This is a genomic window from Erythrobacter sp. RANMB8 (assembly GCF_056848235.1).
This window is the reverse complement of the sequence record NZ_JBREHG010000009.1, coordinates 1-57,134: the sequence shown is the minus strand read 5'-3', so window position 1 is coordinate 57,134 and position 57,134 is coordinate 1. Positions and strand designations below refer to the sequence as shown.

The 57,134-nt window shown below is 65.1% G+C and carries 51 protein-coding genes (1 of these 51 running past the window's edge); 37 read left to right on the top strand and 14 right to left on the bottom strand.

Features of this window, described 5'->3' with window-relative positions:
* Positions 1-625, bottom strand: the beginning of a protein-coding gene (gene pyk, locus ACU0AG_RS11365) for a pyruvate kinase (protein ID WP_482782397.1). It extends 848 nt beyond the left edge of the window; 625 of the gene's 1,473 nt are visible here — the first part of the coding sequence; it begins with the start codon at positions 623-625; its stop codon lies beyond the left edge, outside the window.
* A 65-nt stretch (positions 626-690) separates the two neighbouring features.
* Between pyk and ACU0AG_RS11360 the strand changes: the two genes are divergently transcribed.
* From ACU0AG_RS11360 to ACU0AG_RS11350, 3 genes are all read left to right on the top strand, one after another.
* Positions 691-1,002, top strand: a complete 312-nt coding sequence (locus ACU0AG_RS11360; protein ID WP_482782396.1) for a DUF1244 domain-containing protein — start codon at positions 691-693, stop codon at positions 1,000-1,002.
* 81 nt (positions 1,003-1,083) lie between these two features.
* A complete protein-coding gene (locus ACU0AG_RS11355) occupies positions 1,084-1,320 on the top strand; it encodes a DUF2312 domain-containing protein (protein ID WP_086606733.1) in 237 nt (78 codons plus the stop codon).
* A gap of 74 nt (positions 1,321-1,394) precedes the next feature.
* Entirely contained in the window at positions 1,395-1,742 is a 348-nt protein-coding gene (locus tag ACU0AG_RS11350; RefSeq protein ID WP_482782395.1) for a heavy metal-binding domain-containing protein, read from the top strand.
* A gap of 67 nt (positions 1,743-1,809) precedes the next feature.
* Here ACU0AG_RS11350 and ACU0AG_RS11345 read toward each other — a convergent pair whose 3' ends face one another.
* Entirely contained in the window at positions 1,810-2,565 is a 756-nt protein-coding gene (locus ACU0AG_RS11345) for a CPBP family glutamic-type intramembrane protease (RefSeq protein WP_482782394.1), read from the bottom strand.
* Between the two features lie 29 nt (positions 2,566-2,594).
* Here ACU0AG_RS11345 and ACU0AG_RS11340 point away from each other — a divergent pair, with 29 nt between their 5' ends.
* The 6 genes from ACU0AG_RS11340 to ACU0AG_RS11315 all read left to right on the top strand — a co-directional run bounded on the left by ACU0AG_RS11340 (position 2,595) and on the right by ACU0AG_RS11315 (position 6,879).
* Positions 2,595-3,338: a YebC/PmpR family DNA-binding transcriptional regulator gene (locus tag ACU0AG_RS11340; protein WP_482782393.1), complete on the top strand. Its 744-nt coding sequence runs from the start codon at positions 2,595-2,597 to the stop codon at positions 3,336-3,338.
* Entirely contained in the window at positions 3,335-3,808 is a 474-nt protein-coding gene (gene ruvC / locus ACU0AG_RS11335; RefSeq protein ID WP_482782452.1) for a crossover junction endodeoxyribonuclease RuvC, read from the top strand. The genes ACU0AG_RS11340 and ruvC overlap by 4 nt, the downstream gene beginning before the upstream one ends.
* A 138-nt stretch (positions 3,809-3,946) precedes the next feature.
* A complete protein-coding gene (locus ACU0AG_RS11330) occupies positions 3,947-4,294 on the top strand; it encodes an arsenate reductase (protein WP_482782392.1) in 348 nt (115 codons plus the stop codon).
* A gap of 17 nt (positions 4,295-4,311) precedes the next feature.
* A complete protein-coding gene (gene pnuC, locus ACU0AG_RS11325) occupies positions 4,312-4,887 on the top strand; it encodes a nicotinamide riboside transporter PnuC (RefSeq protein ID WP_482782391.1) in 576 nt (191 codons plus the stop codon).
* Positions 4,884-5,855 (top strand): AAA family ATPase, encoded by a 972-nt coding sequence (locus tag ACU0AG_RS11320; protein ID WP_482782390.1) that lies wholly within the window; start codon positions 4,884-4,886, stop codon positions 5,853-5,855. Before pnuC ends, ACU0AG_RS11320 begins: the two co-directional genes overlap by 4 nt.
* Positions 5,848-6,879 carry a glycerophosphodiester phosphodiesterase family protein gene (locus tag ACU0AG_RS11315; RefSeq protein ID WP_482782389.1) on the top strand — a complete coding sequence of 344 codons (1,032 nt, stop codon included), beginning with the start codon at positions 5,848-5,850 and terminating at the stop codon, positions 6,877-6,879. Before ACU0AG_RS11320 ends, ACU0AG_RS11315 begins: the two co-directional genes overlap by 8 nt.
* Here ACU0AG_RS11315 and ubiG read toward each other — a convergent pair.
* The gene (ubiG, locus tag ACU0AG_RS11310; protein WP_482782388.1) at positions 6,876-7,613 is read right to left on the bottom strand and encodes a bifunctional 2-polyprenyl-6-hydroxyphenol methylase/3-demethylubiquinol 3-O-methyltransferase UbiG; all 738 of its coding nucleotides are present in this window, start codon (positions 7,611-7,613) and stop codon (positions 6,876-6,878) included. The genes ACU0AG_RS11315 and ubiG overlap by 4 nt on opposite strands.
* A gap of 49 nt (positions 7,614-7,662) precedes the next feature.
* Between ubiG and ACU0AG_RS11305 the strand changes: the two genes are divergently transcribed.
* From ACU0AG_RS11305 to purU, 6 genes are all read left to right on the top strand, one after another.
* Positions 7,663-8,934: an aspartate kinase gene (locus tag ACU0AG_RS11305; RefSeq protein ID WP_482782387.1), complete on the top strand. Its 1,272-nt coding sequence runs from the start codon at positions 7,663-7,665 to the stop codon at positions 8,932-8,934.
* A 104-nt stretch (positions 8,935-9,038) separates the two neighbouring features.
* Positions 9,039-9,710, top strand: a complete 672-nt coding sequence (locus tag ACU0AG_RS11300; RefSeq protein ID WP_482782386.1) for a helix-turn-helix domain-containing protein — start codon at positions 9,039-9,041, stop codon at positions 9,708-9,710.
* A gap of 261 nt (positions 9,711-9,971) precedes the next feature.
* Positions 9,972-10,892, top strand: a complete 921-nt coding sequence (locus ACU0AG_RS11295) for a GGDEF domain-containing protein (protein WP_482782385.1) — start codon at positions 9,972-9,974, stop codon at positions 10,890-10,892.
* Positions 10,893-10,934: 42 nt separating this feature from the next.
* Positions 10,935-12,119 (top strand): formate-dependent phosphoribosylglycinamide formyltransferase, encoded by a 1,185-nt coding sequence (purT, locus tag ACU0AG_RS11290; RefSeq protein WP_482782384.1) that lies wholly within the window; start codon positions 10,935-10,937, stop codon positions 12,117-12,119.
* Between the two features lie 11 nt (positions 12,120-12,130).
* Positions 12,131-13,144, top strand: coding sequence for an NAD(P)H-dependent flavin oxidoreductase (locus tag ACU0AG_RS11285; RefSeq protein ID WP_482782383.1), 1,014 nt, complete (start codon positions 12,131-12,133; stop codon positions 13,142-13,144).
* A gap of 1 nt (position 13,145) precedes the next feature.
* Positions 13,146-14,012, top strand: coding sequence for a formyltetrahydrofolate deformylase (purU, locus tag ACU0AG_RS11280; protein ID WP_482782382.1), 867 nt, complete (start codon positions 13,146-13,148; stop codon positions 14,010-14,012).
* Positions 14,013-14,024: 12 nt separating this feature from the next.
* Here purU and ACU0AG_RS11275 read toward each other — a convergent pair whose 3' ends face one another.
* Positions 14,025-16,196 (bottom strand): PQQ-dependent dehydrogenase, methanol/ethanol family, encoded by a 2,172-nt coding sequence (locus ACU0AG_RS11275; RefSeq protein WP_482782381.1) that lies wholly within the window; start codon positions 16,194-16,196, stop codon positions 14,025-14,027.
* A 118-nt stretch (positions 16,197-16,314) separates the two neighbouring features.
* Between ACU0AG_RS11275 and ACU0AG_RS11270 the strand changes: the two genes are divergently transcribed.
* The 3 genes from ACU0AG_RS11270 (at position 16,315) to ACU0AG_RS11260 (ending at position 18,657) form a co-directional block, all read left to right on the top strand.
* Positions 16,315-17,196, top strand: a complete 882-nt coding sequence (locus ACU0AG_RS11270) for a dienelactone hydrolase family protein (RefSeq protein WP_482782380.1) — start codon at positions 16,315-16,317, stop codon at positions 17,194-17,196.
* A gap of 73 nt (positions 17,197-17,269) precedes the next feature.
* Positions 17,270-17,818, top strand: a complete 549-nt coding sequence (locus ACU0AG_RS11265; protein ID WP_482782379.1) for a pseudouridine synthase — start codon at positions 17,270-17,272, stop codon at positions 17,816-17,818.
* Entirely contained in the window at positions 17,815-18,657 is an 843-nt protein-coding gene (locus ACU0AG_RS11260) for a 23S rRNA (adenine(2030)-N(6))-methyltransferase RlmJ (protein WP_482782378.1), read from the top strand. Before ACU0AG_RS11265 ends, ACU0AG_RS11260 begins: the two co-directional genes overlap by 4 nt.
* Positions 18,658-18,663: 6 nt before the next feature.
* On the opposite strand, the gene ACU0AG_RS11255 is transcribed toward ACU0AG_RS11260, so the two are convergent.
* The 4 genes from ACU0AG_RS11255 to rpoB form a co-directional block, all read right to left on the bottom strand.
* Entirely contained in the window at positions 18,664-20,034 is a 1,371-nt protein-coding gene (locus ACU0AG_RS11255) for a glutamate--tRNA ligase (protein WP_482782377.1), read from the bottom strand.
* A 41-nt stretch (positions 20,035-20,075) separates the two neighbouring features.
* Positions 20,076-20,447, bottom strand: coding sequence for a DNA-directed RNA polymerase subunit beta' (locus tag ACU0AG_RS11250; protein WP_482782376.1), 372 nt, complete (start codon positions 20,445-20,447; stop codon positions 20,076-20,078).
* 225 nt (positions 20,448-20,672) lie between these two features.
* A complete protein-coding gene (gene rpoC / locus ACU0AG_RS11245) occupies positions 20,673-24,986 on the bottom strand; it encodes a DNA-directed RNA polymerase subunit beta' (RefSeq protein ID WP_482782375.1) in 4,314 nt (1,437 codons plus the stop codon).
* Between the two features lie 69 nt (positions 24,987-25,055).
* Positions 25,056-29,246 (bottom strand): DNA-directed RNA polymerase subunit beta, encoded by a 4,191-nt coding sequence (gene rpoB / locus ACU0AG_RS11240; RefSeq protein WP_482782374.1) that lies wholly within the window; start codon positions 29,244-29,246, stop codon positions 25,056-25,058.
* Positions 29,247-29,851: 605 nt separating this feature from the next.
* Between rpoB and rplJ the strand changes: the two genes are divergently transcribed.
* From rplJ to csgH, 10 genes are all read left to right on the top strand, one after another.
* Positions 29,852-30,364, top strand: a complete 513-nt coding sequence (gene rplJ, locus ACU0AG_RS11235; protein ID WP_482782373.1) for a 50S ribosomal protein L10 — start codon at positions 29,852-29,854, stop codon at positions 30,362-30,364.
* An 81-nt stretch (positions 30,365-30,445) separates the two neighbouring features.
* On the top strand, positions 30,446-30,817 hold the full coding sequence (gene rplL, locus ACU0AG_RS11230; RefSeq protein ID WP_482782372.1) for a 50S ribosomal protein L7/L12: 372 nt from the start codon (positions 30,446-30,448) through the stop codon (positions 30,815-30,817).
* A 324-nt stretch (positions 30,818-31,141) separates the two neighbouring features.
* A complete protein-coding gene (locus ACU0AG_RS11225) occupies positions 31,142-31,561 on the top strand; it encodes a curli assembly protein CsgF (protein ID WP_482782371.1) in 420 nt (139 codons plus the stop codon).
* Between the two features lie 9 nt (positions 31,562-31,570).
* On the top strand, positions 31,571-32,545 hold the full coding sequence (locus tag ACU0AG_RS11220) for a CsgG/HfaB family protein (RefSeq protein WP_482782370.1): 975 nt from the start codon (positions 31,571-31,573) through the stop codon (positions 32,543-32,545).
* Between the two features lie 404 nt (positions 32,546-32,949).
* Positions 32,950-35,073, top strand: coding sequence for a beta strand repeat-containing protein (locus ACU0AG_RS11215; RefSeq protein WP_482782369.1), 2,124 nt, complete (start codon positions 32,950-32,952; stop codon positions 35,071-35,073).
* A gap of 84 nt (positions 35,074-35,157) precedes the next feature.
* The gene (locus tag ACU0AG_RS11210) at positions 35,158-36,945 is read left to right on the top strand and encodes a beta strand repeat-containing protein (RefSeq protein ID WP_482782368.1); all 1,788 of its coding nucleotides are present in this window, start codon (positions 35,158-35,160) and stop codon (positions 36,943-36,945) included.
* Positions 36,946-37,031: 86 nt separating this feature from the next.
* Positions 37,032-38,519 (top strand): hypothetical protein, encoded by a 1,488-nt coding sequence (locus ACU0AG_RS11205; protein ID WP_482782367.1) that lies wholly within the window; start codon positions 37,032-37,034, stop codon positions 38,517-38,519.
* 70 nt (positions 38,520-38,589) lie between these two features.
* Positions 38,590-39,219, top strand: a complete 630-nt coding sequence (locus tag ACU0AG_RS11200) for a hypothetical protein (protein ID WP_482782366.1) — start codon at positions 38,590-38,592, stop codon at positions 39,217-39,219.
* An 11-nt stretch (positions 39,220-39,230) separates the two neighbouring features.
* Positions 39,231-39,983 (top strand): hypothetical protein, encoded by a 753-nt coding sequence (locus ACU0AG_RS11195; protein WP_482782365.1) that lies wholly within the window; start codon positions 39,231-39,233, stop codon positions 39,981-39,983.
* Entirely contained in the window at positions 39,980-40,354 is a 375-nt protein-coding gene (gene csgH / locus ACU0AG_RS11190) for a curli-like amyloid fiber formation chaperone CsgH (protein WP_482782364.1), read from the top strand. Before ACU0AG_RS11195 ends, csgH begins: the two co-directional genes overlap by 4 nt.
* A 3-nt stretch (positions 40,355-40,357) precedes the next feature.
* Here the strand turns inward: csgH and ACU0AG_RS11185 are convergent, their stop codons facing one another.
* Complete coding sequence (locus ACU0AG_RS11185) at positions 40,358-41,704, bottom strand: hypothetical protein (RefSeq protein WP_482782363.1); 1,347 nt, start codon at positions 41,702-41,704, stop codon at positions 40,358-40,360.
* A gap of 217 nt (positions 41,705-41,921) precedes the next feature.
* On the opposite strand from ACU0AG_RS11185, the gene ACU0AG_RS11180 reads away from it, so the two are divergent.
* Entirely contained in the window at positions 41,922-43,307 is a 1,386-nt protein-coding gene (locus ACU0AG_RS11180) for an MATE family efflux transporter (RefSeq protein WP_482782451.1), read from the top strand.
* 9 nt (positions 43,308-43,316) lie between these two features.
* Here ACU0AG_RS11180 and ACU0AG_RS11175 read toward each other — a convergent pair whose 3' ends face one another.
* A complete protein-coding gene (locus ACU0AG_RS11175; RefSeq protein WP_482782362.1) occupies positions 43,317-44,174 on the bottom strand; it encodes a mechanosensitive ion channel family protein in 858 nt (285 codons plus the stop codon).
* 207 nt (positions 44,175-44,381) lie between these two features.
* Here ACU0AG_RS11175 and groES point away from each other — a divergent pair, with 207 nt between their 5' ends.
* The 3 genes from groES (at position 44,382) to ACU0AG_RS11160 (ending at position 47,888) form a co-directional block, all read left to right on the top strand.
* A complete protein-coding gene (gene groES, locus ACU0AG_RS11170) occupies positions 44,382-44,669 on the top strand; it encodes a co-chaperone GroES (RefSeq protein WP_482782361.1) in 288 nt (95 codons plus the stop codon).
* A 132-nt stretch (positions 44,670-44,801) separates the two neighbouring features.
* Positions 44,802-46,433, top strand: coding sequence for a chaperonin GroEL (gene groL / locus ACU0AG_RS11165; protein ID WP_482782360.1), 1,632 nt, complete (start codon positions 44,802-44,804; stop codon positions 46,431-46,433).
* A gap of 246 nt (positions 46,434-46,679) precedes the next feature.
* Positions 46,680-47,888: a GGDEF domain-containing protein gene (locus ACU0AG_RS11160; RefSeq protein WP_482782359.1), complete on the top strand. Its 1,209-nt coding sequence runs from the start codon at positions 46,680-46,682 to the stop codon at positions 47,886-47,888.
* 3 nt (positions 47,889-47,891) lie between these two features.
* On the opposite strand, the gene ACU0AG_RS11155 is transcribed toward ACU0AG_RS11160, so the two are convergent.
* Positions 47,892-48,500 carry a GNAT family N-acetyltransferase gene (locus tag ACU0AG_RS11155; RefSeq protein WP_482782358.1) on the bottom strand — a complete coding sequence of 203 codons (609 nt, stop codon included), beginning with the start codon at positions 48,498-48,500 and terminating at the stop codon, positions 47,892-47,894.
* A 124-nt stretch (positions 48,501-48,624) separates the two neighbouring features.
* Here ACU0AG_RS11155 and ACU0AG_RS11150 point away from each other — a divergent pair, with 124 nt between their 5' ends.
* Together ACU0AG_RS11150 and ACU0AG_RS11145 are read left to right on the top strand one after the other, a co-directional pair.
* Positions 48,625-49,278 carry a TetR/AcrR family transcriptional regulator gene (locus tag ACU0AG_RS11150; RefSeq protein ID WP_482782357.1) on the top strand — a complete coding sequence of 218 codons (654 nt, stop codon included), beginning with the start codon at positions 48,625-48,627 and terminating at the stop codon, positions 49,276-49,278.
* Entirely contained in the window at positions 49,275-49,754 is a 480-nt protein-coding gene (locus ACU0AG_RS11145; RefSeq protein WP_482782356.1) for a DUF4188 domain-containing protein, read from the top strand. The genes ACU0AG_RS11150 and ACU0AG_RS11145 overlap by 4 nt, the downstream gene beginning before the upstream one ends.
* On the opposite strand, the gene ACU0AG_RS11140 is transcribed toward ACU0AG_RS11145, so the two are convergent.
* Complete coding sequence (locus ACU0AG_RS11140) at positions 49,751-50,506, bottom strand: SDR family NAD(P)-dependent oxidoreductase (protein WP_482782355.1); 756 nt, start codon at positions 50,504-50,506, stop codon at positions 49,751-49,753. The two genes, ACU0AG_RS11145 and ACU0AG_RS11140, sit on opposite strands and share 4 nt — an antisense overlap.
* Before the next feature lie 125 nt (positions 50,507-50,631).
* On the bottom strand, positions 50,632-52,059 hold the full coding sequence (locus ACU0AG_RS11135) for an aromatic ring-hydroxylating oxygenase subunit alpha (protein ID WP_482782354.1): 1,428 nt from the start codon (positions 52,057-52,059) through the stop codon (positions 50,632-50,634).
* Between the two features lie 95 nt (positions 52,060-52,154).
* Here ACU0AG_RS11135 and ACU0AG_RS11130 point away from each other — a divergent pair, with 95 nt between their 5' ends.
* On the top strand, positions 52,155-52,691 hold the full coding sequence (locus tag ACU0AG_RS11130; protein ID WP_482782353.1) for a VOC family protein: 537 nt from the start codon (positions 52,155-52,157) through the stop codon (positions 52,689-52,691).
* Between the two features lie 237 nt (positions 52,692-52,928).
* Here ACU0AG_RS11130 and ACU0AG_RS11125 read toward each other — a convergent pair whose 3' ends face one another.
* Positions 52,929-53,738, bottom strand: a complete 810-nt coding sequence (locus ACU0AG_RS11125) for a helix-turn-helix transcriptional regulator (RefSeq protein WP_482782352.1) — start codon at positions 53,736-53,738, stop codon at positions 52,929-52,931.
* 134 nt (positions 53,739-53,872) lie between these two features.
* Between ACU0AG_RS11125 and ACU0AG_RS11120 the strand changes: the two genes are divergently transcribed.
* Complete coding sequence (locus ACU0AG_RS11120) at positions 53,873-55,483, top strand: AMP-binding protein (protein ID WP_482782351.1); 1,611 nt, start codon at positions 53,873-53,875, stop codon at positions 55,481-55,483.
* A gap of 59 nt (positions 55,484-55,542) precedes the next feature.
* On the top strand, positions 55,543-57,102 hold the full coding sequence (locus ACU0AG_RS11115; RefSeq protein WP_482782350.1) for a helicase HerA domain-containing protein: 1,560 nt from the start codon (positions 55,543-55,545) through the stop codon (positions 57,100-57,102).
* Positions 57,103-57,134 lie beyond the last annotated feature (32 nt).

Genomic DNA, 57,134 nt, shown 5'->3' with positions numbered 1-57,134 from the left:
CCTCGGGCCGCTGCACGAACGACAGCGCAATCCAGTCCGCCCCGTGTTCGGTGGCAAAGGCCAGATCGCGGCGGTCCTTTTCGGTAAGCGCCGGGATCGGCACCTCGGCATCGGGCACGTTCACGCCCTTGCGGTCCGAAATCACCCCGCCCACCTCGGCGCTGCACAGGATGCGGTTTTCGTCCGCCTCCAGCACCTTCAGCCGGATCTTGCCGTCGTTGATCAGCAGCCGCTGGCCGCGCTCCATGATGCCGAACAGCTCGGGGTGCGGCAGACACACGCGGTTTTCATCGCCCGGCGTCTCGTCACGGTCGAGCGTGAAATGCCCCGAATGGCGGATTACCGCCTGCCCGTCTTTGAAGGCCCCCACCCGCAGCTTGGGCCCCTGCAAATCGGCGAGGATCGCAATCGGCTTGCCATATTGCTTTTCGAGCGCGCGGATCGCGGTGATCGCCGCTTCGTGATCGGCATGGGCGCCGTGGCTCATATTGAGGCGGAATGCATCCGCCCCGGCGCGCACCAGCTTCTCGAGCATCTCGGGCGAGCGGCTCGCCGGGCCGATGGTGGCGAGAATTTTGACCTTGCGGCCGCGCGGGTCGATCCTTGACTGATCGCGTCGTGACATTTCTTATGATCCCTCGTTACCGGCGCCTATGGCACAGCCGGATTTCAACTCAAGGAAAAGCCGCGATGAATAGCAATGCCGATCCGCTCGATGCTCTGGACGACGCGCAGGCCGCCGCCGCCTTCCGCCGGCTGGTGCGGCACCTGCGGCACCGCCACGATGCCCAGAACATCGATCTGATGGGGCTGGCGGGCTTCTGCCGCAATTGTCTCGCCGACTGGATCAGGGATGCAGGTTTCGACGGCGGCAGGGAGGCCGCGCGCGAGGTGATCCACGGGATGCCCGGCGCGGAATGGAAAGCGACCCGCCAGACCCCTGCCACGCCCGAGCAGCTCGCCCGGATGGAAGCGAGTATCGCGAAGAACGCACAGGAATAATTCGCAAGGGCGGTTCAATCGGCGGCTCGGGCTGGCTATCGCACCGGCCGACCGATTCTCGTTTTTCCGATGGAGACCCCCATGGCTGACGCCACCGACGACCGCCTGCGCCTGCTGATCGAGCGCATCGAACGCCTTGAGGAAGAAAAGAAGGGCATCGCCGACGACATCCGCGACGTCTACATGGAAGCCAAGGCGGTCGGCTATGACCCCAAGATCATGCGCCAGATCGTGCGCCTGCGGAAAATGAAGCCCGATGATCGCAGCGAACAGGACATGCTGCTGGAAACCTACAAGAACGCCCTCGGCATGGCGTAACCGGCGCGGGGTGTCATTGAAATTTCTCCGCGCTGTGTTATCTGCGTAAGACAGTATCATCAGGAGAGTTTCCTATGGCATCCCCGTGGAAAGACGCGCGCGGCATCATCGTCAGCACCACCCCGACGCTCGAAGGGCGTCCGATTCAGGATTACCTCGGCATCGTCACCGGCGAGGTGATCGTGGGCGCAAACCTTTTCCGCGATCTGTTCGCCAATATCCGCGACATCGTCGGCGGTCGTTCGGGCTCGTATGAACGCATCCTCGCCGATGCCCGCAAGCAGGCAATCGAGGAATTGCAGGCCGAAGCCGCAGCCCTTGGCGGCAATGCGGTGGTGGCCATCGATCTCGATTATGAGGTGATCGGCCCCAACGGATCGATGCTCATGGTCAGCGCCAGCGGCACGGCGGTGCGGGTCTGATCTTTTGGTTGTCGCATCGCTTTTGCGGAAAACCGGTGCCCACTTTTCCGCGCGATGCTTGGGCCCCTCACCACCAACCGTAATCCTCCGCCAGAAACAGCGCATTGTAGGCGGCGTGGTGGGCCATCGCCGCGCCCAGCCCAAGCCGGGTGCGGGTGTAGGCGAGCAGCAGCCCGCCAATGGTTTGCGGCAGCACCACCAGCACCCCCAGCGGATGCCCCAGCGGCTCGTAATTGCCGAGGTGGATCAGACCGAACAACAGGCTGGATCCCCAAACGAACCAGTGGAAATGGCGGGCGAACCACGCGGGAACTTCAGTGTCCCGATCCCGCGTGGCAAGCCAGTGAAGCAGCCCGGCAAAGGCCAGCGCCATGCCTGCCAGCGTCAGCGGAATCGCGTATTCCGCCGGTGCAAAGACACTGGCTGTCAGCAGGCCCATCGCCACCATACCGCAGGCACCGAATCTGAGCGCTGCCATCCGCCCGGTCAGCCAACCGCGGAACGCCAGCTCTTCCATGACCGGTGCCAGGATCAGGAAATCGAACAGATCTCCGGCCAGCGTGGTTTCATATTCCAGTGGCACCGGCAGGAACCCCGCACTGTCGTCCCAGATATGGGTCAGTTCGCTCACCAGCGTATCGACCGCCATGTCGAGCGCGAACACCACCAGCAGCGCCAGCGCCGCCGCCCTGCCCCACGCCGCCGGTTGCGGCATGAACGCGGGGCGCGCGACAAACCGCGCCACATCGACCAGCCGTTCGCGCAGGCCCATCGCACGCGGCCTTGCGTCGCCCGCGCCGTCCGGAGTAAGGGCGGCGCTCAAATCTCCAACATTACCGGTGAAGTCGTCCAATGGCAGGCCATTCCAAGTTCAAGAACATCATGCACCGCAAGGGTGCGCAGGACAAGAAACGCGCCGCGATGTTCTCCAAGCTCTCTCGCGAGATCACCGTGGCGGCCAAGATGGGCATGCCCGATCCCGACATGAACCCGCGTCTGCGGCTTGCAGTCAATGCCGCCAAGGCGCAGTCGATGCCGAAGGACAATATCCAGCGCGCGATCGACAAGGCCTCGCAGGCCGGCGGCGAAGACTATATCGAGATGCGCTACGAAGGGTATGGCCCGGGCGGCGTCGCGCTGATCGTCGAGGCGCTGACTGACAACCGTAACCGCACCGCCACCAATGTCCGCACCGCCTTCAGCAAGAATGGCGGCAATCTCGGCAGCGAAGGCAGCGTGTCGCACGGCTTTGAGCGCCGCGGCCTGATCGAATACGGCGCCAGCGTGGGCGACGAGGAAAAGGTGCTCGAAGCCGCGATCGAGGCGGGCGCGGATGATGTCGAATCCTCCGAAGACGGCCACACCATCTGGACCGCCGCCGACGCGCTGCATGGCGTGGCGGGCGAGCTCGAAAAGGTGCTCGGCCCGGCGGACAATGTGAAGCTGGCCTGGAAGCCGGTGCTGACGGTCGACGTCAACGAGGAAGTTGCGGGCACGCTGATGAAGCTGATCGACACGCTCGATGATGACGACGATGTGCAGACCGTTTGGGGGAACTACGAAATCTCCGACGCGGTTATGGAGAAGCTGGGCTGATCATCCTCGGCCTTGACCCCTCGCTGTCGTCGACAGGCTGGGGCGTGATCCGGGCCGAGGGGGCGAGGATCAGCCACATCGCCAACGGCCAGATCAAGACCGACGCGCAAGCGCCGATGGCCGAGCGGCTGGCGGCCTTGCAGGCGGGGCTGGCTGCGGTGATCGCCGAGCACCGGCCCCGCCGCGCAGCGGCGGAGGAAATCTTCGTCAACAAGAACCCGCAATCCACGCTCAAGCTGGCACAGGCCCGCGGCGCAGTGCTGGCCGCTTGCGGGGCGGCAGGGCTGACGGTCAACGAACACGCGGCGCGGCTCGTCAAGAAGGCGCTTACCGGCACCGGCGCGGCAGAAAAGGTGCAGGTCGCCGCGATGGTCAAGGTGCTGCTGCCGGGCGTGCCCATTGCCGGAAGCGACGCCGCCGATGCGCTCGCCGTGGCGATTGCCGATGCACATCTGACGCCGCGCTCTTGACCCTCCGCTTCGTCATTGCGAGGAGCACTAACGATGAAGCAATCCATGGACTGACCTCCCGGATTGCGCTTCACAGCAATGTCAGGCCATGGATTGCCGCGCAGCCTGCGGCTGCTCGCAATGACGAGGAAAGCTAAAGTGATCCACCTCTACGGCATCCCCAATTGCGACACGGTCAAGAAGTCCCGCGTTTGGCTCGATACGCAGGGCAGGGACTACACCTTCCATGACTACAAGAACGAAGGCGCCGATCCCGAAAAGATCGCCGCGTGGATCGCTGCTGCGGGGCTCGACACCGTGCTGAACCGCAAGGGCACGACCTACCGCGCTCTGTCCGATGAGGACAAGGCACGCGCTGCCAGCGCCGAAACCGCACCCGCCCTGCTCGCTGCCAACCCCTCGGTCATCAAGCGCCCCATCGCCGAGCACGCGGGCGGCATTCTGGTCGGTTTCAAGGCCGACGAATGGTCCGCCGCGCTCGGCTGACCCACCGATCCGCAAGAATGAACCCGCTGGAAATCATCGCCGTTGTGCTGGGCGTGGCCAATATCGCGCTGCTGGTGCGGCGTTCGATCTGGAACTACCCCTTCGGCATGGCAATGGTGGCGCTTTACTTCGTCATCTTCCGCGATGCGCGGCTCTATGGCGAAGCGGCGTTGCAGGTGTTTTTCTTTGTCGTGCAAGGCTGGGGCTGGTGGCTCTGGGCGCGCGCGGGAGGCCTTACCCAGACGGTGCGGGTTGAATGGATGGGCGCAAGGGCGCGGGCCGCCGCGCTGGCGCTGGTCGCGGGATCGAGCCTCACCATCGGCTGGGCGATGGCACGCTTTACCGATGCCGCGCTGCCCTTCGCCGATGCCGCCATCGCAGGGGGCAGCGTGGTCGCGCAGGTGCTGCTGGCGATGCGGCGGGTGGAAAACTGGGCGCTGTGGATCGCGATCGATGTGCTGTCGATCGGGGTTTACCTGAACCGCGAGCTTTATCTGACGGCGGGGCTGTATGTGGTCTTCCTCGGCTTTGCGACGGCAGGGCTGGTCGCCTGGGCAAAAGCAGCGCGGACAGGCGAGGCGGTGGAGGCATGAAGCGGGGTTTTCTGCTCGGCAAGTTCATGCCGCCCCATGCCGGACACCTCGCCCTGATCCGCGCTGCCCGCGCTTTGGTGGACGAGTTGACGGTGCTGGTGTGCTGGCTGCCCGATGATCCCGTTGCGGGAGAGACCCGGCTGGCGTGGATGCGCGAGCTTGCGCTCGATTGCCGGGTGGTGGGCCATGGTGAAGTCGTGCCGCAGGCTCCGGAGGACTCCCTCGATTTCTGGCCGGTCTGGCGCGGCATCGTGGCGCAGGCGCACCCCGAACCGGTCGACTATCTGTTTGCAGGCGAGGATTACGGCGCGGAGCTGGCGCGGCAGGTCGGCGGGCTTTACGTCCCGCTTGGCGGGCGCGTGCTGGGGCTGGCCGACGATCCGCTTTCCGGCCTCTCCGCCAGCGCCGTGCGCGCCGATCCGGCGGGGCACTGGGCGTTTCTGCCAAGGCCGGTGCAGGCGCATTACCGCCGCACCATCTGCCTGCACGGGGCGGAAAGCACCGGCAAGACCACGCTCGCCGCCGCGCTGGCGCGCGAGACCGGGGCGATCACGGTCGGCGAATATGGCCGCAGCCATTGCGAGGCGCACCGCGGGCCGCTGTCGCTCGATGATCTGCTGCTGATCGGCCGCGCACAACAGGCGATGATCGCCGCCGCTGCCGAATGGGCCGGGCCGCTGCTGCTGGCCGATACCGATGCCCTGATGACGGCAGCCTGGTGCGAAATGCTGCTGGGCGAGCGTCCGGCAGAACTGATGCTGGCGCCGAAGGCCGATCTCTACCTGCTGCTTGAACCCGATCTGCCGTGGGTGGATGACGGCACCCGCTTTTTCAGCGACCCGGCCGACCGTCACAGGTTTGCAAGGATCGTGGCGCAGGTGCTGGAAGATGCCGGCGTGCCGTTCGTCCGGATTGCAGGACACGGGCCTGACCGGCTGGCCGCAGCTTTGGGAGCCATCAATGACTAAGCCGCGCCTGATCCTTGCCGCCCTGCTGGCCGCGGCCTCTCCGGCGGCGGCGCAGGGGAACGATATGCTGATCATCGCCCACCGCGGCGCCAGTGCCGAGCGGCCCGAACACACGCTTGCCGCCTATGAACTGGCGATCGATCAGGGCGCCGACTACATCGAGCCCGACCTGGTCGCCACGAAGGATCTGGTGCTCGTGTCGCGCCACGAAAACGAGCTTTCGGGCACCACCGATGTCGCCACCCGCGAGGAGTTCGAGGACCGGCGGCGCGAAAAGACCATTGATGGCCAGCGGGTGGCCGGCTGGTTTGCCGAAGATTTCACCCTTGCCGAACTGCGCACGCTGCGCGCGAAGGAGCGCATTCCTTCGCTCAGGCCTGCCAATGCGCGGTTTGACGGGCTGTATCAGGTGCCGACGCTGGCCGAAATCGTGAAGCTGGTGCGCGCCAAGGAAGCAGTAACTGGCCGGCGCATCGGCCTTTACCCCGAATTGAAGCACCCCGAATTCTTGCTCCAGAACGCCGGGATCGATATGGTCGACCTGCTGCTGCGCGAATTGCGGCAGCTGGGGATCACCCCCGCCGATCCGGTGTTCATCCAAAGCTTCGAGATCGCACCCTTGCAGCGCCTGAAGCAGCGCGGCGGCGGGTTCAAACTGGTCCAGCTGGTCGCACCCATCGGCGGCCCGGCGGACGAGCCCGCGATGCGCTATGCCGAGATGGTGGCGCCCACGGGCCTTGCCGAGGTGGCGAAATATGCCGATGCGGTTGGTGCGCATATCGGCCTGATCCTGACGCCGGAGGGCGCGCCGACGCCGCTGGTTGCCGACGCGAAGGCTGCAGGTCTGGCGGTGCATGCGTGGACCGTGCGGCCGGAGAACGACTTCCTGCCGGCAGCGCTCCGGACAGGCGATGACCCCAAGGGCCGGGGCTGCGGCGATGTGAAGCTGGCGGCGATGCTGAAGGCGGCGGGCGTTGCGGGCGTATTCAGCGACGGGCCGCTGAAGGGGCGCAGCTGTCCTTAAGCCCGCCGCGCGCTCAGAATGTAATTCAGCGACATATCCTCGGACAGGTGCAACCCCTTGCCGGGTCGCCATGCGATCCCGCGCTTCGCCGTGACCGTCAGTCCGACGTCAGCCAACAGCGCCTCCAGTTCATCAGGGGTAATGAAATCCTCCCAGTGGTGGGTGCCCTTGGGGACATAGCCGACCGCCTCCGCCGCGCCGACCAGCAGCACGCGGCTGGCTGCCGTACGGTTCGGGGTGGACATCACCAGCAGGCCATCGGGCGCAAGCCGCGCCGCGACATCGCGCAGGAACGCGGGCTTGTCGGCCACATGCTCGATCACCTCGACGCTGGTGACCAGATCGAAAGTGCTGATATCTAGCGCCCCGACCTCGCCCGCCATATAACGGATATCCAGCCCGACGCCTTCGGCATGGGCGCTGGCCGCAGCGACATTCTCGGCCGCTGCGTCAACGCCGGTCACGCTCGCTCCCAGCCGTGCCAGCGGCTCGCACACCAGACCCGCCCCGCATCCGATATCAAGCGCAGCCTTGCCCGACAGCGGCTTGGCCGAAGCGCGGGCGTCGGACCAATGCGCGTCGATCGCGTCCCGGATAAACGACAGCCGCACCGGGTTCACCTGATGCAGGGAAGCCATTGGTCCCCTGGGATTCCACCAGTCCCGCGCAAGGTTTGCGAAGAAATCGGCTTCCTCGGGACGGATAGTTACATTCGATACGTTTGCGTTTCCCATCATCCCCCCTTAACAGCGCGCGCGAACACTCACCAGCGGGAGCTTCCTCTTGGCGCGTATCGTGATGAAATTCGGCGGCACCTCGATGGCCGGGACGGAGCGCATCCGCCGCGTCGCCAATATTGTGCGCGCACAGGCCGCCCGCGGCGATCAGGTCGCCGTGGTGGTCAGCGCCATGGCGGGCGAGACCGACCGGCTCGTGAACTTCTGCCGAGAAGCCAACCCGCTCTATGACCCGGCGGAATATGATGTCGTGGTGGCGAGCGGCGAACAGGTGACCAGCGGCCTTCTCGCGCTGACGTTGCAGGCTCTGGGCTGCAAGGCGCGCAGCTGGCTTGGCTGGCAGTTGCCGATTCACACGATCGAAGCCCACGCCAAGGCACGGGTCGAATCGATCGATGCGGAACAGCTGATCGCCTCGATGGAAGCGGGCGAGATTGCGGTGATCCCGGGCTTTCAGGGGCTTTCGGAAGACAATCGCGTCACCACCCTGGGCCGCGGCGGATCGGATACTTCGGCGGTTGCGGTCGCGGCGGCGATCAAGGCCGACCGCTGCGACATCTACACCGATGTCGACGGCGTTTACACCACCGACCCGCGCATTGTGGCCAAGGCGCGCAAGCAGAAGGCGGTGACTTACGAAGAAATGCTCGAACTCGCCTCGGTCGGGGCGAAAGTGCTCCAGACCCGCTCGGTCGGCCTTGCCATGAAGGAAAAGGTGCGGGTGCAGGTGCTTTCGAGCTTCATCGGCGAAGGCGCACCGCCAGCCGATGATCTGCCCGGGACAATGATCGTCTCGGACGAGGAAATGGACGAATTGGTGGAGAAGGGCCTGATGGAACGCCAGCTTGTAACCGGCATCGCGCATGACAAGAACGAGGCCAAGGTGATCCTCACCCGCGTGCCCGATCGTCCGGGCGCGGTGGCAAACATCTTCGAACCGCTCGCCGCGGCCTCGATCAACGTCGACATGATTATCCAGAACGTCGGCCGCGACAAGGGCGAGACCGACGTGACCTTCACCGTGCCACAATCCGATCTCGCCCGCGCCCAGGCGCTGCTGGAAGACCGGCGCGATGCCATCGGCTTCAACCGCATCATCACCGACAGCAAGATCGCCAAGATCAGCGTCGTCGGCGTGGGCATGAAGAGCCACGCGGGCGTTGCCAGCACGATGTTCCGTGCCCTGTCCGATCGCGGCATCAACATCCAGGCGATCAGCACTTCGGAAATCAAGATCAGCGTGATGATCGACGAGGATGAGACCGAACTCGCCGTGCGCGTGCTGCACACAGCCTACGGCCTCGATGCGGTTAGCTGACAGGTAGCCCGCTTCATCGAAGTTAACCATATCCGGTGACCGGCCCTTAACTTTCGGGGCCGGACTGTGCCCGCTCTCACACCCGCGAGCGAAAGGCACATCCCATGGCTATCAAGGCCCACCTCGGCACACCGGCTGCAACCGACACCCAGCGCGCCAGCCCCCGCCGCGCGCTGCGGCTTGAAGCGAGCGGCCTTGCCCCCGATGGTGTCGAAGCCAATGTCGTGATCCACAACATCTCGGCTGCGGGATTGCTGCTGGAAACGGCGCTGGAACTTGCCACCGGCGAGGAACTGGCGCTCGACCTGCCCGAGGCCGGAATCGTCAGCGCGGTGATCGTCTGGCGTAGCGAGCGGCTTTATGGCTGCGCCTTCGAACAGGCGCTCGGCCCGGCAGCGCTGGCAGCCGCGCAATTGCAGGGACTGGCCCCCGGAACGCCTCCCGGGCAGATGCAGCGCAGCCCGGTTACAGCGGGCGAACCCTTCGGCCACAGGATCAACCGCTTGCGCCGCGAGGCCGGCCTGACCCTGGCCGACATCGCCGCCGCGCTCGGCGTAAGCAAGCCAACCGTGTGGGCATGGGAGAAAGGCAAGGCCCGCCCCCTGCCCGAACGGATCGACGCGATTGCCGAAGCTCTGGGCGTTGACCGGGAGGCCCTTGCCGACCCGCACGGCACTGACCCGGAAATCGGCGCGCTGGTTGCCGAGTGCCGCCAGCGCATCGCCGACGCTTTCGGAACTGCGGTCAGCAATGTCCGGATCATGATCGAACTGTAGAGAAAATCACCCACAGCTTATCGATAAAAGACACCAGAATCGCGACAAAGCGACAGGAAACGCTGGTCGAACCGAAAAACATGGTAAACGAAGTCAGAATGTGATTCGTTTTTTAGCCATGTTAACTTAAAGACTAACGAGGAAATTCAAAGAGGCCTAGCTGATAAATAATATTACTGATGTTCAGCTAAGTTACTGTTCGACTTTCCGGCTAACAACGATGTCACGTTTCCTGTTTTGGGCAGCTGGGGCATTGCGTGGATGGAAACGGGGTTCAGTGAAGTCGAGGGGCGGGTGTTGCATGGTTTGTTGCAGGAATCTTCGGGAGACATAGTCGTCCGGCTCGATCGCAAGGGGTTCATCATCCACGCATCGGCCAATATCGCCGAACTGGGACTGGATATCTCCTCGGCGCTGCTGATGCCGCACATCACTGATCTGGCAGGACGCCATCACGCTGCTTCTGTCGGCGAACATGTCACCACCGCCCTGTCAGGCCATGCGCAACGGGGCTGGATCGAGTTTCCGGTCGTCGCCTGCCCGGACCATGGCACCTGCCACGAGGCGCGGTGCCAGCGTTGGTACGCCTTGAGCATAAGGCCCGTCTTCGACCCCGGCGGCAGTGTCGAAGGCGCGCTCGCGCTGCTGCGATCAGTGCAACAGGTGCGCAGCCTGGAGGGAGAATTGCACGCCCGTGCGGTCACCGATCCGCTCACCGGGCTTGCCAACCGGCAGGCGTTCTGCGCCAGCCTCAGGCGCCATCTGTCGCAGGGCGGCGGGCAGATGGTGGCGGTGCTCGCGGTCGACGGGATGCGCGCGCTGCTGCTGCGCTATGGCCAGCGGACGGCGGACGAGGTGCTGTGGGGCTTTGCCCGGTTCATAGAGACAATGGCCCTGCCCGGACACGAAGTCGCGCAGCTTGATGGCGAGCGCTTCGGCGTGCTGCTGCCCGATATGACGACCCGCATGGCCCGCGAATGGGCCGAGGATGCCGTGCGGACCTTCTCCTCGCTGGCAGCCCCTGCCTCGGCCAAGTCGCCGCAGCTTTCCGCGAGCGGGGGGCTGGCACGGGTCGCATGCACGGTGGACTGGACGTTGCGCGAAGCCGAACTCGGCCTTGTGTTGGCGCGGGCAGGCGGTGGGCGGCAGGTGGTGGTTTCAACCCAGCGGCGCGCAGCGTGAAGCCTTGCTAGACTTGCGCGCCGACCCCGCTAAACCGCCTGCATGAGCCACATTGCCACCATCCTGCTGCTCGGTTCGGGCGAGCTGGGCCGCGAATTCGTCATTTCCGCCAAGCGTCTCGGGGCGCGGGTGATTGCCTGCGACAGCTATGACAACGCTCCTGCAATGCAGGTGGCGGATGCGCGCGAGGTGTTCTCCATGCTCGATGGCGCGGCGCTGAGGGCGGCGGCGGAGAAGCACCGGCCCGATCTGATCGTCCCCGAGATCGAGGCGATCCGCACCGAGATGCTGGCGGAACTCGAAAGCGAGGGCTGCACCATCGTCCCCTCGGCCCGTGCCGCGCAATTGACCATGAACCGCGATGCGATCCGCGATCTGGCGACGGGCGAGCTGGGCCTCGTGACCTCGCAATATGGCTATGCGGAGAGCTTCGCCGAGTGCGAGGCCATTGCGGCGCGCATCGGCTATCCGCTGGTGATGAAGCCGGTGATGTCCTCATCGGGCAAGGGCCAGAGCAAGGTCGATACGCCGGAGGCGCTGGAGGCGGCGTGGGAGTATGCCGTCGCCAATATGCGCGGCGACAGGGCGCGGGTAATCTGCGAACAGTTCATCGCCTTCGACTATGAAATCACGCTGCTGACCATCCGCCACAAGGGCGGCATCAGCTTCTGTCCGCCCATCGGCCACCGGCAGGAACGCGGCGATTACCGCGAAAGCTGGCAGCCCGCCGCCATGTCTCAGGCGGCGCTGGCGAGCGCGCAGGACATGGCCGCGAAGGTCGTCATGGCGCTGCAAGGCGAAGGGCGGGGCTGGGGGCTCTACGGGGTCGAGTTCTTTGTGAAGGGGGAGGAGGTGATCTTCTCCGAACTCTCCCCCCGCCCGCACGACACCGGCATGGTCACCCTCGCGAGCCAAGATCTGACCGAATTCGATCTCCATGCCCGCGCGATCATGGGCCTGCCGGTGCCGGAGAGCGTCGCCGCCCGCCCCGCCGCCTCGGCGGTGATCCTCGCCGACCGCGAGAGCGACAGCTTCGCCTTCGAGGGGATCGCCGAGGCGCTTGCGCTGGGCGACACAGATGTGCGCATCTTCGGCAAACCCGTCACCCGGCCCTGGCGCCGCATGGGCGTGGCGCTGGCCCGCGCTGGCGATGCGCCGGCTGCGGTCGATCTGGCCAAACAGGCCGCCGCCGCGGTGCGGATTGTCTATTCCTCCGGTTCCGACTAGGGCGCGCCTCCATGACCACCTATCCCCACACCGCCGCCCTGATGAAGCGCGGCACTGATTTCCTCGGCTGTGAAACCGCAATCCTGTGCGGCGCGATGAGCTGGGTGAGCGAGCGCAACCTCGTCGCTGCGATCAGCAACGCGGGCGGCTTCGGCGTGATCGCCTGCGGGGCGATGACGCCTGAACTGCTCGACACCGAAATCGCCGCGACCAAGGCGCTGACCACCAAGCCCTTCGGCGTCAACCTCATCACCATGCACCCGGCGCTGTTCGATCTGATCGCGGTGTGCCGCAAGCATGGCGTCACCCATGTGGTGCTGGCGGGCGGCATCCCTCCCAAGGGCAGTGTCGAGGCGATCAAGGCCGATGACAGCGGCATCAAGGTGATCTGCTTTGCGCCCACGCTGGCGCTGGCCAAGAAGCTGCTGCGATCGGGCGCGGATGCACTGGTGATCGAAGGCATGGAAGCGGGCGGGCATATCGGTCCGGTCTCCACCTCCGTGCTGGCGCAGGAAATCCTGCCTGAACTCGCCGCCGAACACCTGATCTTCGTCGCGGGCGGCATCGGCCGGGGCGAGGCGATCGCCTCCTACCTCGAAATGGGTGCGGCGGGCGTGCAGCTGGGCACCCGCTTCGCCTGCGCAAGCGAGAGCATCGCCCACCCCGATTTCAAGAGGGCCTTCTTCCGCGCCTCGGCCCGCGAGGCTGTCGCCAGCGTGCAGGTCGATCCACGCCTGCCGGTGATCCCCGTGCGCGCCCTGAAGAACAAGGGCACTGAGGAATTCACCGCCAAGCAGCGCGAAGTGGCGGCCCTGCTCGATGCGGGCGAGGTCGATATGGGTGAGGCCCAGCTCCAGATCGAACACTTCTGGGCCGGCGCCCTGCGCCGCGCCGTGATCGAGGGCGATGTCGAGAACGGCAGCGTCATGGCGGGCCAGTCGGTCGGCATGGTGACCAAGGAAGAGCCCGCCGCCGATATCATCGCCGAGCTGATGACGCAGTGCGAGGCGGCGTTGGCGCGGTAAGATGGCCGCACCGCTGATCCTCACCCTCGCCTGCGCGGACCGGCCCGGCATCACGGCGCGGGTCACCGGCTTCCTGTTCGAGCGCGGGTGCAACATCCTCGACGCACAGCAGTTCAATGATCGCGCCGAGGCAGGCGGCAGCGACCGCTTCTTCATGCGCGTCGTTTTCGATCCCGACGGCTCGACCGCCGAAGCGTTGCGGGCCGATTTCACCGCGCTGGCGGGCGCGTTCGGGATGGGATGGAAGATGGCGAGCGAGGATCGTCCGCGCCGCACGATCATCCTTGTCAGCAAGTTCGATCACTGCCTGGTCGATCTGCTGTATCGCTGCCGCACCGGCGAACTGCCGATCGAGGTGGTGGCGATCGTCTCCAACCACCCTCGCGAGGCGGCGATCCGCGTCGATATCGGCGATATTCCCTTCCACCACATTCCGGTGACGCCCGACACCAAGCCCGCCGCCGAAGCGCAGTTCCGCGCGCTGGCGGAAGCGACCGATGCCGAACTGATCGTGCTTGCCCGCTACATGCAGGTGTTTTCGGACAAACAGTCAGCCCATTTCGCAGGCCGCTGCATCAACATCCACCACTCGTTCCTGCCGGGGTTCAAGGGCGCCAAGCCCTATCACCAGGCGCACGCGCGCGGGGTGAAGATCATCGGTGCGACCGCACACTTCGTCACCGCAGACTTGGACGAAGGGCCGATCATCCATCAGGATGTCGAACGCATCACCCACGCCGATTCCCCTGAAGACCTCGTCCGCAAGGGCCGCGACATCGAGCGCCGCGTACTCGCCGAAGCAGTGCGCCTGTTCGCGCAGGAGCGAGTGCTGCTGAACGGCAATCGGACAGTGGTGTTCAGGGGTTGAGGCGGCGGGGGTTCAACGCCGCGCCAGCTTTTTCGCTGTCCCCTCGATCGCCTTGTCTTCATTGGCGCGCTTGATCACATAGGCGCGGATCGCCTCGATCTCGTCCTTGGTCAGCGAGCCTTTGAAGCTGGCCATGCCGTTGTCCTTCAGCATCCCGCCTTCGACCACCGCGTTCCACGCCTGCGCGCTTTCGAGCGATCCGGCGCGGCGCAGATCGGGCAGCACGGTCGATCCGACCGCGCCCGGTGCATGGCACACCGCGCAATAACGGCCATACTTCGCCTGCCCCAGCGCGATCACCTCTGCCGAAGCGGTGCTCGGCGGCGGATCGAGCGGTAGCGCGGCGAGTTCCGGCTCGGGCGGCAGAGTCGCCTTGCCTCCCAGCTTGAACACCAGCAGGCGGCTGACATTGCGCACAGGTGCCTTGCGCTTGATCAGATCGCCATCGACCGAAAGGGCATAGGCCCCGCCCCAGCCGGCCAGCACCGCGACATATTGCTCGCCATCAACCGTGTAAGTGACAGGCGGCGCGACCACGCCGGTCTGCGCGGCAAAGCTCCACAGCTTGTTGCCGGTGGCAGCATCATAGGCGTTGAATTCGCTGCCGGTGGTGCCCTGAAACACAAGGCCGCCGCCCGTGGCCAGCAGGCCGCCGTTCCACGGCCCGGGATGCTCGACTGTCCAGCGCGCCTTCTGCGCCACCGGATCCCACGCCACCAGCATCCCGCGCAGGGTTCCGGCGACCTGCTTGCGGAAGCCTTCATCCGCAGGCACATCCCCCGCGCCGAGGTTGAACCCGACATTGAAACCGCGCGCGGTATCGGGCTTCCAGTCGGCTTCGGGGGCATACATCATCCCTGCTTCGAAGGCCGGGATGTAAACGAGGTTCTCCGAGGGGCTGTAGGCCATCGGGTGCCAGTTGTGCCCGCCCAGCGCGCCCGGCGTGACGAGCGCGGGCTTGCCGGTCTTGTCGACGCGGGTTTCGGGGTTTTCGATCGGGCGGCCCGTCTTCGGGTCGATCCCGCTTGCCCAGTTCACCGTGACATAGGGCTTGGCGCTGATGAATTTGCCCGTCTCGCGGTCGATCACATAGAAAAAGCCGTTCTTCGGTGCCTGCATCAGCACCTTTCGGACTTTCCCGTCGATCGTCATGTCCGCCAGCATGATGTGCTGCGTGGCGGTGAAATCCCACGTTTCGCCCGGCGTGGTCTGGTAGTGCCAGACATATTCGCCGGTCGAAGGCCGCACCGCGACGATGCTGGAGAGATAGAGGTTATCGCCCTCGCCCGTCCCGTCCTTGCCGGGGCTGCGATAGGCGCGGTTCCATGGGGAGCCATTGCCGACCCCGATATACAGCAGGTCGAGATCGGGATCGTAGGCCATCGAATCCCACACGGTCCCGCCGCCGCCAATCGCATCGGATGCGCCCAGCACATCCATGTTCCACGTCTGGGCAGCCTTTTGCAGATAGGCGGGTGCATCCTTGGGATCGCCGCCCTCTGGCACGGTGTAGAACTTCCACAGCTGTTCGCCATCATCGGCATCATAGGCGGCCACAAACCCGCGAACGCCGAATTCCGCCCCGCCATTGCCGATGATCACCTTGCCATCGATCACCCGCGGCGCGCCGGTGATGGTGTAGCTTTTCGACTGGTCGACCGTAACCTTTTCCCACGCGACCTTGCCGCTTTCCCGGTCAAGCGCGATCAGCCGGCCATCGAGCGTGCCGAAGAACAGCTTGTCACCCCATGCCGCCAGCCCGCGATTGACGACATCGCAACACGCCTTGACCGCGGTTTCGCCCGGAACCTTGGGATCGAACTCCCACAGCGCCTTGCCGGTCGCGGCATCGAACGCCTTCACCTTGCTCCACGCGGTGGTGAGATAGAGCTTGCCGTCGATCACCAGCGGGGTGGCTTCCTGCCCGCGCGCGGTGTCCATGTCGGCAAACCATGCAAGGCCCAGATCGCCCACTGTATCCTTGTTGATCGCATCGAGCGGGGAATAGCGCTGTTCGGAATAGGTTCGCCCGTGGCTGATCCAGTTGGCCGAATCGCCATCCGCCCCGACCAGCGCGGCGTGAGTGATCTCGCCCTCGCCGCTCCCGAAAATCTGGCTGCAATTGGCCAGCATCCCCGCCGACAGCAACAGGGCGGCACTGCCCGCCCACCGCACAAGGTTCATCGATCCCTCTCCCCGTTTTCTTTTGGGACCCATGTTGACGATAGAATCGTTGCTTGTCCATGCCCCCGCCCGATGCCTATCTGTGCGCGGCGAGAGGGGCCGAGAGGAGTTTTGATCAATGTGCGATGAAAGCAAGCTGGCCGATTGGGCAAAGCAGACGATCAGCCGCCGCCAGTTCGGCGCTTTGACGGGTGCGGCGGCGCTGGCAGCCTGTGCTTCGGGCGAAAGCGCCTCCAATGCGCAGGTTCCCGCCGCCGGCCTCAAGGAACGCGGCGTCAACTTCCCCACCGCCGATGGCACAATGGACGGGTTTTTCGTCCAGCCCGAAAGCGGCAATCACCCCGCCGTGATCCTGTGGCCCGATATCGCCAGCATCCGCGAGGCCAAACGGAGCATCGCCCGCAAGCTCGCCGCCGCAGGCTATGCCGTGCTGGTGGTGAACCCCTATTATCGTGACGTGACCGGCGAACAGTTCGCCGATTTCGCCGCATTCATCGCCGACGGCGGCTTTCAGAAGGTCGGCCCCTGGCGCGGCAAGCTGAACCCGCAAGCCATCATGAGCGACACCGCAGCAATCGTCGACTGGCTTGACCGGCAGGAAGGCGTCGATCAGGCCAAGGGCATCGGCACGCAGGGCTATTGCATGGGCGGGCCGTTCACCGTGTGGGCGGCAGCAGCCGTGCCCTCGCGGGTCAAGGCAGCAGCGAGCTTCCACGGCGGCGGGCTGGTTCGCAAGGACAACCCGATGAGCCCGCACGCGCTGCTCGGCAAGGTCGATGCGGCGGTGCTGATCGCCGTGGCACAGGATGATGATGCCAAGGCCCCGGACGACAAGACCACCTTTGCCGATGCCGCAAAGGCCGCCGATGTGGCCGCAACCGTCACCGTCTATCCCGGCAATCACGGCTGGATGGTGCCCGACAGCCCCGCCTATGATGCAACTGCGGCTGCACGGGGCGAGGCTGACCTCAAGGCGCTTTACGCCGCCGCGCTGGCATAGGAAGCTCGCTGACAGACCGACGGGGTCGCATGCGCTGCAAGACATCGGCGCAATCGGGTTCTATGGAGCCCGGATGGCCCGGCTGCTGCTGTTCAACAAACCCTTCGGCGTCCTGTCGCAATTCACCGATCGCGGGTCGCCGACGGCGCGCGCGACCCTGTCCGATTTCATCGCGGTAAAGGGCGTCTATCCCGCCGGAAGGCTCGACCGCGACAGCGAGGGGCTGCTGCTGCTGTGCGATGACGGAAAGTTGCAGGCGCGCATCGCCGATCCGCGCTTCAAACTGCCCAAGACCTACCTCGTGCAGGTCGAAGGCGATCCGCAGGAGCACGAGCTTGAACCTTTGCGCCGCGGTGTCAGGCTCAAGGATGGCATGACCCTTCCGGCCAGTGTCGCCCGCATCGACCCGCCCGACCTGTGGCTGCGCGATCCGCCGATCCGCGTGCGCCAGTCCGTTCCCGACAGCTGGCTGAAGATAACCTTGCGCGAAGGGCGCAACCGGCAGGTGCGCCGGATGACCGCGGCGGTCGGCTTTCCCACGCTGCGGCTGGTGCGCTGGTCGATCGGCGACTGGACAGTTGCCGGGATCGCGCCGGGCGCCTTCATGGAGGTTTCCGCGTGAACTATCGCCATTCCTTCCATGCCGGCAACAGCGCCGATGTGGTCAAGCACACCCTGCTGATCGCGCTTGTGCGGGCCTTGCAGCTGAAGCCCGGCGCGCTGACCATGATCGACACCCATTCCGGCTGCGGGCTCTACGACCTTGAAGGTGATGCGGCGCAGCGTACCGGCGAGGCCGCGCAGGGCGTGGTGCGCGCCTTCGCCGATGCCAATCCCTTGCTGGACGATTATCGGGCCGCCGTGCTGGCGGTGAACGACGGGAGCAGCCCAGCGGCAGGGCCGCGCCTTTATCCCGGAAGCCCGCGCATCCTGTCGCAGTTGCTGCGCGCGCAGGATGTCCTGATCCTCAACGAGAAGCACCCCGAAGACGCCCATGCCCTGCGCGGTGCGATGCGCGGCACCACGGCCGCCGTGCATCAACGCGATGCCTATGAGCTCTGGCTGGCGATGCTTCCGACCAGAACGCCGCGCGGTGTGGTGGTGGTCGATCCGCCCTACGAGCAGACCGACGAGCGCGCCCGCATCACTGCCACACTCGCCGCGGCACACCGCAAATGGGCGCACGGTGTTACCGCGGTGTGGTATCCGCTGAAGGACCGCGCCGAGCATATGCGCTGGAAAGACAAGCTGCGCCGCCTCGGCATACCGAAGTTCCTGAGCGTGGAGCACTGGCTCTACGATACCGATCAGCCCGGCATCTATAACGGCGCGGGGCTGTTTTTCGTCAATCCGCCTTATGCCTTCACGCAAGCCCTGCCGCCGCTGCTCGAAGCCCTGCGGGCCGCCCTGGCACCGGAGGGGCACAGCGGCGCGATCACGGCTGGCTGGCTGGCCGACTGAGCGCTGTCAGCCCGCTGCCCTCTCCAGCCTTGCCCGCGCCTCTGCCTCGCCGATCAGAGGGAGCAATTCGCCCATGTCGGGGCCGTGGTCCATGCCGGTAAGCGCCTGACGCAGCGGCAGGAACAGCGCCTTGCCCTTGCGCCCGGTCTCCTCCTTCAGGGCCGTGGTGAGCGCGGCCCAGGGATTGTCCCCCCACACCAGCAGCCGCGCCGCTTGCGACAGGAACTGCCGGTCTTCGGGAGTGAATTCGGGCGGAGAGATCGGGCCGGTCACGAGCTTCCACCACGCATCGGCCTCTGCGACATGGGCAAGGTTCGGGCGCACGGCGTGCCAGCCGGCAGCATCCATCCCCTGCGGCAGACGCGACGCGACGGCTTCGAACGGCAGCTGGTGGACGATCCCGGCATTGAGCCGGTCGAGATCCTCGTCGTCGAACTTCGCGGGGGCGCGGCCAAAGGTGGCAAGGTCGAAGCTGGCTGTCAGCACCGAACGGTCGGCAACCGGCTCCACGGCAAGCGAAGTGCCAAGCCGCGCCAGCAGCGAAATGATCGCCTCCGGCTCGATCCCGCGTTCACGGAACGCATCACAGCCAAGCGAACCGAGCCGCTTCGACAGCTTGCCTTCCCGCCCCACCAGCAGTGCCTCGTGAGCGAAAGCGGGGAGTGATTTTGCTGCATTTTCTGTTGCAGCAAAGCCCACAGCAAAAAGTGCGGTAAATATCTGGATTTGCACAGCAGTATTGGAAACGTGATCCTCGCCGCGCAGCACCTGTGTCACGCCCATATCGATATCGTCGACAGCGCTCGGCATCATGTAGAGCCATGAACCATCAGCGCGGCGGATGACCGGATCGGACAGCTGCGCGGGATCGAATCGCTGCACCCCGCGGATGCCGTCCTCCCACTGGATCGCCTCGGCATGATCGAGCAGGAAACGCCAGTGTGCGGGCGTGCCCTCGGCCTCCCTGGCGGCCCGCTCGGCCTCGGTCAGCTTCAAGGCGGCACGGTCGTAGATCGGCGGCAGACCACGGCCCAGTGCAATCTTGCGCTTTACGTCGAGCTCCTGTGCGGTTTCATAGCAGGGGTAGACACGACCCGCCGCCTTCAGCGCGGCGAAGGCTGCTTCGTAACGGTCGAGCCGGGCGGACTGGCGTTCCTCGCGATCCCAGTCGAGCCCCAGCCAGGCCAGATCGGCGCGGATCGCCTCGACATATTCCTCGCGGCTGCGTTCTGCGTCGGTATCGTCGATGCGCAGGATAAAGGTGCCGCCGCTGCGGCGCGCCAGCATCCAGTTATGCAGCGCGGTGCGGATATTGCCGACATGGAGGAGGCCGGTCGGCGAAGGGGCGAAGCGGGTGGTGGCGGGCTGTGTGCTCATGACGCGGAGCGGTAGAACGCAGGCTGCCCGCCCGCAAGGCTTCAGGCGGCGCGCATTTCCGCCGCCACCAGTTCGAGCGCCCCCTCCCACAGCCGCGGCATGCGGTCGGCCCGGACAAGACCGCTCAGCGCGTTCTCGAACGCCAGCCGGTCGGCCTGCGCCGCAGCATCGACAAAGGCGCCGATGGTCGCCTCGTCATGGCTGAGCAGCCGGCAGCAGAAGCGCGAAACGTGGATATTCTCCGGCCAGCTCGCAGAGATGGTCTGGGCCAGCACAAGCGCCCGGGCCGCGACCGCGACACTGCCCAGCCGCACGGCCAGTTCGGGAACAGGATCGCGCCCCACCCGCTCGTGCAGCGCGATCAGGCGCAAGGCATGGATAAAGCGCCCGCCGACCGGGCCAAGGGTCTCCACCCGCGGCGCCTGCGCCAAGGCCGCGATAGTGTTGCGGGCGGATGTCGACGGAGAGCGCTGCGGGTGCATGATGGGATTCGCCTGTACTGCCTGGGGTCAGTGACTGGCTAGCCTTGATGCGAGTGATTTGCAATAGCGTTATTCGGCGCAGTTCACGCAAAGAAAAGCCCCGCCGGAGCATTGGCTCGGGCGGGGCAATTCGTGGCCAGAAAGGCGGCGAGGCGCTTATTCCTCGCCTGCGTCGTCCTCGACCTCGGCAGCGGGCGCCGAAGCGGCCATGGCTGCCATCGCGGCCTTCATCTTCTCTTCGGATCCGATGGCGTCGGCTGCCGGTTCGACTTCGCGCTGGCCCGAAGCGGACAGGGCTTCCTGTTGCTTCTTCCATGCCGCCTTCAGCGCCGCATCGCGGCTGTTGGCGGTCACGCGCAGACGGTTCATGCCCGCGCCGGTACCGGCAGGGATCAGACGGCCGACGATCACGTTTTCCTTCAGACCGATCAGCGTGTCCTTCTTCCCTTCGACCGCCGCCTGCGTCAGCACGCGGGTGGTTTCCTGGAACGAAGCCGCCGAGATGAACGAGCGGGTCTGGAGCGAGGCCTTGGTGATGCCGAGCAGCACCGGGGTGCCCTGCGCGGGCGCCTTGCCCTTGCCGCTCTGCGCCAGCTTGGCGTTCACTTCCAGCATCTCGGCCAGATCGACCTGCTCGCCCGGCAGCAGGGTGGTGTCCCCGCCATCGGTGATCTCGACCTTCTGCAGCATCTGGCGAACGATCACCTCGATGTGCTTGTCGTTGATCTTCACGCCCTGCAAGCGATAGACTTCCTGGATCTCGTTCACGAGATACTCGGCCAGCGCTTCGACGCCCATGACTTCGAGGATGTCGTGCGGGTTCGGCGAACCGGAAATCAGGGTGTCACCCTTCTTCACATAGTCGCCTTCCTGCACGTCGATCACCTTGGTCTTGGGGATCAGGTACTCGACGGGTTCACCCTCCTCGGGGATGATCGCGATCTTGCGCTTCGCCTTGTATTCGCGGACGAATTCGATCCGGCCGGAAATCTTGGCGATGACCGACACGTCCTTGGGCATACGCGCCTCGAACAGTTCGGCCACACGCGGCAGACCGCCGGTGATGTCGCGGGTCTTGGCGGCTTCGCGGCTGGCACGGGCAAGGATGTCGCCCGCTTCAACCGTCTGGCCGTCCTCGACCGACAGGGTGGTGCCCGGAGCGAGCATGTAACGCGCCGCTTCGATTTCGCCGCTGCCTTCGGCCAGAAGGGTCATGCGCGGACGCAGGTCTTCCTTCTTCTTACGGCCGGTGGCGCGGTTTTCGGTCACCACGCGCTGCGCGATGCCGGTGGCATCATCCATCTGTTCTTCGAGCGTGATGCCCTCGATCAGATCCTGATACTTCACCACACCCGATTGCTCGGTGATGATCGGCAGGGTGAACGGATCCCATTCGGCGATACGATCGCCGACCTTCACCTGATCGCCATCCTTGAACATCAGCACCGTACCATAAGGCACCTTGTGCATCTCGCGCTCGCGCCCTTCAGCGTCGATCACCGCGATCTCGCCATTGCGGGCAAGGCTGAGGATGCGGCCGCGCTTGTCGGTGATGGTCGGCATGTCGCGGAATTCGATGCGACCTTCCGAAATCGCTTCGAGGTGCGAGGTTTCGTTCAGCTGCGCCGCGCCGCCGATGTGGAAGGTCCGCATCGTCAGCTGGGTGCCCGGTTCACCGATCGACTGCGCGGCGATCACGCCGACAGCCTCGCCGATGTTCACCGGAGTCCCGCGAGCGAGGTCACGGCCATAGCAGGTCGCGCAAACGCCCTGTTCGGCTTCGCAGATCAGCGGCGAGCGGATCTTGGCCGACTGCACTTCAGCCGCCTCGATCTCCTTCACCATCGCTTCGTCGAGCAGGGTGCCCGCCGGAACGATCACTTCGCCGGTCGCCGCGTTGACGATGTCTTCGGCCACGGTGCGGCCGAGGATACGTTCGCCGAGCGAGGCGATCACCGAACCGCCCTGCACGATCGCACGCATTTCAAGCGCGTTCTGGGTGCCGCAGTCTTCCTCGACGATGACGCAATCCTGCGACACGTCGACCAGACGGCGGGTGAGGTAACCCGAGTTCGCGGTCTTCAGCGCGGTGTCCGCAAGGCCCTTGCGCGCCCCGTGGGTCGAGTTGAAGTATTCAAGAACGGTCAGACCTTCCTTGAAGTTCGAGATGATCGGGGTCTCGATGATCTCGCCCGAAGGCTTGGCCATCAGACCGCGCATCCCGGCGAGCTGCTTCATCTGCGCCGGGCTACCACGCGCACCGGAGTGGCTCATCATGTAGATCGAGTTGACCTGGGCTTCCTTGCCCGTGTCCGGATCGATCGGGGTCGCCTTGATCTCGGCCATCATCGCGTCGGCGACCATGTCACCGCACTTCGACCAGGCGTCGATCACCTTGTTGTACTTTTCCTGCTGGGTGATCAGACCGTCCTGATACTGCTGCTCGTAACCGGCAACCAGTTCCTTGGTTTCCTCGACCAGCTTCTCCTTGGCGTCGGGGATGATCATATCATCCTTGCCGAAGCTGATGCCGGCCTTGAACGCGTGGCGGAAGCCCAGCGCCATGATCGCGTCGGCGAACAGCACCGTGTCCTTCTGGCCGGTGTGACGATAGACCTGATCGATCACGTCGCCGATCTCGCGCTTGGTGAGCAGGCGGTTGATGATGTCGAAGGGAACCTTGTGGTTCTTCGGCAGACATTCGCCGATCAGCATGCGGCCCGGTGTGGTGACAAAGCGCTTCATCGCCACCGTGCCGTTTTCGTCGGCCTGCGGAACGCGGGCGATGATGCGGGTGTGGAGCGTGACCGCCTTGGCTTCCAGCGCCTGATGCACTTCGGCCATGTCCGAGAAGCGCGGCAGCTTCTCGATCTTGGTGCCGTCGGCTTCCTCGATGAATTCGGGGTGCTTTTCCTGCCGCTCCATCGAGAGGTAGTAGATCCCCAGAACCATGTCCTGCGAAGGCACGATGATCGGCTTGCCGTTGGCGGGCGAGAGGATGTTGTTGGTCGACATCATCAGCACGCGCGCTTCGAGCTGGGCTTCCAGCGACAGCGGCACGTGGACCGCCATCTGGTCACCGTCGAAGTCGGCGTTGAAGGCCGAACAGACCAGCGGGTGCAGCTGGATCGCCTTGCCTTCGATCAGCACGGGTTCGAACGCCTGGATGCCAAGACGGTGCAGCGTCGGCGCGCGGTTCAGGAGAACCGGGTGCTCGCGGATCACCTCGTCAAGGATGTCCCAGACTTCCTTGCGCTCCTTCTCCACCCACTTCTTGGCCTGCTTCAGGGTCATCGACAGACCCTTGGCATCCAGACGGGCGTAGATGAACGGCTTGAACAGTTCGAGCGCCATCTTCTTGGGCAGGCCGCACTGGTGCAGCTTGAGTTCCGGACCGGTCACGATCACTGAACGGCCCGAATAGTCGACGCGCTTGCCGAGCAGGTTCTGGCGGAAGCGGCCCTGCTTGCCCTTGAGCATGTCGGACAGCGACTTGAGCGGACGCTTGTTGGCGCCGGTGATGACGCGGCCGCGGCGGCCGTTGTCGAACAGCGCGTCAACGGCTTCCTGCAACATGCGCTTTTCGTTGCGCACGATGATGTCCGGCGCGCGCAGTTCGATCAGGCGCTTCAGACGGTTGTTGCGGTTGATCACACGACGATAGAGGTCGTTGAGGTCCGAGGTCGCGAAGCGGCCACCGTCGAGCGGCACCAGCGGGCGCAGTTCGGGCGGGATGACCGGGATCACTTCGAGGATCATCCATTCCGGGCGGTTGCCCGAATCGATGAAGCTTTCGACGACCTTCAGACGCTTGATGATCTTCTTGGGCTTCAATGCCGACTTGGTGGTGGCGAGCTCTTCCATGAGAGCATCGCGCTCGGCCTCGAGGTCGAGCTGCATCAGCATGGTGCGCACGGCTTCCGCGCCGATATCGGCGGTGAAGGCGTCTTCGCCATATTCGTCTTGCGCTTCGAGGAGTTCATCCTCGGTCAGCAGCTGGTACTTTTCGAGCGGGGTCAGGCCCGGCTCGGTGACGATGTAGCTTTCGAAGTAGAGCACACGCTCAAGCTGCTTCAGCTGCATGTCGAGCAGCAGGCCAATGCGCGAGGGCAGCGACTTCAGGAACCAGATGTGCGCGACGGGCGCGGCCAGTTCGATGTGGCCCATGCGCTCGCGGCGGACCTTGGTCACGGTCACTTCGACGCCGCACTTTTCGCAGACGACGCCCTTGTACTTCATGCGCTTGTACTTGCCGCACAGGCACTCGTAGTCCTTCACGGGGCCGAAGATGCGCGCGCAGAACAGGCCGTCACGCTCCGGCTTGAAGGTGCGGTAGTTGATCGTCTCGGGCTTCTTGATCTCGCCATAGGACCACGAGCGGATGCGCTCCGGCGAGGCGATGCCGATCTGGATCTGGTCGAAGGTTTCGGGCTTCGCCAGCTGGTTGGTGAATTTGGTCAGGTCGTTCATGACTGTGTTCCCTTAGGGGGATGAAATTCGTGTGCGGCGGTGGCGGGAGGCCGTCTGGCCCCGCGCCCCTTACTCCGCTGCCTCCAGCATCTCGCCGTCGTCGTCCTCGTCGAGGATCGACTTGAGTTCGACGTTGAGGCCAAGGCTGCGCATTTCCTTCACGAGCACGTTGAAGCTCTCCGGAATGCCGGCCTCGAAGGTGTCGTCGCCCTTGACGATCGCTTCGTAGACCTTGGTGCGGCCGACCACGTCGTCGGACTTCACCGTCAGCATTTCCTGCAAGGTGTAGGCCGCGCCGTAAGCCTGGAGCGCCCAGACCTCCATTTCGCCGAAGCGCTGGCCGCCGAACTGCGCCTTGCCGCCCAGCGGCTGCTGGGTGACGAGCGAGTAGGGGCCGATCGAACGGGCGTGGATCTTGTCGTCGACGAGGTGGTGGAGCTTCAGCATGTAGATGATGCCCACGGTCACCTTGCGGTCGAACGCCTCACCGGTGCGGCCGTCGTAAAGGACGCTCTGGCCCGAGGAATCGATCCCCGCCTTGACCAGCATGTCCGAAACGTCGGCTTCACGCGCACCGTCGAACACCGGGGTTCCCATCGGGACGCCAGCAGCAAGGTTGCCCGCGAGTTCGACGATATCCGCGGTCGAGCGGCTGTCGATGTCCTCGAAATACTGCTCGCCATAGATGTCCTTGAGACGATCCACGACCGCAGCCGGCGGGGCGACATTGGCGTAATCTTCGGCAGCATTCGGATTGGCAGCGCGCCATTCGTCCAGCTTGGCCTTGATTTCATGGCCCAGCGCGCGCGCCGCAAAGCCGAGGTGCGTCTCGAAGATCTGCCCGACGTTCATGCGCGACGGCACGCCCAGCGGGTTGAGCACGAGGTCGACCGGGGTCCCGTCTTCGAGGAACGGCATGTCTTCCTGCGGCAGGATGCGGCTGATCACACCCTTGTTCCCGTGACGGCCGGCCATCTTGTCGCCCGGCTGCAGCTTGCGCTTCACCGCGACGAACACCTTGACCATCTTGAGCACGCCCGGAGCCAGTTCGTCACCACGCTCCAGCTTTTCCTTGCGGTCCTGGAACTTGGCATCGATCAGCGCGACGGCCTCGTCGTACTGGGTCTTCACCGCTTCGATCTGCGCCTGACGATTATCGTCGGCGACCGCGAACTTGAACCATTCGTGGCGATCGATGTCCTCGAGGATGTCCTCGGTGATCTCCACGCCCTTCTTCAGCCCCTTGGGAGCGGCCGAAGCGGTCTGGCCGATCAGCATGTCCTTGAGGCGGTTGTAGGTCGCACGGTTGAGGATGTTGCGCTCGTCCGCGGCGTCCTTGCGCAGGCGTTCGATTTCCTCGTTCTGGATCGCACGGGTACGGTCGTCGATCTCGATCCCGTGGCGGTTGAACACGCGGACTTCGACGATGGTGCCCGCCACGCCCGGAGGCAGACGCAGCGAGGTGTCACGCACGTCGCTCGCCTTTTCGCCGAAGATCGCGCGCAGCAGCTTTTCTTCCGGCGTCATCGGGGATTCGCCCTTGGGCGTGATCTTGCCGACCAGAATGTCACCGGGGTGCACTTCTGCGCCGATGTAAACGATGCCCGCTTCGTCGAGGTTGCGCAGGGCTTCCTCGCCGACATTGGGAATGTCGCGGGTGATGTCTTCCGGCCCCAGCTTGGTGTCGCGGGCCATGACTTCGAACTCCTCGATGTGGATCGAGGTGAAGACGTCGTCCTTCACGATGCGTTCGCTGATCAGGATCGAGTCTTCGTAGTTGTAGCCGTTCCACGGCATGAACGCGACGAGGCTGTTCTTGCCCAGCGCCAGCTCGCCCAGATCGGTCGAGGGACCATCGGCGATGATATCGCCCTGTTCGATCACATCGCCCACCTTCACCAGCGGACGCTGGTTGATGCAGGTGTTCTGGTTCGAACGCTGGAACTTCTGGAGCGTGTAGATGTCCACGCCCGACTGGCCGGGTTCGACATCGCCGATCGCACGGATAACGATACGGGTGGCGTCGACCTGATCGACGATCCCGCCGCGCTTGGCCGCAATCGCAGCGCCCGAATCGCGCGCCACGGTTTCTTCCATGCCGGTGCCGACCCACGGCGCTTCCGCCTTCACGAGCGGCACGGCCTGGCGCTGCATGTTCGAGCCCATCAGCGCGCGGTTGGCGTCATCGTTTTCCAGGAACGGAATGAGCGAGGCCGCAACCGAAACCAGCTGTTTGGGGCTGACGTCCATCAGCGTGATCTGCTCACGCGGGGCCATCAGGTTGTCACCATTGTGACGCGCCGACACCAGTTCTTCGACGAACGAACCGTCCGCGTTCAGTTCGGCCGAAGCCTGCGCGACGGTGTGCTTCTGCTCTTCCATGGCGGAAAGGTAGATCACATCGCCGGTCACCTTGCCGTCGATCACCTTGCGGTAGGGCGTCTCGATGAAGCCGTACTTGTTGACGCGGCTGAACGAAGCCAGCGAGTTGATCAGACCGATGTTCGGGCCTTCCGGCGTTTCGATCGGGCAGATGCGGCCATAGTGGGTCGGGTGAACGTCGCGGACTTCGAAGCCGGCGCGCTCGCGGGTCAGACCACCCGGCCCGAGCGCCGAAACGCGGCGCTTGTGGGTGACTTCCGAGAGCGGGTTGGTCTGGTCCATGAACTGCGAGAGCTGCGAAGAACCGAAGAACTCGCGCACCGCGGCCACCGCGGGCTTGGCGTTGATCAGGTCGTTCGGCATCACCGTGCTCACATCGACCGAGCTCATGCGCTCCTTCACGGCGCGCTCCATGCGCAGCAGGCCGACGCGGTACTGGTTTTCCAGCAGCTCGCCCACCGAACGCACGCGGCGGTTGCCGAGGTTGTCGATGTCGTCGACTTCGCCCTTGCCGTCCTTGAGGCCGACCAGTTCCTTCACCACCGCGAGGATATCTTCCTTGCGCAGCGTGGTGATGGTGTCCTCGCACTCGAGGCCGAGACGCATGTTGAGCTTCACGCGGCCCACGGCCGACAGGTCATAGCGTTCGGCATCGAAGAACAGGCCTTCGAACAGCGCCTCGGCGGTTTCCTTCGTCGGCGGTTCGCCGGGACGCATGACCTTGTAGATCGCTTCAAGGCCTTCATCGCGGTTTTCGGCCTTGTCGGCCTTCAGCGTGTTGCGGATCCACGGGCCGGTGTTGATCTCGTCGATGTCGAGCAGTTCGAGCCGGTCGATCCCGGCCTTGTCGAAGGCATCGACATGTTCGAGCGTCACTTCGTCGCCCGCCTCGATGTAGATGCGCCCGGTGGACTCATCGATCATGTCGTTGGCGGCATAGCGGCTGACGACTTCCTCGGTCGGCAGCAGCAGTTCGGTGAGGCCATCCTTGGCCGCCTTGTTGGCGGCGCGGGGGCTGATCTTCTGGCCGGCGGGGAAGATTTCCTCGCCGGTCTTGGCGTCCACCAGCGCGAAGGACGGCTTGGCATTGCGCCATTGTTCGGCCACGAACGGGATCTTCCACCCGTCCTTGGCGCGTTCCCAGGTCACGGTGTTGTAGAAGTGGTGCAGGATACCCTCGGCATCGAGGCCGAGCGAATAGAGCAGAGCGGTCACCGGCAGCTTGCGCTTGCGGTCGATGCGGACGTTGACGATGTCCTTGGCGTCGAATTCGAAATCGAGCCACGAACCGCGGTAGGGGATCACGCGGGCGGCGAACAGCAGCTTGCCCGAAGAGTGGGTCTTGCCACGGTCATGGTCGAACAGCACGCCCGGCGAACGGTGCATCTGCGACACGATCACGCGCTCGGTGCCGTTGATGATGAAGGTGCCGTTGTCCGTCATCAGGGGCATGTCGCCCATGTAGACGTCCTGCTCCTTGATATCGAGCACCGAGCGGGTTTCGGTTTCCTGATCCACCTCGAACACGATGAGGCGCAGCGTCACCTTCATCGGGGCAGCATAGGTGATCCCGCGCTGACGGCACTCGGTGGTGTCGTACTTGGGCTCTTCGAGTTCGTAATGCACGAAATCCAGCTCGGCAGTGCCGGCGAAATCGCGGATCGGGAAGACGCTGCGCAGGGTCTTTTCAAGGCCCGAGACATAGCCGGTGGCCTTGTCCGAACGCAGGAACTGCTCGTAGCTTTCGCGCTGAACCTCGATCAGGTTCGGCATCTGCACGACTTCGTGAATGTCACCGAAGATCTTGCGGATGCGCTTTTTCGCGGTGCCCTGCGCCTTGCGGCTGCGGGTGACGGGCGGCTTCGCCTTGGTTGCCATGGAGGAGTTGGCCTCTTTGATTGGGCCGCGAGAGGAGAGGCCTCGCGCGGACAGGAAAACTTCGCTGCGTTCCACGCGAAACAGTGCCATGTCCAACGCACAAAAGCCGCGTGCCCAACCCCGCCCCGATGGCGGTGCCGGCAGCAGCATTCCGTTTGCGTCGCGACTATGGCGTCCCGCCGCTTCCTATCCGAGGCCGATTCCCGCGCATGAATCAGCCCTGCTCGAAGCGAGCGAGAGGGCGCCATTTAGGGTTGCGGCGGCCGCGAGTCAACGGAATAGCGCCCTCGCCGCCTTCTGCAGCGGAGGGATGCACTTGACTCGTCCGCCTATATCGCTAATGGCCCGCCGCGACTGCTCCGGCAGTCATCCGTCCGAGACCGTTGGTGAAGGCAATCTGGCTTTCTTAATCTCCAGCCTAGACGGGGAAACGAGATTCAGCGCGCCTCCCGGATCCGGGCTGCGTTGCTTGTGCCTGATGGCACACCCTCCTTCCCTATCGACGGACTCGCCCGTGTTCGGAGCCTTCGCGGCGCCGTGCGCGGACATAACGTAGCCGGCCGTGCGGGAGCCATCCTGCCCGGTCATTTGTGAAGGAGTATGGCATGGATCGTTCGCAGAAAGCCGACGCGGTTGCCCAGCTCAATGCGGTCTTCAACGAGGTCGGCGTGGTGGTTGTCACCCGCAACCTCGGCATGACGGTGGCCCAGTCCACCGACCTGCGCGGGAAGATGCGCGATGCTGGTGCGACCTACAAGGTTGCGAAGAACCGTCTCGCCAAGCTCGCCCTCGAAAACACCGACTATACCGGCCTTGGTGACATGCTCACCGGCCCGGTCGGGCTGGCCTGGTCGACTGACCCGGTCGCGGCTGCCAAGGCCGCTGTCGAATTCGCCAAGACGAACGACAAGCTCGAAATCGTCGGCGGCTCGATGGGTTCGGTCGTTCTCGACGAAGCCGGTATCCGGGCGCTTGCCTCGATGCCCAGCCTCGACGAACTGCGCGCCAAGCTCATCGGTCTGGTCAACGCCCCGGCGACGAAGATCGCCCAGGTCGTTACCGCGCCCGCCGCGAAGGTCGCCCGTGTGTTCGCCGCTTACGCGGACAAGGCAGCCTAAGAGACGCTTTTCGCCAGACGAAACAATCTTGGGGTTTTGGACATGGTGTCCGGCCCCGCCACCAATTTGGAGTGAACCATCATGGCCGATATTGCCAAGCTTGTTGAAGAACTTTCGAAGCTGACCGTGCTCGAAGCCGCCGACCTCGCCAAGGCCCTCGAAGAAGCATGGGGCGTGAGCGCCGCTGCTGCTGTCGCTGTGGCTGCCGCGCCGGCTGCTGCTGCCGAAGCTGCCGAAGAGCAGACCGAATTCGACGTCATCCTGACCGGCGACGGCGGCAAGAAGATCCAGGTCATCAAGGAAGTCCGCGCCATCACCGGCCTGGGCCTGACCGAAGCCAAGACCCTCGTGGAATCGGCTCCGAAGGCTCTCAAGGAAGGCGTGAACAAGGCCGAAGCCGAAGAGATCAAGAAGAAGATCGAGGAAGCCGGCGGCACCGTCGAGCTGAAGTAAGCCGCAGGGGTGCAGCAGCGCCCCTATGGTTAACCTCGCATCACGAAAAGAGGGCGGCGCCAGCGATGGCTCCGCCCTTTTTTGTCGGCCTTTCAGACCATTGCCACAAGCCCCTTGCGCCCTGTGCAACAGACTGTCGATGTTGCGGAATTCCGATCTGTGCGGGATCGACACGATTGTGACGGTGTCACATCAAAGTTACTTTACACGCTGTTAATAACCCCTAACATTGGTCGTGCCGGGTCGCCGAGTCGCTAGGACTCCGAACGAGGCAATACGGAACAAACCGTAGGCTTCGTTGCTTGGACAAGTTGGGGGAATTCGATGCCGATCCTTAGAGCAGGCCTTTTGGCATGTGCCGCGCTGTGCGCGAGCCCGGTGATGGCGCAAGATGTCGTATACCGGCCTATCAGCCCGACCTTCGGGGGCAACCCGTTCAATTCGAACCACGTGCTCGGTGTGGCCAACGCCAACAACGACACGCGCGACCCGCGCGCCGCGAGCAGCAATTCGCAGGCCGATATCTTCGCCCGCCAGCTGCAATCGCGCCTGCTTTCGGCGCTGTCCTCGCAGATCGTTGACGCCATTTTCGGCGACAACCCGCAGGAACAGGGCACCATCAGCTTCGGCGGACAGACGATCGAGTTTTTCCGCTCGCTCGACGAGGTGACGCTGATCATCCGCAACGACACCACGGGTGAGGAAACCCGCATTGTCGTGCCGCTGTTCCTTGACGTGAACTGAGGCAGGCCCGTGCAAAACCGTTTTCTCCTTGCTGCCATTTCGGTCGCGGCGCTGGCTCTGGGCGGGTGCATGGCTGCCCCGCAGGACGGCCGCAATTCGCTGCCCACCACCACCAGTCTGGCCTATTTCCCGAAGAAGACCCAGACCCAGAACCTGCTGAACCAGCTGCCCGCCCCGCAGCGCCCGGTGGCGATCGCGGTCTATGGCTTCACCGACCAGACCGGGCAGTTCAAGCCCAGCGAACAGGGCCAGACCCTGTCGCGCGCGGTGACGCAGGGTGCCAGCTCGATCCTCGTCAAGGCCTTGCAGGATGCCGGCAACCGCAGCTGGTTCACCGTGGTCGAGCGCGAGCGTCTGGATAACCTGCTGAAAGAACGCCAGATCATCGGCGAGATGCGCAAGCGCTATCTTGGCGAACAGGAAGTCGATCCCAATGCCCTGCCCGCGCTGCTGTTTGCCGGCGTGCTGCTGGAGGGCGGGATTGTCGGCTATGACACCAACACCGTCACCGGCGGCGCAGGCGCGGCGTTCCTCGGCATCGGGGCGCGGACCGAATACCGGCAGGACACGGTGACCGTCTATCTGCGCGCCGTTTCGGTGCGCACCGGCGAAGTGCTCGCCAATGTCACCGCCTCGAAAACCATCGCCAGCCAGGCGCTGGGCGCGAGCGCATTCAAGTTCGTGGCGTTCCGCGAACTGCTCGAAGCCGAAGCCGGGATCACCTCGAACGAGCCCGATCAGGTCGCGCTCCAGCAGGCGATCGAGAAGGCCGTCTACGGCCTCGTGCTCGAAGGGGTGGAGCTCGATCTGTGGCGGTTCGACGACATGGCCGCCGCCCAGCCGCTGATCGCCGCCTACCGGGCCGAGCGTGACGGGCTGTACGATGCCAGCGATATCCAGAAAGCGGTCAAGCGCGCAGGGTCCCTGTCAGCCATGACCGTGGTCGAAAAGGACAAGGACAAGGGGATGCGTGACGGATCGTGACGCGAAAACGGATTTCCCGATGGCAAGTCGCCTGAAGGGATAAGCAATCGAGCGCGAAAAGCGCCGAATGGGCCGCACAAAAACAAAGCACGCAAAGGAGCGGCAACTCCGATGCGCGCGAGTGAAGAGGTAAGCGATCACCTGAATGACCCGGCGTCTACGCGCGCCGTGGTCACTGTCCGGTATCGCCTATCGTTAGGGCGGATGCAACCATGAATGCCGGACGTTCAGAAAATGCCAGTTTTTCCAGCCCCTTGGCGGCGCGCACCTGCGCCTCCAAGGCGCTGGCGGCTGGCCCGTTCGCATACACGCATCGCCACAAACTTCGGGACCCCGTGACGCATGAACGTCTGCGGGGCCGGAAAATGTCGCACACCACAAACCGCTGAAAAAGGACGGAACGGATGAAATATGTAACCAAGGCAGGTGTGTCGATCCTGGCACTGACGCTGGCAAATGCCGCGTGGGCGCAGGGGATCCCCAACACCTCGACCATCAATCAGGGCGGGACCAACGAGACCGCCATCGTCGCGCAGGGCGGCACCGGCACCAACGCCAGCACCATCGACCAGTCGGGCACCGGCAACACCGCCGATGTGACGCAGGACAGCACGGCCGGTGACGCCAACAGCTCGTTCGTCACGCAGACGGCGGGCGCCAGCGGCAACACCGCCACGGTCAGCCAGACCGGCGAAGGCCAGGCGAGCGCCGTGACGCAAGATGGCGAAGACAGCGATGTCGAAGTGACGCAGGACGGCAACAACAACAATTCCACCGTCAGCCAGAACGCCTTCGAAGCCACCACCACTGTCGTGCAGGGCGGCAGCTTCAATATCAGCAACGTCGGCCAGACCGGCGACGGGGCCACTGTCTTCGTCGACCAGTTCAACGGCGATGCCATGGTTCTGGGCAACAGCTCGCTCGTGAACCAGAGCGGCGATGATGCGATCACCAACGTTGTGCAGGATGGCGAGACCAACAGCTCGGTCGTCAGCCAGACCGGCACCTCGTCGTTCACTTCGGTCGGCCAGACCGGGCTGAACAACAGCTCGTTCGTCAACCAGAGCGGCCTGAATTCGGACACGCTGGTTGACCAGACCGGCTCAGCCAACTTCTCGACCGTAGGCCAGACCGGCACCGGCGCCATCACCGACATCATCCAGGACGGCGAAGCCAACTCGTCGAGCGTGAGCCAATCGGGCGCAGGTTCGCAGACCATCGTCGATCAGACCGGCTTCGCCAACGGGTCGGGCGTGGTTCAGGGCGGCATCGGTTCGATCACCGATATCGTCCAGAACGGCACCAGCAACAGCTCGTTCGTGTCGCAGTCGGGCTCGCTTTCGGAAACCACGGTCAACCAGGACGGCACCGGTTTGACCTCACAGGTCACCCAGAGCGGTTCCGGAGCGATCACCGATGTGGTGCAGACCGGCTTCAACCAACAGTCCTTCGTGACCCAGAGCGGCCTCGGTTCGAACACCTCGATCACCCAGAGCGGTCTGTCCAACTTCTCGGGCATCAACCAGTCGGGCATTGGTGCGGTGGCGGTGATCTCGCAGGATGGCTTCGCCAACACCTCGACGGCATCCGAAACCGGCGCGGCATCGAACCTGGCCGTGACCCAGCTGGGCACCTCGAACTTTTCGGGCGTGACGCAGAACGGCGCGGGTTCGGAAGTTGACGTGCTGCAGGACGGCACCAGCAACACCTCGCAGGTCACCGGCACGGGCGCAGGCTCGACCGTCGATGTGCAGCAGTTCGGCACCGGCAACCTCAGCACTGTCGGCCAGTCGGCGGGGATCACCGATGCCACCGTCTTCCAGGACGGCTCCGGCAACGAATCGATCGTCGCCCAGCTGGCCGCCAACGCCACGGTGGATGTCAGCCAGACCGGCAACGGCAACTTCTCCGACGTGCGCGGCGTTGCCAATGGTTCGGATGCAACCGTGGTCCAGACCGGCAACGGCAACCTGTCGGAAGTCGATCAGAACGCGGCCAACATCCGTGTCGGCTTCCTCAACCTGCCGGTGCTCAACGAAAACCAGAGCACTCTGGTGACCCAGACCGGGGATGGCAACAACGCCAACACCGCGCAGTATGGCCGCAACCAGCTGGCGACGATTGCGCAGATCGGCGACAGCAACACCTCCGGCTTTGTCGGCGGCGCGGCCGGGATCCAGCAGGTGGGCGAAAACCAGACCGCCGACCTGTTGCAGGAAGGCAATCGCAACAGCTCGACCATTGCGCAGGGCACCAACGGCAACTTCAACCTGATCACCGGGGCATCGAGCGACGGCAACACCGCCAGCATCAGCCAGACCGGCGATGATGGTGGCTCGGCTGTCTCGCAGAACGGCGACGATAACCTTGCCACGCTGCTGCAGGACGGGATCGGCAACGATTCCGCGATCACCCAGCTCGGCAACGGCAACAATGCGAGCGTGACCCAGGGTGGAACGGGCAACCTGTCGGATGTGAGCCAGGCGGGCAACCTCAACGTGGTCACCATCATCCAGAACCAGCCCTGATCATGCTTCCGGCAGCGCGGGTGGCATGAACCTGCCCCCCGCCCTGTCCGGCAAGCGAACGAATTGCACAAAGGAAACACGATCATGAAAAAGACGATCATCACCGGCGTATCGCTGCTGGCCCTTGCTGCCGCAGCTCCGGCTTACGCCCAGAGCACCTCGACCCTGACCCAGGCCGGCAATGGCAATGATGCCACCGTGACCCAGACGGGGACCAACAATTCGGAAGTCGATCAGGATGGCGATGCCAACGTGGCGACGGTGGATCAGGCGGGCACTGCCGCCAACTCCTTCGTCACCCAGACCGGCAACGGCAACGAAGCGACCGTCGACCAGAACACCATCGAAGGTTACACCGATGTGGTGCAGACCGGTGACGGCAACGTTGCCAGCGTGACCCAGACCGACGCGTCGAACCTCGACAACGTCGGCATCCGTCCGGGCGCCGATCCCGAAGCCCATATCGACCAGCTGGGCAACAACAACACTTCGACCGTCAACCAGACCATCGCAGCCGGCAGCTACAATATCGGCGCCGAAAACGAGCAGACCGGTGACGATAACGTGTCGGACATTACCCAGCTCGCCAACGGCCCGGGCTTCACCGGATCGATGATTGCCACGGTGCGGCAGGAAAACGGTGCGGACTCGATGGTCTTGCAGGACGCCAGCAATGGTGCGCGCAGCTTCACCGCCAACGTGTTCCAGGACGCTTCGATTTCGAGCGTGATCCAGACCGGCACTGCCTCGACCGGATCTAACATCCCCTCTGTGCGGGCTGACATCAACCAGCGCGGCGGGTCGGATTCGAGCGTGACCCAGACCGTCAATGGCGTCGGCGGCGGCGATCTCTACGCCTCCGTCCGCCAGCGTAACGGGGCAACCTCGACCGTCACCCAGACCGCCAACGGGCTGGCTTCGGTGACGCAGGATGCCTTCATCGATCAGGATGGCGCCAACACCTCGACCGTCACCCAGACCTTCACCCAGCCCTCGTCAAACCGTTACTCGGCAACCGTGTTCCAGCGCGGCGATGGCAACTCGTCGAGCGTGACGCAGGCCGACTTCAACCCCGGTTCGTCTGTCAGCCCGGATGAACTGCTGACCGCCAACGTCAGCCAGACCGGCGATGGCAACGCATCGTTCCTGACCCAGCTCAACAAGCTGGCCACCGCAACGCTCACGCAGAGCGGCGATGACAACGTGATCGGCGCGACCCAGAACGGCGCGGCGCTCTCGCTGACCATCGACCAGACGGGCGACGGCAACTTCTCCGACGTGCTGCAGCGCGGCAACGACAACCTGATCGAAGTGTCGCAGGCCGGTATCGGTGCCTTCAACAACATCGATCAGAACGGCCGCTCCAGCAAGATCTACATCGATCAGCTGGTCGGTTCGGACGGTTCGACCTCGAACGTCACCCAGACCGCGATGCCGGCCGCTGCCGCAACCCGCAACACGGCAACCGTGACGCAGTCGGCTGCCAACAACCTGTCGGGCATCAACCAGGGCGGCTTCAACAGCTCGGCGACGGTCAGCCAGTCGGGTCCGGGCAACGTCAGCGCGATCGCGCAGATCGGCACGGTGCAATACGGCAACGGCATCGTCAGCAACGCCGCCACCGTCACCCAGTCGGGCGAGGACAACAATTCGGAAGTGTCGCAGAACGGCAACCTGAACCTCGCCGCGGTCGAACAGTCGGGCAATGGCAACATCGCCGATCTGACCCAGACCGGCACCGGCAATGATGCCGACATCCTGCAGAGCGGTTCGATGAACTCGGCCACCGTCACCCAGACCGGCAACAACTTCGTGTCGAACATCACGCAGTCGGGCACCGGCGGGTCGATCACGGTCACCCAGGGCTTCTGATGCCAGCTTCGCCGGGCGGGGCTGCGGCCTCGCCCGGATACCGGATTATCGAGGGCAAGACCCTCTGACGAAACAAGGAATGTGACATGAAAAAGACCATCATCACCAGCGTTTCGATGCTCGCACTCGCCATCGCGGCACCGGCCATGGGCCAGAGCACTTCGAACGTCTCGCAGACCGGCAACGGCAATGACGTAACCGTGGGCCAGACCGGCAGCGGCGCGTCCGATGTCACCCAGAACGGTGACGACAACGACGCCGATGTCACCCAGAGCGGCACCACGCAGGATTCGGACATCACCCAGACCGGCAACCGCAACATCGCAGGAGCAGTGCAATCGGGCGCGCTCCAGTTTTCGAGCATCACCCAGAACGGCGACGACAACGAGGCCGAAGTTGACCAGTCAGGTTCTAGCAACGCCAGCGTCGTGAACCAGAACGGCAGCGGCCTGATCGCGGGCGTCAGCCAGGATGGCCTGTCCAACTCCTCGACCTTCAACCAGAGCGGCACCGGCAACGAAGCCTACACCACCCAGCAGGGTGACGGTAACTTCGCCAACGTCACGCAGAGCGGTGCCGACAGCGTCAGCAACATCCTGCAGCAGAGCGACGACAACTGGGCGGTGGTCAACCAGTCGGCCAGCGACAGCACCTCGACCATCGAACAGACCGCCAACAGCCAGAACGCACTGGTGCTCCAGAGCGGTTCGGGCCAGTCCTCGATCATCCGCCAGTCGTCGGCCACGGCGGCCTTCGGCGTCTCGGGCGGCGATGTGCGTTCGAGCAACACCTCGCAGGCGCGGGTGGAACAGGGCGGCACCGACAACAGCTCGACGATCGATCAGGAAGGCACCGCGACCTTCGCCTATTCGCGTCAGATCGGCAACCGCAACACCTCGGAAGTCCTGCAGAACGGCACCAACAACCTGCTGGGCATCTTCCAGTCGGGCGATGACAACACCTCGACCGTGACCCAGTCGGGCGTGCTGACCAACTGGACCAACCTGTCGTTCAGCGCCACCGTGGGCGTCAGCCAGACCGGCGATCGCAACATGTCGGACGTGACGCAGGATGGCGACTACATCAACGGCAACCTCGCCGAGGAAAACACCTTCCGCGTGGCGCAGTCCGGTGACGACAACGAATCGACCATCACCCAGAGCGGTCTCAACCCCGAAGCGCGGGTGCTCCAGTCGGGCAACTTCAACGCCTCGACCATCGAGCAGGCGGGCACGGAAAACCGCGCCTTTGTCGACCAGATCGGCAGCGGCAACGCCTCGTTCGTCGATCAGCTCGCCGGGATGGGCGTGAACAACTTCGCCGACATCAACCAGACCGGCGATGACGGCCTGTCCGAAGTGCTCCAGTCGGGCAGCAACAACACGGCCAATCTGGCGCAGGGCGGCACCGAAAACGCTGCCGACGTGACCCAGTCCGGCACCGGCAACACCAGCAACATCACCCAGACCGGCATGGGCAACACCGCCACCGTCACGCAGGGTTCGATGGGCAACCTGTCGAGCATCACCCAGAGCGGCATGGGCAACACCGCCACTGTCTCGCAGGGGATGTAAGCCTGCATAAGGCTCCGGGCGGGACGATGGTCTCGCCCGGAGCATCTTTTTCGATTACAAGGATCATACGATGCCCCGTCCCACGCTCGCCTTTGCCCTGTGCGCCCTGCTTGCCGGAGCTGCCTGGCATGGTGCGGCAGCGCAAAGCGCGCCCGGTCGCGGGGTGTTCATCGACCAGATTGCCGACACCAGCCGCGTCACCGTGACGCAAAGCAATCCCGACAGCCTTGTGCGCGTGGCGCAGGACGGGGCGGATAATGCGGCCGATGTCGAACAGGATGGCCCGGCCACCCACCGCGCAGTGATCGCGCAGGACGGCAACAGCAATGCAGCCACCGTGCGGCAGGAAGGCGACGGATCGACCGATCTGGCGCTGGCGCAGGAAGGCAACGGCAATTCCGCCGCCGTGTTCCAGAGCGAACAGGCCGCCGGCGCGCAGACCACCGCCGCGATTGCCCAGCGCGGCAACGGCAACACCATCATCCTCGCGCAGGACGGCAGCGACAACCGCGCGCTGCTTGACCAGAACGGCGATGACAACGTGATGACCGCAACCCAGCTCAACACCGGCAACCGGCTCGAATGGAGCCAGAGCGGCGATGGCCTCGCCGATTTGCAGATCGTGCAGACCGGCAGCGGCAATCTCCAGATCACCCAGAGCATGACCGGCGCGCAATTCGCGCCGCCGCCGGGCGGCTGATGGCGATGCCGGTGCGACACCTCCGCCTGGGCCTGACCTTCGCAGCCATGCTCGGCTGCGGCGTCGCGGCACAGGCGCGGCAGGAACAGGTCGGTCAACCGCAGGACGCATCGTCCGCCAGCCGCACGCAGGCGGTCCAGATCGGCGATGCCCTGCCCGCCAGCCGGCGCGATACCGGCAAGGCCTATCTCGATACCACCCCCGCCCCGCCGCGCCCGCGCCCGGCACAGGCGGAAAGCAGCCAGATCCCCGGCCAGAGCGGCAATGCGCCGACGCGGCAGATCAGCTCCACCGATCTCAGCAGCCCCGGCGTCGCGCAATTGTCCAAGGCCGATCTCGAAGCCACCCTCGCCCAGCTGACCGCCGCCGAACGGCGCGTGCTGTTGCAGGCGATCGAGGGCAGCGACATCTGCGACAATCCGCCGCGCATTCCGGCGGTGGTGGCGCTGTGCCAGAACCGGATCGAAAGCCGGTCGGGCGATTTCGCGAAGGTCGAGAGCGAACCGAGCGCCGAGGAAGCCCTGCTGCGCAACAATGTCGAACAGCCCGGCTTGCCCAGCGTCTCGCAGGTGATCGATCGCCTCGCCCGCGCCAGTGCGGCGACGAATGATTTCAGCAATCAGGCCATCGCCTCGATCGCGCTGGCGACGCCGGCCGCGCCGCCGGCCCGCCCCGAACAGGACGACCCCACCGCCGGGCTTTCCGACGAGACGCAGGCGATGGTCAATGCGATCATCAACCAGCTGGGCGTGCGCGGGCCATGATCCCCGCCGCCGCCCCCGCTGTCTCGGCTGTGCTTGCCCTGCTGATCCCCGCTGCCTCTGCCACGGAGCCGCCGATGAATGACGCACCCCATGCGCTGCAACTGGAGGTGGAACAGCACGGCGGCACCATCGAAGTGCTGCTGACCGGCGCATCGGACACCGCCCGGCAGGTCAGCTACACGCTCGAAGTCACCGGCCAGTCGACCTCGCGCCACCGTGGCAGCACGACCCTCGCCGCCGGTTCGAGTGCGGTGCTTTCGACCATGCGCGCCAGCGTCGGCGATGACTGGTGCGTGAAGCTGGTGGCCGAGGAAGCGGGCGTTCCGCCTTACGAAATCACCCGCGGGCCGTGCGATACGGCGGCGGATTGATCGCTACCGCCTGACCTGACCCATCCCGGTGCTGCCCAGCCCGCGTTCGGGCGCGGTGATCTGGTCGATATGCACCTTGCGCCCCGCCTTGGGCCGCGTGTCGGTGTGGCCGACATTGAACTCGTCATAGACCGGATCGTAGCTGATCGGGATGCCCTGCGCCTGCAATTCGGCGAGCGGGATATAGGCGTTGGCCGCCGAAGAGGCGCGGATGCGGGCGATCTGCGCGGGGTCATAACGGTCCGCCAGCACATCGACGATCGAGCCGAGCCGGACGCTGAGGCCGGTGGCAGTCTGCCGGAAATCGACCGCGCCCGCCGTCTTGCCGTCCACGCGCGTGACCAGCTGCGATTTGATGTCGAGCCCGAACATGGCATCGGTTGAAATCGTGTTATTGCCGGGTTTCGCGGCCGTCAGCGTCGGCTTTGCCGCGGGGATCGCAGCAGCCGCCACAGGCGCTACAGGCATCGCCGGACCCGCGGCTTGCACCGGCGATGCGGAGGCAGGCGGCGCAGCAGCGGGGCGCGGAGCGGGCCTCGCCACGGGCGGCAGCGGAGCGAGTGCCGCAGGCGGGGAAACCACCGGCGCGACTGTCAGCGCGGCCCTTTCCTGCCGGACCGGCGCCGAGGCAGCCAGCACCGCCTGCTCCTCGGGAACGAGCCCCTCGCCAAGACCGGCAACCGGCGGATCGATCGCAGCCGGAGCCGCAAAAAAGGCCTCCCGCTCGCTCCCCGCCCCGGCAGGCAGCGCGGGCGCTTCGGGCTGCGGAGACACCAGCGCGGCAGGCAGGGGCGCGGCAGGCGGCGGCGCGGCTTCCTCTACCGGCGCGGGGGCCTCGTCAGGCACGATCTCCTGCGCCGACAGCTGCAACACAGCGTCAGCATCAGGGGGCACCGCGACGAAAGCGGGCGCTTCGGCGGAGGGGGCTGCATCCGCCGCCACCTCGACCGGCAGGCTGGCGGCCGCAGGTGCGAACTCCGGCGCGATGGATATATCGGGCAGGCCCGGCGTCATCGCCGCAGCGGTGACAGGCGCCGCCAGCTGTGCGGGAGCGGTTTCGGGCAGGCGCAGCAGCGGCGCATAGCGGACCCCGGCCAGCGCAGGACTGACCCCGGCCAGACCGGGCTTGACCGCCGCTTGCCCTGCTCTCGGCACCGGCTTGACCGGCTCGTCCAGCCGCTCGCCGGGGGCAAGATCGCCCGCGCCGACCGAAATTTCGGGGACGGTCAGCGCAGCAAAGAAGGCAACGCCGCCCGGCAAGGCGCGGGTCAGCAACCGCCGACGCGCGCGCGCAGCCGGCGGAGCACCGCCAGCAGCATCAGCTTCGTCTGTGTTGCGCCATTCTGTCACGATTGCCCCCAAGCACCGCGACTATGTTCCCCGCATCCGATTCGGCAAAGCAGAATCGCCGGAAAACCGCGATTTACGGCCAATGTTCCGCCCCTGTTCCGGAAAATCAGCCTGCGCCGAGTCCAGAATCGGGACAGGCCGGAGGCATTTTGCTTTCCCCGAATCGCCGCTGCCCCTATCCGGACCGGCTCGCCTGTCGGTGAGCACCGACATGACCATGCAGCACACAACCGCTCTCGAAACGCCCGGCTGGGGCACAGAACTACGCGCCACGCTGGCGCTGGCGGTGCCGCTTGCCGCGACCAATCTGCTCCAGATGCTGATCCACGCGGTGGACGTGATCTTCATCGCGCGGCTCGGCGATACGCCGCTGGCCGCATCGAGCCTTGCCATCGCCATTTTCGGGCTGACGGTGTGGGCGATGACCGGGCTGGTCGGTGCCTGCGCCCCGCTGATCGCGGCCGAGCGCGGGCGGCGGCTCCATTCGGTGCGCGATATCCGCCGTACGGTGCGCATGGGAATGTGGGTGGCGATCCTCTTCGGCCTTGTGGGCATGGGCATCGCCTTTGCGGGCGAGCCGTTGCTGCTGCTGAGCGGGCAGGAACCGGCGATTGCCGCGATGGCGGGGGATTTCCTGTTCGTGATCGCCTTTGCGATGATCCCGATGATCCTTGCCGGCGTGTTCCGCATCTTCGTCGCCGCGCTGGGCAAGCCGGGTTATGCCACCGCGATCACGCTGCTGGCGCTGGGCACCAACATCCTCGGCAACTGGACGCTGGTGTTCGGGAACCTCGGCATGCCGGCGCTGGGCCTGACCGGATCAGCGCTGTCGAGCGTGATCACCGCAGCGGCGATGCTGGTCGCCTATGTCGTCGTCATCACCCGCGACCGTGCCTTGCGGCGCTATCGCATCTTCGGGCGCTGGTGGCGGCCGGAATGGCGGCGCCTGAAAGACATCATGGTGATCGGCACCCCGATCGCGCTGACCGTGCTGGCCGAAGCGGGGCTGTTCAGCGGCGCGGCGCTGCTGATGGGCCGTTTCGGAGAGACCGAGCTGGCGGCGCATACCCTCGCCCTGAACCTCGCCGCGCTGGCGTTCCAGATCCCGTTCGGCACGGCGCAGGCGGCGACCATCCGGGTCGGCTATCACCATGGCGCGGGCGACCGAGTGGCTGCGGGCCGAGCAGGCTGGGTGGCGCTGGCCATCGGCACGGGGTTCATGAGCACCACCGCGCTCGCCATGATGCTGGTGCCGACGGCTTTGCTGCGCATCTATATCGATCCCGACGCGGCGGCGAATGCCGCGCTGGTCAGCTTTGCGCTGCAATATCTGCTGTGGGCGGCGATCTTCCAGCTGGCAGACGGGGTGCAGGCGGTGGGCGCGGGGGCGCTGCGCGGGTTGCAGGACACCGCCGTGCCGATGTGGATCGCGATCTTCAGCTACTGGGTGCCGGGCTTCGGCCTTGCCATCGGCCTCGGATTCTTCACCCCGCTGGAAGGCACGGGCGTGTGGATCGGGCTGGCCACCGGCCTGTTCTTCGCCGCCGCGCTGCTGCTGTGGCGCTGGGCGCGGCGCGACCGTCTGGGCCTGACGCCCGCCTGACCAAATCGCCTAGGCGGGGATCGTGCGCACCTCGCGCTGGGGGAAGGGGATCGAGATGCCTTCCTCGGCAAAGCGGGTCTTGGCTGCCTCGGTCAGCGCCCATGACAGGCCGAGGTAATCCTCGGTCTTGCACCACACCCGCATACCGACGGTCACCGCACTATCGGCCAGCGCCGAGACAAACACCACCGGCGCGGGATCATCCAGCACGCGGCTGTCTGCCTCTGCCAGCGCCAGCAGCACTGTGCGCGCCTGCTGGATGCTGTCGTTATAACCGATCCCGACCAGCAGTTCGAACCGCCGGGTCGGCATCCGGGTGAAGTTGACAATCGGCTTGTTCCACAGCTCGTTATTGGGGACCATCACATAGAGCCCGTCGAACTGGAGAAGTTCGGTGGTGAACAGCCCGATCCCCTGCACCGTGCCGGTCACCGTTCCGGCAGTGATCGCCTCGCCCACGCGGAACGGGCGCTGGATCAGGATCATCACGCCTGCCGCGACATTGGACAGCGTGCCCTGCAACGCCAGGCCCACCGCCAGCGCCAGACCGCCCAGCGCGGCGATGATGCTGGTGGTTTGCACCCCGAACTGGGTCAGCACCGTCACTCCGACCACCACCCACAGCGCATATTTGATGAGGTTGCCGAGGAACTTGGCAACCGTCGGCTCGATCCGTCCCGACCGGGTCAGCGCGCGATCGGCTGCCTTCGAAAGAATGCGGGCGAGGATGACCCCGATCACCAGCACCGCAACCGCGCCGGCCAGATGGGCCAGATTGCCCTTGAGCCACAGCCACCCCTCGGCAGCGAGATTGATCTCGTCGCTTAGGCCATTGGCAATACGGGGCGGCAGCTTGGGGACAGTCATGGGAAAAAGGCGCTCCTTGTTGCGAGCGGCTTTCGATAACCGACGCGGCCCGCGCTGGCCACCCCGCAGGAAAATTCGGCACCGTCGCGAAATTTTTTGCGGCCCCAGCCCTTGATTCATTCGCCGCCCACGACCAAATGCGCCGCGTTGGCACTCTCGGTGGGAGAGTGCCAAGACATCTCATCCAATCAAGGAAAGGTCATCATCATGGCATTTCGTCCGCTGCACGACCGCGTTGTGGTCCGTCGCATCGAAGCCGACCAGAAGACCGCTGGCGGCATCATCATCCCCGACAGCGCCCAGGAAAAGCCGAGCGAAGGCGAAGTCGTCGCTGTCGGCGAAGGCGCCCGTGACGACGACGGCGACCGCATCCCGATGGACGTCAAGGTCGGCGACCGCGTGCTGTTCGGCAAGTGGTCGGGCACCGAAGTCAAGATCAACGGCGAAGACCTGCTGATCATGAAGGAAAGCGACATCATGGGAGTGCTTGGCTGATCCATCAGCCAAGCACGGACACCCTGACGAAAGTCAGGGTCTCGTGAAGTCCAGTTGAACATTCGATGGCCCGCACCGGGCCGCAAGCGATCCCGGCTCTCGCCGGGATGACGAGAAACAGGAGAAACAATCATGGCTGCCAAGGACGTAAAGTTCGGCCGCGAAGCCCGCGAAGGCATTCTGCGCGGCGTCGATATCCTCGCCAACGCCGTCAAGGTGACGCTCGGCCCCAAGGGCCGCAACGTCGTCATCGACAAGAGCTTCGGCGCGCCGCGCATCACCAAGGACGGCGTCAGCGTCGCCAAGGAAATCGAGCTCAAGGACAAGTACGAGAACATGGGCGCGCAGATGCTGCGCGAAGTGGCCTCGAAGGCGAACGATGCTGCCGGTGACGGCACCACCACCGCCACCGTGCTCGCCCAGGCGATCGTGACCGAAGGCATGAAGTCGGTCGCGGCCGGGATGAACCCGATGGATCTGAAGCGCGGCATCGATCAGGCCGTGCTCGCCGTGGTCGAGAACCTCAAGGCCCGTTCGAAGGACGTGTCGGACAGCAGCGAAATCGCGCAGGTCGGCATCATCTCGGCCAACGGCGACCGTGAAGTCGGCGAGAAGATCGCCGAAGCGATGGAAAAGGTCGGCAAGGAAGGCGTGATCACCGTCGAGGAAGCCAAGGGCCTCGAATTCGAATTGGATGTCGTCGAAGGCATGCAGTTCGATCGCGGCTACCTCAGCCCCTACTTCATCACCAACCCCGACAAGATGACCGTGGAACTGGATAACCCCTACATCCTGATCCACGAGAAGAAGCTGTCGAACCTCCAGTCGATGCTGCCGATCCTCGAAGCCGTGGTGCAGTCGGGCCGTCCGCTGCTGATCATCGCGGAAGACATCGAAGGCGAAGCGCTGGCGACCCTCGTGGTCAACAAGCTGCGCGGCGGCCTCAAGGTTGCGGCGGTCAAGGCTCCGGGCTTCGGCGATCGTCGCAAGGCGATGCTGCAGGACATCGCGATCCTCACCAAGGGCGAGATGATCAGCGAAGACCTCGGCATCAAGCTGGAGAACGTCACCGTCGGCATGCTCGGCCAGGCCAAGAAGGTCTCGATCGACAAGGACAACACCACCATCGTCGATGGCGCCGGTTCGGCTGACGACATCAAGGCGCGCGTCGCCGAGATCCGCACCCAGATCGACAACACCTCGTCCGATTACGACCGCGAGAAGCTGCAGGAACGTCTTGCCAAGCTCGCTGGCGGCGTGGCCGTGATCAAGGTTGGCGGTGCAACCGAAGTCGAAGTGAAGGAGCGCAAGGACCGCGTTGACGACGCTCTCCACGCGACCCGCGCTGCGGTTGAGGAAGGCATCGTTCCGGGCGGCGGCACCGCGCTGCTCTACGCCACCAAGGCTCTCGAAGGGCTGAAGGGCGCGAACGAAGACCAGACCCGCGGCATCGACATCATCCGCAAGGCGATCACCGCCCCGATCAAGCAGATCGCCCAGAACGCCGGCCACGATGGCGCGGTCGTTGCGGGCAACCTGCTGCGCGAGAATGACGAAACGCAGGGCTTCAACGCTGCCACCGACACCTACGAAAACCTGGTGAAGGCCGGCGTGATCGACCCGACCAAGGTCGTGCGCACCGCGCTGCAGGATGCGGCTTCGGTCGCCGGCCTGCTGATCACCACCGAAGCGGCGATCGTCGAGCGTCCGGACGACAAGCCGGCCGCCCCAGCCATGCCCGACATGGGCGGCATGGGGTTCTGACCTAAGGCGGGAGGGTCAGCGCAAGCTGACCCGTCCACGCCGCAGGCCGGCCAGCGGGGCGCCCGCGCCCCGTCTGACGACTCCGGCTCCGCCGGAGTCGGCCCAGCCCCAAGGCACCAGAACAGGAAACCCCGGCGGCTCACCCCGCCGGGGTTTTTTGCATCCCCACCTGCGGGAAACAGAATTTAACCATTTCCTGCTAGCTTTCGCAGCCGTCATGCCAGCCTGCGATGCCTCCCGATGAACATGATGGTGTCCCATCGCGATCTGCCGCTGCCCGTGGCGGGCGGGCCGGGTGACGCATTGGAGGCGCAGGTCGAGCACCTGTCGCAAACCTATTTCCTGAACGGCATCATCCAGTGGCAGACGGTCAACCTGCTGCCGCTGCTGCTGATCGGGCTGTGCGCACTGGACCTTCCCGACTGGCGCCCGACCGCAGCCATGATCGTGCTGATCATCGCCTGCCTGCTGACGATGTTCGCATCCGTACGGCAATTGCGCACCACGCCCAGCCCGCCCGCCGAAACCGCGCTGTGGCGGCGCTACAATATCCAGACCTTCTGCCTTGGCGGGCTGTGGGCCGGGCTGATGCTGCCGGTCACCCCGACGCTGGGCACCAGCATCGCATCGACCTTCGTGTGCGTGATCATCATCGCCTCGGTCGCGATCACCAGCATGGTGCTGGCGACGCGGTGGGCGACCTTCATGCATTTCATCGCGGGTGTAATCGGCTTCCTGCTGCCGCAGACGGTTTTCTATCTGGGCGCGATCGGCCCGATCCCGCTGATCGCCACGATCGGTCTAGGACCGGGGATGTGGGCCATGGCCAAGGCCGTGCACACACAGGACCGCGCCCTGATCCGCACCCAGCTGGAAAAGGAATATCTGGCGCAGGAACTGGCGCAGGCGCTGGAGCGGGCCGAATATCTCGCCAGCCGCGACAGCCTGACCGGGCTGTTCAACCGCCGCGCTTTCGAAGCCTTTGCCAACGCCGCACGCAGCCGGGCAGGCGCTGCCCCGATGAGCCTGATCCTGATCGATCTCGATCATTTCAAAGCGATCAACGACCGCCACGGCCACGCCACCGGCGATAATGTGTTGCAACGATCGGCGCAGCTGATCCTTGGCAGCGTATCGCCCGGCGATGTGCTGGGCCGCGGCGATGGCGCGGTGGCGCGCTGGGGCGGAGAGGAATTCCTGCTGCTGCTGCCCGATTGTCCGGTGCCGGTCGCGGTCGCCATTGCCGAAAGATTGCGCCAAGGCCTCACGGGCCTCGCCGATCCTGCATGGCCGCAGGATCTGGTCATTTCGGGATCGTTCGGGGTGGCGGGCTGGGCACCGGATTGCACGCTGCACCAGTGCATCAGCGACGCCGATGCCGCGATGTATCGCGCCAAGCAGGCAGGGCGCAACCGCGTGGTGGCGCACGACAGCAAGGCTCCGGCGGAGAGTTGAGCGCTAACGCGCCGGGCGCATCATGCCCCAGAAGGTCGGCCCGTCCGGCACCTGCCAGCTGCGCACCACTTCGAACCCGAGCGCGCGATAGATCGCGATATTGCCTTCATCCGCCGTTTCGAGCCACGCCTTGGCACCATCGGCATCGGCCAGCGCCAGTCCGGCGCGGATCGCGGCCCCGCCATAGCCCTTGCCGCGGTAGAGCGAATGGCATCCGGCATAGTGGAGATACCAGCACGGTTCATCAGGCAGGTTCGCCTTGATCAGCGCGCCCACCTCTGCCGCACGGCCGATCGCCGGGCCGAAGGCCAGCAGATAGGGCAGCCGCGTGCGGATCGCCTCCCACCGCCCCTCGCCCATCCGTGCGGGGCTGCGCCATGCGGTCACAGCCTCGGCCGCAGGGGTCATCATCAGGCAGCCGGCGCGGCTGTCCTCGTCGAACACGATGGCGAACATGCGCAGCAGCGCGCGCCTGCGGGCGGCAGGATCGGGCACGATGTGGCACAAGGCCGGTTCGTTGCGGAACGCCTCGGCCAGCGTCGCGATGGCCCAGGCGCGATCGGCAGGCTTTGCGGCGCGGCAGGGAATGCTGGCTTCGGGCCGGTCTGTCATCATCGTCCTCAGGGGTTGGTGCGGCAGTTGACTCTGGTGACAGCTTGCCGCATTTGTTGACACTGTCAACATTGGGCAAGCAAATGTTTTACAGCGGGCTTTTCGTGTTTCGGGCGGTGCGGCCATGATGGCCCGCAGCGCCGCCCATGCGGGGCTCGACCTGCGCGAGGCGTGTCTGGCCGAAGCGCTGGCGATCATCAGCGCCACCGGGGTCGAAAAGCTGAGCCTGCGCGAAGTCGCCCGCAGGCTTGGCGTGTCGCATCAGGCGCCCTATCGCCATTTCGCCAGCCGCGATCATCTGCTGGCCGAGATTGTGCGCGGTGCCTTTGCCGAATTTGCCGCCGCACTGCGCCGCCCGCCGCGCAGCGATTCTGCCGCCGCCGATCTGCTGGCGATGGGCATGGCCTATGCCGGGTTCGCGCTGGCCAGACCGCTGCAATATCGCCTGATGTTCGGCGGCGCCCTGCCCGATCCTGCCGCCCATCCCGCCATGATGCAGGGCGCCCGCGATGCCTTTGGCGTGCTGCGCGAAGGCATTGCCCGGCTGCGGATCGAACAGGGCGCGCCGCAGCAAGGCAGCATCACCGATCGCGACGCGCTGTTCGCATGGTCGAGCCTGCACGGCGTGGTCAGCCTGCTCCAGACCGACGCGATCCGCACGCTCGATCTGGCGCCGGGCACGCGCGAGGCATTCACCGCGCTGGCGCTGGAAAAGGTCGGCGCGGCTTTGGGCATAACACCGGGCGGGACAGCCGCCGGAGCTGGGGGGTCGCAATGACACATATTCTGGAGGGCCGCTGGACGGCCGTGGCGGACGAGGAATTCGTGGTGTTCATCATCGGCATGCGGATCAACCGCGTGTGGATGGTGCACCGCTGGGTGCCGCTGATCCGGGCGATGGCGGAAATGATCCGCGAGCTTTCGATCCGCCCCGAACTCGGCTTCATGGGCGGCAAGACGTGGTTCGGGCGCACCATCGTGCTGGTCCAGTACTGGCGATCCTTCGAACAGCTCGAAGCCTATGCCAAGGCGCGGGATCTCCGGCACCTGCCCGCATGGGCCGATTTCAACCGCAAGATCGGCAATGACGGCACGGTCGGCATCTATCACGAAACCTACCGCATCGCGCCGGGCAGCTTCGAGAACGTCTATGTCAACATGCCGCCGATGTTGCTGGGCGATTGCGCGACGCTGGTGGAGGCGAAGGGCCACCATGCAACAGCGCGCGGCCGGATGGAGCGGGAAGTGCTCTAAAGCGTCTGCCCGTCATCCAGCACAAAGTCCGTGCCGGTAACGAACTCGCTGGCGTCCGAACACAGGAACAGGATCATCGCGTCCAGCCCCTCCTCGCCCATCAAGCGGCGCTTGGGGAAGCGGGCGATCTGCTTCTTGCCGGATTCGGTATCGAACCAGGCATCATTGATCGCGGTGCGGATATAGCCGGGGGAGACGGTGTTGACGTTGATCCCGCTGCGCGCCCATTCGCGCGCCAGCGTGCGTCCCGCCTGCACCACGCCCGCCTTGCTGGCGGCATAGGCAACAAGGCCGGGCGAAGGCTCGAAGGCGGTGATCGAGGCGATCAGCACGATGCGCCCCCGCGTGACGCCCTGCGCCAGCATCCGCTTCGCCCCCTCGCGCGCGGTCAGGATGGCCCCCTTGAGGTTGATCGCAAGGGTCTGTTCGATCTCCTCTTCGGAGATGGTCGTCGCCATCCCGGCACCGTCCACCCCGGCATTGGCGATCACCGTGTCGACCGGGCCGCCGAAGGCCGCCTCTGCCGCGTCGAACCCGGCGATGATGTCGGCCTCGCGCGCGACATCCATCTGCACTGCGGCTGCCCTTGGCCCGATTTCGGCGGCGAGCGCCTGTAGCCGGTCCGCCCGCCGTGCGCCCAGCGCCACATGCGCGCCGTTCGCGGCAAGGATGCGCCCGAAGCGGGTGCCAAGCCCCGATGATGCGCCGGTGACGAGCGCGGTGCGCCCATGAAGGTCGAAGGAGAAGGTCATGCCTGTTTCAAAATCTCGTCATTGCGAGCCGCAGGCGAAGCAATCCATGGACTGACTGTCGCTCTTGGCGCGAGGGTAATCCATGGATTGCCGCGTCGCTTCGCTCCTCGCAAGGACGAATGGCGTTACGAGGCCGCCGGAAGTTCCCCGGTCACATATTTCATCAGCGTCGTCTGGAAGTGCCGCACGCGGCTGTCCTGATAATGGCCGAGCTCCATCAGCCCGTCCTTCATCGCCTTCATCCCTTCCTGCACGTAAGGCAGGTTCGCCATGTCCTGATCGAACACATTGGCCAGCTGCGGGCCCATGATGTCGTTGGCCCAGGCGAAGGGTTCGTCATCCGGGATATAGGTCATCGGCACCGCACGCGGGCGTTCCTGACCCTTGGGGGTGGGGAACAGCAGGCGGATTTCCATGATGCACCAGTCCGGCGTGTCGCCCGGCAACCAGCGGTACACCAGCGTCGGCAGGAAGCCGATCCACGGCGCGAAGTTGGGGAAGATGTTGTAGGTGAAATTGTCGAGGATCTCGGTGTCCGAGGCCTCGGAATAGTCATAGCCATATTGCTCGGCAAAACCCTTGCGCCCCGCTTCGGCGAGGATCTTGCGGGCACCCAGCGGATCATTGGCGTCGTAGCTGTCGTCGGTCCCCTCGCTCGCCGAAAAGCGCCGGTTGGTGCGCGCATCCTGACCGCCGGAAAACTCGTTCATCTTCTCCAGCACATAGTCCGAATTCTTGCCCTTCATGTGCGGGCTGAGCACGCCCGAAGGGGTGATGGCGCGGTTGAAGTGATCGCCGATCAGATCATACCGGGTGTTGGCATCGCCGAGGAAGGCGAGCAGCTGCGGGTGCGTGGTGATCGAATGCCAGGCCTCCATGAAGGCCTCGGCGGTGGCCTTCCAGTTGGCCGGAATCTTCTTCTGCACCCACATGCCCGTGTAGCGGTTGGCAAAGTCATAGCGTTCGTAATGCGACGCTGCCGGGCCAAGCCAGGTCTTGAAATCGGGCAGGGCGTGGTTCTCGGTCAGCATCACGAAACCCTGCCACAGCTCCACGCGGGCTTCGGGCAGGTCCATGTTCTTGCCTTCGAGATGCTTGAAATCCCACGAACAGGGGATTTCCTTGAGGCTGCCGTCATTGCGCCAGGTGAAGCCGTGGAACGGGCAGCGCAGCTGCACCGAAGGCCCGCTTTCGGTGCGCAGCTTGCGCCCGCGGTGGAGACAGGCGTTGTAGAAGGCGCGCACGCTGCCGTCCTTCTGGCGGATCAGAAGGAAGCTCTTGCCGGCAATGTCGAACACCACGGAATCGCCCGCATCGGGCATTTCATCCTCGCGCGCGGCGAACAGCCAGACGTTGGGCCACATTTTCTCGCGTTCGAGACGGGCGAATTCCTCGGAGATATAGGGTGCGACCGGCAGCGGATCGTCACCCATTTCGATATGCGATTCCTCGAACAGGTAATCGGGCGGACGGCGGGTGTCCCCGTTCAGCATGTCGGTATAGCTGATCCCCGGGCAGCGGTCCTCGCGGGCAATATCCTTGATCTCGTTCATCGCAGCCGTTCCGTCCTCGCACTTTATGCAGTGTCTCCGGCGGAGAATATCACACAGGTTCCGGCGCAGGGCACACTATCGGATTGGAGAGGAACATGGCTTTGAAGGGCAAGATCGCCGCGCTGGGCGATATCATGCAGCTGGCCTTCGTGCCGGAGGATTTCGACGCGGCGGTCAGGCACTGGACCGAAGTGATGGGCGTCGGCCCGTTCTTCATCATCGAGGGCATCCACCTGGAAGGCATGAGGTATCGGGGCCAGCCCACCGATGCCGTGTTCGATCTGGCGCTGGCCTACTGGGGCGACATGCAGATCGAACTGATCCGCCCGCGCGATGAACACCCTTCGATCTATCGCGGCGAGTATGGCTCCACCGGCAACGGGCTGCACCACGTGTGCATTCTGGTCGACGACATCGACCACGCCCGCGCCGTGTGCGAGGCTGAAGGAGCGGAGGTGATGATCGAAGGCACCTTCGGCACCAGCAAGGCCATCTATGTCGATGCGGGCGGCGGGCCGGGGACGCTGGTGGAGATTCTCCAGCAGGCCAAGGACGGCCCGGACCTGTTCGGGATGATCAAGGCCGCGGGGATCGGCTGGGACGGCAGCGAGCCGCTGAGGAGGTTGGGTTGAGATGAGCCCCTCCCGCTTGCGGGAGGGGAGCGAGACTTGGCGGCTTGCCGCCTAGTCGCAGCGGGGTGGGCGCCCGTCACAGGCCCACCCCCGACCCCTCCCGCAAGCGGGAGGGGAGATTATCGCGCTGATCTCGGTCGCGCAGCGATCGCGAGCGCACGCGCGCGAGCCGCAGGTGCTCAAGCCTGCAGGGCTTGAAACAGCACCGAGGAGGAGGGTGCGGAGGCGCCCTCGAAACTAATCAGACGCCCCCAGATACCCCAGCTGCCCGGCCTTGAAGATCGTCTGGGCGCGGTTCACGCTGTCCAGTTTTTCGCCTGCACGGTGGATGTGGTAACGGATCGTGGCGTGGCTGCGGTCAAGGATCATGCTGATTTCCTTGTCGGTCTTGCCGATCGCGGCCCAGCGCAGGCATTCGACCTCGCGCTTGGACAGCACGCAGTCCGAAGGGATGCGCCGCTTGGTGCGGTTGGCCTGCACGTAGCCTGCCACAAAGCAGCGCGTCACCATCGCGAACAGCGCGCCATATTCGGCGAATTCGGCTGACAGGTCTTCCTTGTCCTTGTCCATCGAGATGAAGCTGCTGGCCGAAATCTGCCCGAACGGCAGGTGCACCGGGATCACGATCGCCGCCTTGCACAGGGCGCGCTTTTCGAAATCGTTCATGTCGATTTCAGCGAGATAGTGGTTGCGCCAGCGGGTGTTGAACCCGTGGCGGTTGACCCAAAACGGCTCGCTTTCATAGCGGCAGGCACGCGGCAGCGGCGAATGCAGCGCCAGCCGGTGATCTTCCCACCAGCGCGCCCCGTCATCCAGCCAGCGGAAGATATCGGCGTTGAGGATCGTGCCATCGGCATCGACCATCGGTTCTTTCGAGGAAATGTCGTCGCACACCGCGACCTGCATCCCCCGCTCGCGCGCGATGCGGGCGAGGTTGACCGCGGCATCGTGGATGTCTTCGGGGCAGGTGATGGTGACCTGTTCGAGCAGCTGCTCCAGCGATTCGCGCCCTTGCGGCGTCCGCAGTTCGACAACATTGCTAGCCATTGCCGTGCCTTGCTCCTCTGTTTGTTTTCTGATTCGGGAGACTAACGCAATTTTCGCGTTTGTCCTCTCCATTTACCTAGGGGAAAGTGGCGGGAACGGGGGCTAGCGAAAGTGACAAAGGAGAAGATGCGTTGATGGGTTTTGCCGGGGCGAATTTCGGGGTGGTGCTGAAGGCGCTGGCGGCAGCGATTCCGGCGGATCGGCCCGCGCTGGTGCACGGGACGCGCATCGTCAGCTGGGGCGATCTCGACGCCGTCACCGACCGGATCGCCGCCGGCCTGCGCGCCCGCGGCCTCGCACCCGGAGACATCGCCGGGCAGATGCTGCGCAACACCCCCGATTACCTGCTGGCCTATTTCGGCTGCGTGAAAGCAGGCGTGGTGCCGGTCAATGTGAACTATCACTACAAGGCGCGGGAGCTTGCGGATATCTTCACCCGCTTCGGGCTGAAGGCGCTGTTCACAGAGAGTGATTTTGCCGCCATCGCCCGCGAAGCCATGCCGCAGGGCACGCTGACCGTGGATGTCGGCAGCGGCGAATGGGCCGCGCTGTGCGATACGGCCCTGCCCGCCGATTTCGCGATCCACGATGATCCGGAGGCGCTGTTCCTCACCGCCACCGGCGGCACCACGGGGATGCCAAAGGCGGTGATGTGGCCGATGGATCAGGCGTGGCAGGCGTTCAATATCGGGGTGTGGCAGCGCCCGCCCGGCACCCCGCCGCTGGTGGCGGGCAGCCTTGCCGAACAGGTGGCCGAGGCCGCCCGCATCGCTCCCGATCATCCCGCCAGCACCTCGCCATTGCTGCTGCTCTCCCCCCTGATGCACGGCGCGGGGCAGTTCACCGCGGTGATCCACCTGCTGAAAGGCGGCACGCTGGCGCTGCTGCCCGCGCCGAAGTTTGACGCTGACGCGGCGCTGGACGAGGTGGCGCGGATCGGGGCGCGGGGCATCTTCATCGTCGGCGATGCCTTCGCGCTGCCGCTGGCTGACCGGCTGGATGCGCGGGGTGATGCCAGCACCGTGCTGGCCTCGCTTCGGAGCATCACCTCCTCGGGCGCGGTGTTCTCGCCCGCGCTCAAGGCGCGGCTGATCGCCCACCACCCTTCGCTGATGATCGTCGACGCGCTCGGCTCCTCGGAAAGCTCGGGCACCGGCATTGTCATCACCACCGCGCAAGGCAGCAGCGGCGGAGGCAAGTTCCAGCCGCTCCCCGGCCGCGAGACGAAACTGTTTGACGAGGGCTTCAATGAAATCCCGCCCGGCAGCGAAGGCGTCGGCATCGTTGCGCGCACCGGCCCGCTGCCATTGGGCTATCTCGGCGAGGATGAAAAGAACGCGGCGACCTTTCCCGTGATCGGCGGCCAGCGCTGGCTGATGACCGGCGACCGCGCGCGCTGGGCGGTAGACGGGACGCTGGAATTCATCGGGCGCGACAACATGTGCATCAACACCGGCGGCGAAAAGGTCTTCCCCGAAGAGGTCGAGGCGGTGCTGCTGGAACATCCGGCGGTGCATGACGTGCGGGTGGTCAGCCTGCCCGATCCGCGCTTCGGGCGGAAGGTGGTGGCGGTGGTGCAGCCCGAAGGCGAGGTCGATGAGGCAGCGCTCGATGCCCATGCCCGCGCAGGCCTCGCCGGATACAAGATCCCGCGCCTTTACGTGATCACCTCGCAATCGCTGCGGCTCAACAATGGCAAGCCCGATTACAAGACCGCGCAGGCGCTTGCCGATGCGGCCACCTAACCGTTGAAAAGCCTCCCCTGCACCTTTGCGGGGGCGGCGGGGGTGCCTAATCCGGCGGGGTGAGCGCAACCATCGACATCGGCCGGGACACCAGCGGGCACGCCATCGCCATCGATATCGAGGAACTGCTGGCGACCCGCCTGCTGGTGCAGGGCAATTCCGGATCGGGCAAATCGCACCTGCTGCGCCGCCTGCTGGAAGAATGCGCCGGGCAGGTGCAGCAGGTGGTGATCGACCCGGAGGGCGATTTCGTCACCCTCGCCGACCATTTCGGCCATGTGGTGATCGACGGCGCGGCCTATTCCCCCCGCGAGATCGAGGCGCTGGCCGCGCGCGTGCGGCAGCACCGTGCCTCGGTGGTTCTGGCGCTGGATGAACTGGAGGTCGAACAGCAGATCCGCTGCGCCGCGCTGTTCCTGACCGCGCTGTTCGATGCCCCGCGCGAACACTGGTATCCCGCGCTGGTGGTGGTGGACGAGGCGCAGATGTTCGCCCCCGCCGTCGCGGGCGAGATCAGCGATGACACCCGCCGCCTGACCCTGTCGGCGATGACCAACCTGATGTGCCGCGGACGCAAGCGGGGCCTTGCGGGGATTGTCGCGACGCAGCGCCTCGCCAAGCTCGCCAAGAATGTCGCGGCCGAGGCGTCGAACTTCCTGATGGGCCGCACCTTTCTGGATATCGACATGCAGCGCGCCGCCGATCTGCTGGGGATGGACCGGCGGCAGGCCGAGCGCATCCGCGATCTGCAACGCGGGCAGTTTCTCGGCCTTGGCCCCGCGATCAGCCGGCGTCCGGTGGCGGTCAATGTCGGGCCGGTGCGCAGCGCGGGACGCGGCGCGGCGCAGGGGCTGATGCCGCTTCCGCAAGCGCCGGTCGAAGCGATGGAGGCGCTGCTGACCGACCGGTTGGCCGAAGCCGCCAGCTTGCCCGCCCAGCCGCTCGCCAGCTCCCCTGTCCGCTCCGCAGCCGAGATCGAGCGGGCGCTCAGCGCCGCCACCGCCGCCATGGCTCCGCCGCCACCGCCCCCCAAACCAGCTGCGCCCGCACCGGCCCCTGCCGCTGCCCTTGCCGGTGCAAATCCGGAACCGGCGCCGACGCTCGCCGAGGCGCCCGCCGAACGCTCACCAGCCCCTGCGCCACAGGGTGACGCCAGCATCGCCGGCGTGATCCGCGAACTTGCCGCCAGCGACGGCGCGACCTTCGTGCCGGTCACATCGCTGTTCCGCGATTTCGCGATCCGCTGCCGCCAGCGCGGGGTGGCGAGCGCGCATATCGACATGGCGCGCTTCCGCCGGTTGTTCGCCTGCGAGGTCGGCGGGCTGGAGCGGCTCGAAGGCACGGTGCGCGCACGCGTCGAGGCGATGATCGCCGGGGTCGAGGACGATGTGCTCGCCCCCTATCTCGCGCTGCTGGTGGCGAGCGTGCTGGATGAACCCATGCCGGGCGAGGACGAGCTGGCGCGCCTTTACGGCAGTTCATCCCCCAGCCGCATCCGCCGCCTGCTCGATCACCTCGAACGGGCAGGCCTGATCGTGCTGCGCGAGGAATTCGGCGGCGAGCGCAGCATCATCGTGCCGGGCATCGGCGACCTCGCGGATACAAGCGAGGCCGCCTGATTGTTCGGGGGTTCGCTGGCGCGAACCGCAGA

What these genes read in the sequence shown, in the direction of transcription:
- rplJ (WP_482782373.1), top strand. Translation starts at nt 29,852, where the DNA reads ATGGATCGTTCGCAGAAAGCCGACGCGGTTGCCCAGCTCAATGCGGTC.
- rpoB (WP_482782374.1), bottom strand. Translation starts at nt 29,246, where the DNA reads ATGGCAACCAAGGCGAAGCCGCCCGTCACCCGCAGCCGCAAGGCGCAG.
- ubiG (WP_482782388.1), bottom strand. Translation starts at nt 7,613, where the DNA reads ATGGGAAACGCAAACGTATCGAATGTAACTATCCGTCCCGAGGAAGCC.
- ACU0AG_RS11350 (WP_482782395.1), top strand. Translation starts at nt 1,395, where the DNA reads ATGGCATCCCCGTGGAAAGACGCGCGCGGCATCATCGTCAGCACCACC.
- rplL (WP_482782372.1), top strand. Translation starts at nt 30,446, where the DNA reads ATGGCCGATATTGCCAAGCTTGTTGAAGAACTTTCGAAGCTGACCGTG.
- ACU0AG_RS11180 (WP_482782451.1), top strand. Translation starts at nt 41,922, where the DNA reads ATGCAGCACACAACCGCTCTCGAAACGCCCGGCTGGGGCACAGAACTA.
- ACU0AG_RS11275 (WP_482782381.1), bottom strand. Translation starts at nt 16,196, where the DNA reads ATGAACCTTGTGCGGTGGGCGGGCAGTGCCGCCCTGTTGCTGTCGGCG.
- ACU0AG_RS11205 (WP_482782367.1), top strand. Translation starts at nt 37,032, where the DNA reads ATGAAAAAGACCATCATCACCAGCGTTTCGATGCTCGCACTCGCCATC.
- ACU0AG_RS11125 (WP_482782352.1), bottom strand. Translation starts at nt 53,738, where the DNA reads ATGGCTAGCAATGTTGTCGAACTGCGGACGCCGCAAGGGCGCGAATCG.
- ACU0AG_RS11265 (WP_482782379.1), top strand. Translation starts at nt 17,270, where the DNA reads ATGGCCCGGCTGCTGCTGTTCAACAAACCCTTCGGCGTCCTGTCGCAA.
- ACU0AG_RS11355 (WP_086606733.1), top strand. Translation starts at nt 1,084, where the DNA reads ATGGCTGACGCCACCGACGACCGCCTGCGCCTGCTGATCGAGCGCATC.
- ACU0AG_RS11150 (WP_482782357.1), top strand. Translation starts at nt 48,625, where the DNA reads ATGATGGCCCGCAGCGCCGCCCATGCGGGGCTCGACCTGCGCGAGGCG.
- ACU0AG_RS11140 (WP_482782355.1), bottom strand. Translation starts at nt 50,506, where the DNA reads ATGACCTTCTCCTTCGACCTTCATGGGCGCACCGCGCTCGTCACCGGC.
- ACU0AG_RS11200 (WP_482782366.1), top strand. Translation starts at nt 38,590, where the DNA reads ATGCCCCGTCCCACGCTCGCCTTTGCCCTGTGCGCCCTGCTTGCCGGA.
- ACU0AG_RS11300 (WP_482782386.1), top strand. Translation starts at nt 9,039, where the DNA reads ATGGCTATCAAGGCCCACCTCGGCACACCGGCTGCAACCGACACCCAG.
- pnuC (WP_482782391.1), top strand. Translation starts at nt 4,312, where the DNA reads ATGAACCCGCTGGAAATCATCGCCGTTGTGCTGGGCGTGGCCAATATC.
- ACU0AG_RS11320 (WP_482782390.1), top strand. Translation starts at nt 4,884, where the DNA reads ATGAAGCGGGGTTTTCTGCTCGGCAAGTTCATGCCGCCCCATGCCGGA.
- purT (WP_482782384.1), top strand. Translation starts at nt 10,935, where the DNA reads ATGAGCCACATTGCCACCATCCTGCTGCTCGGTTCGGGCGAGCTGGGC.
- ACU0AG_RS11160 (WP_482782359.1), top strand. Translation starts at nt 46,680, where the DNA reads ATGATGGTGTCCCATCGCGATCTGCCGCTGCCCGTGGCGGGCGGGCCG.
- ACU0AG_RS11360 (WP_482782396.1), top strand. Translation starts at nt 691, where the DNA reads ATGAATAGCAATGCCGATCCGCTCGATGCTCTGGACGACGCGCAGGCC.
- ACU0AG_RS11255 (WP_482782377.1), bottom strand. Translation starts at nt 20,034, where the DNA reads ATGAGCACACAGCCCGCCACCACCCGCTTCGCCCCTTCGCCGACCGGC.
- csgH (WP_482782364.1), top strand. Translation starts at nt 39,980, where the DNA reads ATGATCCCCGCCGCCGCCCCCGCTGTCTCGGCTGTGCTTGCCCTGCTG.
- ACU0AG_RS11135 (WP_482782354.1), bottom strand. Translation starts at nt 52,059, where the DNA reads ATGAACGAGATCAAGGATATTGCCCGCGAGGACCGCTGCCCGGGGATC.
- groL (WP_482782360.1), top strand. Translation starts at nt 44,802, where the DNA reads ATGGCTGCCAAGGACGTAAAGTTCGGCCGCGAAGCCCGCGAAGGCATT.
- ACU0AG_RS11295 (WP_482782385.1), top strand. Translation starts at nt 9,972, where the DNA reads ATGGAAACGGGGTTCAGTGAAGTCGAGGGGCGGGTGTTGCATGGTTTG.
- ACU0AG_RS11225 (WP_482782371.1), top strand. Translation starts at nt 31,142, where the DNA reads ATGCCGATCCTTAGAGCAGGCCTTTTGGCATGTGCCGCGCTGTGCGCG.
- groES (WP_482782361.1), top strand. Translation starts at nt 44,382, where the DNA reads ATGGCATTTCGTCCGCTGCACGACCGCGTTGTGGTCCGTCGCATCGAA.
- purU (WP_482782382.1), top strand. Translation starts at nt 13,146, where the DNA reads ATGGCCGCACCGCTGATCCTCACCCTCGCCTGCGCGGACCGGCCCGGC.
- rpoC (WP_482782375.1), bottom strand. Translation starts at nt 24,986, where the DNA reads ATGAACGACCTGACCAAATTCACCAACCAGCTGGCGAAGCCCGAAACC.
- ACU0AG_RS11315 (WP_482782389.1), top strand. Translation starts at nt 5,848, where the DNA reads ATGACTAAGCCGCGCCTGATCCTTGCCGCCCTGCTGGCCGCGGCCTCT.
- ACU0AG_RS11145 (WP_482782356.1), top strand. Translation starts at nt 49,275, where the DNA reads ATGACACATATTCTGGAGGGCCGCTGGACGGCCGTGGCGGACGAGGAA.
- ACU0AG_RS11285 (WP_482782383.1), top strand. Translation starts at nt 12,131, where the DNA reads ATGACCACCTATCCCCACACCGCCGCCCTGATGAAGCGCGGCACTGAT.
- ACU0AG_RS11130 (WP_482782353.1), top strand. Translation starts at nt 52,155, where the DNA reads ATGGCTTTGAAGGGCAAGATCGCCGCGCTGGGCGATATCATGCAGCTG.
- ACU0AG_RS11175 (WP_482782362.1), bottom strand. Translation starts at nt 44,174, where the DNA reads ATGACTGTCCCCAAGCTGCCGCCCCGTATTGCCAATGGCCTAAGCGAC.
- ACU0AG_RS11340 (WP_482782393.1), top strand. Translation starts at nt 2,595, where the DNA reads ATGGCAGGCCATTCCAAGTTCAAGAACATCATGCACCGCAAGGGTGCG.
- ACU0AG_RS11270 (WP_482782380.1), top strand. Translation starts at nt 16,315, where the DNA reads ATGTGCGATGAAAGCAAGCTGGCCGATTGGGCAAAGCAGACGATCAGC.
- ACU0AG_RS11210 (WP_482782368.1), top strand. Translation starts at nt 35,158, where the DNA reads ATGAAAAAGACGATCATCACCGGCGTATCGCTGCTGGCCCTTGCTGCC.
- ACU0AG_RS11155 (WP_482782358.1), bottom strand. Translation starts at nt 48,500, where the DNA reads ATGACAGACCGGCCCGAAGCCAGCATTCCCTGCCGCGCCGCAAAGCCT.
- ACU0AG_RS11215 (WP_482782369.1), top strand. Translation starts at nt 32,950, where the DNA reads ATGAAATATGTAACCAAGGCAGGTGTGTCGATCCTGGCACTGACGCTG.
- ACU0AG_RS11120 (WP_482782351.1), top strand. Translation starts at nt 53,873, where the DNA reads ATGGGTTTTGCCGGGGCGAATTTCGGGGTGGTGCTGAAGGCGCTGGCG.